We start from the raw sequence: 57,671 nt of genomic DNA on the forward strand, positions 1-57,671 counted from the left end.
TGCATTTCCAAACATATAACTATTAATTGTTGGGCGCGCATTTCTAAATTTTCTGGCACCACTCAACGATTCTTCCATTCCGTCTTTTACATCAAACTGCCAGAATAAGCCGTCTTTTCGTTTTCTGTCGCCTTCCCAAGCTGCATATTCTGCAACCAAATCCGGATACATATCCAATAAAAATTTGTCGTCTTTATTTACTAAATACCTGTTGTACAAAGCATCTGCAGTCCAACTGCTAAAAGTTCGAAGCTTTTTCATCGGTTTGCCATCATTTCCTCTAAACCACAAATGAACATCCTGCTCCAAATATTGCGGATCATGAACCCATCGAAATTCATTAATATGATGTCCCAACGCACAACTAATCATATTGTATTTATCGGCATAAGAACGATCTACCAAAAACTCTGTAATCGCAAATCCCTGCGGAGTTTTCTTAATATGTTTGCGCGCGCTCCACCATCTAAAATAATAAATCTCCTCAAAATTCTGCTGCGGACATTCAAACAACGGAATATTCTTTTCCATCCAAACCCAGGCAGAATCATTCGGAATCGCAAATTTTAAATTTTCATCTTCCATGGTGTTGAAATAATCAACATAATGTTTGAAGTTTTTTTCTTTTAAAATAACGGCTGAGCTTTTTTTAGAAGCATTGATTCCTGATTTGCAACTTGTGTTTAAAGTTGAAATCAGAATTATAAAAGCAATTATTTTATATTTAAAATGATGTAACATTATTCTTTTTTTATTTAATTCTTTTTCTGCGATTAGTTTGTCATTCCGAGGAACGAGGAATCTCCGCAAGTAACTCTACAATCAAAAGCACCAATCTTTGTCGACCCAGCAACGGGGATTCCTCGTTCCTCGGAATGACAAACTGGACTTGCTACTTTATACCTAACAGGTTTTAAAAACCTGTTAGGAGAACCTAATTCCCTTTAAAAGTATAAGTCTGCCCTGCCTTCATTTGAACATCATATTCATTATATTTTGGCAATACTACTTTTTTAAGATTTGCTTTCTCTGAAATAATTGGTTTCTTCACTTCAACATCATAAAATAACGGATTCGGATTTTTTCCTTTTGCTTTTTTAAGCGACGATCCTTTTAAAGTATTCTCTATTTTTAATCTACAGTTTCCTCCAATTTTAGAATAAATTTTTAGTTCAGAAACTTTATTGTTTTTCCATGTCAAATCAATTACAAATCCACCTCTGGCAACCAAACCTTTTATACTTCCATCTTTCCAAACGTCTGGTAAGGCCGGCAATAAATGAATGGCATCTTCCTGACTTTGCATCAGCATTTCGGCAATTCCGGCAGTACAGCCAAAATTCCCATCAATTTGAAACGGCTGGTGCGCATCTAACATATTTGGGTAAGTTCCACCACCTTTTCTTTGGTCGGACGTTACCAAATGCAGTTGATCCTGAATCAGTTTATAAGCATGATTTCCATCTAATAATCTGGCCCATAAATTTACTTTCCAGCCCATCGACCATCCTGTCGATTCGTCTGTTCTATATATCAAAGATTGTTTTGCTGCCTCAAATAATTCAGGAGTTTTCACTGCCGAAATCTGATTACTTGGATACAATCCGTATAAATGCGAAACATGTCGGTGATTGTCTTTCGGATTATCCCAATCGTCCTGCCATTCTTGTAACTGACTGTGTTTTCCCACTTTCATTGGAGGCATTTTTGCCAGCGCCTCACTTACTTTTTTTACATAAGCAGCATCTGGTGAAACCAATTTGCAAGCTTCAATAACATGTGTAAACAAATCAAAAACCAATTGATTATCCATTGTAGTTCCGGAAGCAATTGTCGCTTTTCCGGTTCCACCCGCATGTGTGTTCTCAGGTGAACTTGAAGGAACTACAACTAAATATTTTGTATTTGGATCGATAACCATAAAATCAAGAAAGAAATCTGCTGCTCCTTTCATAATAGGATAAATTTCTTCCAGATATTTTTTATCTCCTGTATATAAATATCTTTCCCATAAATCCTGACAAACCCAGGCACCGCCAGTTGGCCACATTCCAGATGCAGCAGAATCAACCGGAGCGGTAATACGCCAAATATCAGTATTGTGGTGTAAAACCCAACCGCTGGCATTGTACATCATTCTGGCTGTTTCGGCACCCGTAACGCTTAATTCTTTTGCCATTTGAACAAAAGGTTCATGCATTTCCTGAAGATTGGTTACCTGTGCAGGCCAATAATTCATTTCGGCATTAATGTTTGTGGTGTATTTACTGTCCCAGGGCGGGGTAACCATATCATTCCAAATTCCTTGCAAATTCGCAGGTTGTCCGCCCGGCTGTGAACTCGAAATTAAAAGATAACGCCCAAATTGAAAATACAAACTCGCCAATTGCGGATCGAATTGTTTCGAGAAATCTCTGATTCTTTCGTTGGTTGGTTTCTTAGCCGCGTCGCTTGTTCCCAAATCAAAAGAAACTCTGTTGAAGAATTTTTGATAATAATCGACATGCGCTTTTTTTATCGTTTCAAAATCTTTTGTTTCGGCTTTCGCCAAATAACTCTTGCTTTTCGCAATTTCATCTTCTGAAATATCCTGATAATTTTTGAAATTCGTCGCGATCGAAATATAAAGCGTTACTTCATCCGCCTTATTAATGCTTAAAACGCCGTTGCTCGTGTCAATTTCGCCTCCTTTATTTTTAGCCGTTAACCTTCCCTGAAATTTCACTTTTCCTTTTACCCCTTCAAAATTTGTCCCCAAACCAGAAAGTATAATTTGGTTTCCTTCAGTTGAAGCAACCGTTTTATCAATTGGACTATTCATAAAAACATTACAGGTAATTTGTCCTGGTTGACTTGCCGAAAGTTTCACCGCAATAACCTGATCTGAAAAAGCAGTTAAAATTTCTCTGGTAAATTCTACGCCATTAACCGTGTATTTTACTTTTGCCGTAGCATTGGCAATATCTAAATCTCTATAATAATTGGTATATTTTTGATGTCCCGGAAATGAAATATAAACACTTCCAAAAGTTTGATACGGCATTCCGTCATTGGTTTGCGACATAATATCCTGTGTAGCCAATTCTTGTGCTTCATCAAATTTTCCATCAAAAATTAACTGCCGAACAATTGGCAAAGCTTTTATCGATTTGGTATGTGCATTGCTGTTTGGTGAACCCGCCCAAATGGTTTCTTCATTCAATTGTAAACGCTCCACCGCCGGATCTCCAAAAACCATCGCACCCAAACGACCATTTCCCAAAGGCAAAGCTTCGTTCCAGATTGCTGCTGGTTTATCGTACCAAAGTTTTAAATCACTATTACTTTGCGCTGTTACAGCACACGAAAAAATTCCAACACAAATCGCAGCTATTTTATTTTTTAATTTCATAGAGTATATTTTTTTAGCCACGAATTCACGAATTTTTAATTATTAAAATTGGCTTAAAATAATTCGTGAATTCGTGGCTATCTTTTACATCTTACTTCTTAACTTCATAAATCTTATTATTTTTCTCGCCAAACATTTCATATAATTTGTCGATATCTTTCAGCGCATTTTTTGGTAAATTTTCAGCTTTGTTACCAAAAACATACAATTTATCATAAGGTTCAATCACACAAGTCGATTCGTCGATTTCGCCTTTATCGTTCTTGACTTTATTCAAATCCAAACCTAAATATTTCGCCATAAACGGATACAAAGCCATACGTTTAGATACTCCAAAATCATGTCCTTCTTTTGCAAAATGAGCGTTTTCTACCAAATCTTTTTTACCGTACAATTCATAAGTTCTTTGGATAAAAGGAAATTCTAATTCCGGAACTGCCAATGTCCAGTCTTTTCCGTCAGAAACAATTAATTGTGGTTTTGGCGCCATCATGGCTGAAATTTCTGCATTATTTGTTCCGTTTCCGCAAAGGTGAATTCCGCGGCCGCTTTCACAAGGACATCCTCCAGAAAAATGAGACGAAACCATTACAACCGGAGCAGAAACCGTAATTCTGTCATCGATTGCCGCCAAAAACATAGTGTGAGATCCACCGCCCGATCCGCCTGTAACGCCAACACGTGACATATCAACATTTTTTTGAGTCGATAAATAATCCAATAAACGGATTCCGCTTAAAACCTGAACCGTCGATGCAATACTATTTCTATGCGTTTGTTCCGGAAACTGAAGCAAAGATTCTCCCCACGCAAACAAATCATAACTCACAACAATTGCGCCCATTTTAGCCAGAATTGCACAACGATATTGTTCGTCTTTTCTATATCTTCCGTCTCCAAAATGCCCATCCGGAGTTAGAATTACCGGAGCTTTTTTATTGAAAGGATACGGTTTATAAATCGAACCTGTTACATAAACGCCCGGCAGAATTTCCAATCCGATATTTTCAACACTGTAATCTTTATAAATTCTTTTTGGGGTTAAAAGTGGCTTAGACTTTGGTGTTGGGGGCGCCTTGTCTAAACCAAATGATGTAATCATACAAGCTTTTAACTCCGTTTTACGTTTTTCCCATTCTTGCTTGGTCGAATAAAGGCTTTCCAAATAAAACAAACGTTCTTTCCCTTTATCAACCGAGACTTTATGGTTTTCATATTTTCTTATAATGTAAGTTTCGTCCGGCTGTTTGAAATACATCAATTCAAACGGCGCCAGAATATTCGTCAACGAGATTGGTAAATTTCCTGGCTCAATTCTCCAATCTGCATAATCTAATTCTTTTCCCTTTAATAAACCTCGATCGTCGTTGATTGTCACATGAAAAATAGTTTCAATCTTTTTTAAGGTTTCTGAAACTGGTTTTCTGTAATTTTCATCAGACGTTATTTGCGCATTTGCAAATGTCAATGCAAAAATTGAAAATAATATTGCCTTTCTTATGTTTTTTAATTTCTTCATTTCTTGTTGTTGACATTGGCACACGGATGACGCGGGTTGAGCGGATTTTATTTTGATAGTTAAAAAAAAAATCTGTGTTCATCTGTTGAAATCCGTTTGATCTGTGTGCCAATTTATTTTTATATTTTACATTCAATTGTATATTTTCCTGATTCAAATCTCAGGTATTTAGTTACTTTTCCGTTTACTTTTACTTCTGTACCCGCTGCAATTGGCAATTTTATGGTTGCCGATGTATTCACGGGAATCTCCACTTTCAGAATTAATTTACCATCTTTCTTCTCCCATTCCGAAGCAATATTTCCATAAACAGATTTGTAAGTTGCTTTTACAAAAGTCATATCGCCCACCACTTGAGGCTGAATAAAGAAATGTTTGAAACCCGGATTTTCAGGATCAGGAACAATTCCGGCTAAACTTTGGTAAAACCATTCTTCGATTTGTCCCATCATAAAGTGATTCCATGAATTTCCTTTGCGCGGATCCCATTGTTCGGTTAAAGTAGTCAGCCCAAATTTGATCTGAAAACCATAACCCGGTGCATCGTAATGATTGTTCATTTTATACATCGTCTCGTTTTCGCCATTTTGCGCCAAAGCCTGAAACAAATAACGATTTCCAACATCGCCCGTTGTTAATCTGTCGCCTTTTGCTTTTATATCTGCTAATAAATTCTGCATTACAGCCGCTTTATATTGTGGTTCTACAATATCCATATAAACTGGAACAGCGTTACTAAACTGGCTGTTTGTGCCATATTGTTTGGTTTCGGGATTGAAGAATTCCTTATTGAAAGCGGTTTTAATATCAGAAGCCAAAGTTTCATATTCCGAAATATCTTCTGTTTTGTTCAACAATTTTGCTGCTTTTGCCACCAAACTTGCACCATAAAAATAATGCGAAGTCGCCGAAAGTGCAATCGGACTATTTTTTGAATATCCCGCCGCGTGCGTTCCGTAATCGTACCAATCGCCCAAACCGTGCGACACAATATGATCTTTTGCTTTTGTTCCTAAATAATCCACGTATTTTTTCATTACCGGATAATATTTCTCTAATAAAGAAGCATCGCCATAATATTCATAATACATCCAAGGCAGAATCACTCCGGTTACACCCCATTCCGGTGAATCGGTAAAATCGCCTCCAAAAACCACATATTCAGGAACAATTGTCGGTATTAAACCGTCTTCTCGTTGCGAATCTGAGATGTTTTGCATCGTTGCGGGAATAAAACTTTCGAGATTATAATTGAACATTAAACCCGGTCCGTTTAAGTGAATTTCTTCCAGCCAACCCAATTTTTCACGTTGCGGACAATCGGTAAAAACACTTTGAAAATTACTTTTTATTGAGTTATTGATCAGTTCATGCGCTTTATTAAAAATTGTATTTGAAGATTCAAAAGTTCCTGCTTCGCCAGCGGAATTATAAATGAAATTTGATTTTAAATCCAGCAGCGTCGGCAAGTTTTTATCCTTCGTTTCTTTATAATTGATGTTCTCAATCTGCACATATTGAAAACCGTAGTAACTGAATTTCGGCTGCCATTCTTCTACACCATCTCCTTTTAAAGTATAGTCGTAATAATACGGTTTTCCCGATCTTCCCTGACCAACAGTTCCGTCCTCATTTAACCCTTCGCCAACCCAAACGCGAACGGTTTGTCCTTTTTTTCCTTTTACTTTTATAGTCGTAAATCCCGAAAGATTTTGTCCCATATTAAAAACAAAAAAGTTAGGCTTAAGTTCTTTAAATGACGCAACATCATATTGTTTCTGAATCGTAATGGGCGGTGCAGTCTGTGCTCTTAAAATTCCTTTTGGCGCTTCCTGAACGACAATTTTTTTCCAGTTTGAATCTTTAAATCCTTTTTCATTCCAGTCTTTTTGTTCCAAGTTGGCATTGTAATCTTCTCCTCCAAAAATACTGTTGTAGGTAATTGGACTTTTGCTGTATTTCCAGCTTTCATCCGATTTTATGATTTCTTCAGAGCCATCTTTGTAAACCACTTTCATTTTGAAAAATAAAGTTGGCGGACCAAAACTCACAAAAAACTTGGTATATCGTTCGGCGAGCGTGTTGTACATTCCGTTTCCTAAAAGTACACCAATTACATTTTCTCCTTTTTGCAATTCTTTTGCCGATAATTCATAAGTATTGTAATTGACCGTTTTGTCATAATCTGTCCATAAAGGCGTAAACTCGCTGTTGCCAATCTTCTTCCCGTTAATTGTTAATTCATAATGCCCTAAACCTGAAATATAAACTACAGCTTCTTTGATTTCTTTTGCAATCTTAAAAGGTTTTCGAAGCATAATACTTCTGCGTGACAAAGAATCCGAAGTATTAATTATCGCATCTTTTTTCTCTCTTTTATAAGTTGCCGAGTGGTAATTTCTTCCTTCTGGTAAATGGCTATCTGCTTTTGTAATCGCGCCAATCCAAATTGGTTTTAAATCGGATTCGTTGGGAGCTATTCTGAAAAAAGCGGTTCTACTCCATTTCGACATTTCACCTTCCTGATTCCAAACTTTAACCTTCCAAAAATATTTGGTTTCTGGTTTTAAAGGGCTTCCACCAAAAGCGATATGCAAATTTTGAGTAGCATTTACTCTCAAGCTATTCCAGATATCACCTTCGTCAGTTTTTAGTTTTTCTTCGGATGAAGCAACCAAAATCTGATAGCCAATTTGTGATGCATTTGATTCGTTTGCTACCAATTGCCAGCTAAATCTCGGCTGATTTTGAACCACTGCTAATGGATTATCAGCCATTTCTGTGGTTAGATGTACGGGCAAAATTTGTCCTTTAGAAACTAACGTTACTAAAAGACAAATTACTAATACTATATTTTTGAAATTCTTCATTTCTTATTGTTGAGATTTTTGAACACGGATGAAACGGATTTACTTCGTAAAAACGCGGATAAAAACGGATTTTTTAAAATTGATTTTTTATTCTCATTAAAATAAAAAAATCCGTTTTTATCCGCGTCTTCGCTTTAGCGAATCCGTGTCATCCGCGTTCTATATTTTTTACAACTTTTTCGTAATCAACGACTGAATATTAAAAACTGCTTCGGGAATTAATTTTCCGGTTTGAGGCAGATCATCATAATCATCCGTGTCCGGTGCTGTATCAGGATTTGGAGAATATCTTTGTTCACCTGTGCGGAACATAATTCTCTCAAAACCATCTACCGGAGCATAAAATATTCTTGTTGATTCTTTTTCGTCGTTTACTTTTATCGTGTACGAACGTGTTTTAACGTTCAGTTTCACATTTACTTTATATTCTTTTCCGGCTTCGTATTTGGCGATTGTATTAAAACGCGCACCGGTTTTTGTCTTCAATTGTCCGTCTGAATCAAAAGTTAATCTTACGGCAGGTAAACCTTGTTTGTTTTGAAATTCCACCTGCAATAAACCGTGATTATTTTGTTCTGGTTTAACTGTAAAAGTTACTTCCATTTTCTCTGCAAACGGAATAACACGTTCTGCACGAGCATAATCAAAATTATCCTGATCTCTTAAAGTTAGCCATTTTTTACCATCTTTCTTTTCTATTTTAGTTGAAGCCCAAGATAAATCATAGGTATTCCATAACTTTAATTCTTGTCCGTCTGGAAGTTCATTAAAAATATCATTTGCATTTTCTGTAACAACACTAGTAACCGGAACAGGAATCGACGCTACCCAGATATCTTCTTTGTTTACGCTGTAGCTTACCCAAAGTTTTCCGTCAGGAATGCCGTCACCTTCAGAAATTCCACGAACGTATTGCGGTCCTGCTGATTTGTAGTTTCCGCCATAACGCATCGGACTGATCTCGCCGTGAACTAATAATAAATCTTTGTAATTTAATCCGTCATCACTTGTTGAAATTGCCAAAGGCCAACGATATTCTGATGGATTATAAACAGTCGCATAACGGTTATCAGATGTTTTTTGTCCCCAGATTTTGGCATTGCTGTTTACAAAACCGGGCGCACGAACAGGCATATATTCCCATGATTTTCCGCCATCTTTACTGATCGAAGTCAAAGCGTGTTTCCATAAACCCACCACATCGCCGTTTGGTAAATGATACGAACTAAGCGCTTTATAAGGCTTTTTCAACGGAATTAATTCGTCATCGCGATCGGCTTCTTCCACCCATTGCTGTAAAATCAAAGGATCTGAAAGGATTTCTTCACAGGCTTTTTTCAAACCCTTGTCTTTTGCCTGAGTATAAAAAGGAAAAGCCGATTTCGATTTATCCCATGATTTGTTGTATCTGATGAAATAAATTTCGCCAAAACTTCCGTCTTTTTTAATTTCACGAATCACACGTCCAATTCCTTTTCCGTCGTTTGGATCGTCTTTTTCATCCATGGCGATTCCGTAATATGCCAAAGCAAAAAGTCGTTTGTCTTTTGAAGTATAAAAACCCATTCGTTGGTGCATAATCGCATCCAGATTTTTGGCAATGCCTTCTACGCCTTCTTTTTTCCATCCATCAGGAATATGATAAATAGGAAAAATTACTTTTGGCATTTTCCAGCTCACACCATCTTTTGAAGTCATTATTAATGTCTGACTTGGTGGAATATGTTCTCCTGCAGGATCACTTAAATATTGAAGATAAAAAGTATCATTCCAATACGCCATTGTAGGCTGGTGGTTGTATGTCCATCCAAAACCATCTGCTTTTTCCGGATGTTCACGGCTTGCGCGCATAATTTGTGTAGCGTGAACTCCAACCGCCGGACTTAATTGCCCGTGATGATAATCTACATTTGAAAGTGTTTTACCAACATAACGCACGGTGTCATTTTGCGCATTTACAGCTGTACCAATCAAAAGAATTGCGGCTGTAGTTATGATGTTGGTTTTTATGTTTTGGAAAGTAATCATTGTATTAATCTCTATTTTATCTGCTTGATCTGCTAAATCTGCGAGAGTAATTTTTTCACGCAGATTTAGCAGATCAAGCAGATTTTTAATTTTTAATTCTCAATTTTTAATTAATCTAATCTGTGAAAATTTGTGAAATTTGTGTTTTATTTCTTTTCAATTAATCCTTTTAAAACTTCATCAGAAATTGTTGTAATCGTTCCGTGTTTGTGTCCTTCCGGAAGACTTATTTTTGAAGAAACATCATCAAAATGAACAAAATCTGAAGTACTTAAAGCTTTATAATTTTTTGAACCGTAATTGTCATAATATAAAAGCCAATTTTTATCAACTTTAACAACAGTTGGTCCTTCTGATAAATATTCGGTCAATGGCTCAGAAATTTTTCCGAATGGCCCTAAAGGTGATTTTCCAAAAGCGACTTTTATATTCCGCATAGGTCTTGTGTTGTCTTTCAAAACCAAAACATAATCTTTTTTGCTTTTTTTGACAATCACACAATCGATCACACTAAAACCCGGATTGTAATACAATTTTGTATCTGAGAATGTTTTAAAATCCTTGGTTGTTATATAATACATTCTATGATTATTTTTTTCTTCTTCAACTCCTTTTTCAAATCGAAACGGAATTGTCGATGCCCAAATAATGATATATTCTTTTTTGACATCATCATAAAAAATTTCAGGCGCCCAAACGTTTACAACTTCTGGTTCATTTTTCATTACCGAAATATATTCTTGTTCTGACCAATGAATCAAATCTTTCGAACTCGCATATCCAAAACCATTTCCGCCTTTCCAATCCGTTGTCCAAACCATGTGGTACGTTCCGTCGGCTCCTTTTGTGATAGATGGGTCGCGCATGATTTTACTCGCGCCGATTTCTGGTTTTAAGAATGATCCTTCAAGACCTTTCCAATTGTAACCGTCTTCGCTGTAAGCCAGATACAAACCTTCAGTTGCCGGTTCTCTAAACGACGTAAAAAGATATAAATCTTTCTTTTTCTGCGAATAACTAATCGCAAAAAGACAGAAAGCTAGTATGATGAAGATTTTTTTCATGTTGTTTAATTGAACACTAATTTCACAAATTAACACGAATTGAATTGGTGTAAATTCGTGAAATTAGTGTTGTATTATTATGCTATTCTGTAATTGCTTTTTTATTCAAGTCTTTTCCTTTTTTAACTGCTGTCGTTACATTATTAAAAACATTATTTTTCAGGAAAATGCTTTTAGTTTCTTTTCCATCAGCTTCGATGAAAACATCCGTTGCATTAAATGGAAAATTATTATTAATCATCATATTCGAAACATTATCCAACTTAATAATCGGAACTCCTTTTATTGGTGTTGATGAGCCAACATTGTCTAAAATGATATTTTTTGAATCTGATATTTTGAAAGATGAACCCACTGTTGCGTTTACTTTTACATCATGAAATTCAACATCAGTTGCCGTACTTACCGTAAAACCTTCTTTTCCGTCCATATTAATATTCGAGAACGTTATGTTTTGAATTGGCATTTCGGTAATTCCTAAAATTTGTCCCGCTTTGTTTACATTCGAACCCGTAATATTGCTCATGTGAATGTTTCTGAAAATCGGTGTTTTTTCTGTTACAGGTTCAACTTTGGTGTCTTTATCGTAAAAAAGGCTTAATACAATTGCTTCTTCTTTGATGTTTTTCATTACAATATTATCGACGCGAATATCTTCTACAACGCCGCCTCTTCCTCGCGCTGCTTTGATACGAATTCCGCGATCTGTTCCGTCAAAAACACAGTTTGAAATTGTAATTTTTTTGATTCCTCCCGACATTTCACTTCCAATAACAACACCGCCGTGACCGCTTAACATCGTGCAATTTGTAATAGTTACATTTTCTGTTGCTTTACCATATTTACGTCCGTCTTCATCTCTTCCTGATTTTATGGTGATACAATCATCTCCAACGCTGATATGGCAATTCGAGATATGAACATTGGTACAAGACGAAGGATTAATTCCGTCCGTATTTGGTGAATGCGGATTAAAAATTGAGATCCCTGTTACGGTCACATTATCACAAAATTCAGGATTTATGGTCCAGAAAGGTGAATTTTGAAATGTAACACCTTCTATTAAAATATTTTTGCAGCCATACGCCTGAAAGAAAGAAGGTCTGAAAAACTTTTTGTCAATTGTTCTTTTATAATAATCAGAATAAACGATTCCCTCGTTTTGTTCTTCCCACATTTTTTGGTATTTAGTTTGAGGAATTGGTCCTTTGGCACTTTCAATTCTATATACTTCATTCCACCACGCTTTTCCTTGTCCGTCGATTACGCCTCTTCCTTTTATGGTGATATTTTCTTCATCCTTCGCATAAAATAATGGCGAGAAAGATTTCATTACCAAACCTTCATAACGCATTTCTACATACGGTAAATAATCATCAAAATTGTCTGAGAATTTCAAAAGCGCACCTGAATCTAAATGAATCGTGATGTTGCTTTTTAGTTTTAAAGCGCCTGTTAAATATTCCCCGGAAGGAAAAAAAATTGTTCCACCTCCATTTTTTGATGCTTTTTCAATAGCATTTTGAATGGCTTCGGTACATTTTATTCCTTTGTTGTTTCCTCCTTCGTTTAGGATATTCAGCCAGCCGTCGTTTGCGAAAGCAGTGTTGAAAGTGGTTATGAAACAAAGAATGATTAATATATTTTTCATGTTTGTGTGTTTTGTTTCACGCAGATTTTGCAGATTGCGCAGATCTTTATTCTCGTTTTTTGTCATTTCGAAGGAGGAGAAATGACAAGATTGGAGTTATTCTTTATTTTGTTTTCAAAATCAAAACCCAGTCATTTCCATCTTTTTTATCTCCCAATGGTTGAAATTCCTTTGTTCCTTTATTTTCTATAATTCCAATTTTTGTTTCTTTTCCATTTCTTGGATTGTACCAACTTACGGTTACTTTGTCTCCGGCAATTTTTCCCATATTCAGAATAATTTTTCTACCGTTGTAAGTGTAAATCAAAGCGTATTTTTCTCCTTTTGTAGCCACTAAATAATCGTATTTTTCTCCTTGATTGGCGATTAAGGTTTGATCCGGAATTCTTTCTAAATATGGAAAACTTAACATCAATTTTTTAATGTAAACCATTTGTCCGGCTCCGGGTGCGTTGATGGCAGAATTCCATAATTCTTTGTTTCCGTACGCTGGTTTATCGCCTTTTCTAAACATTTGCATTACAGCATTATGGCCGTATGTATAACCTGCAGCTCCGGCAAATACCGACCAATATCCGTAACGACGAACGTCATTGTCTGTCCATTTTGGCTGTAAAGTATCGTGTAAACCATGCGGAATTCCTTCATAAGATGGTTCTCCGTCAAGCGTAGGTTTTGTTTGTTTTAAAGTTAAATCTCGCTGTACAAATTTGTAATTGTCTTCTTTGAAATTCGTTTTAATTGAATCCTGATCGTATCTTCTGTGACCTGATTGAAACATGTTAAAATCCAGCCAACTCGCATTATGATAATTTTCAGAAGAATCGGTTCTTCCGAAAGGGTGAAAAGTCACCAACTGATCGGGATTATTTGTTTTTAATGTATTTCCGATGGCGTTCCAGATATCCATAAACTCGTTTCCGTGTGTGTCACCACCGTTTAACCAAATCACATTGGTTCTGTTTTTATATCTGTCGGCTAAAAACTTCGCATATTTTTCTGCTTGTTCTTTGCTGACTTTATTTCCTTTTGAAACATTTGTTCCCCAAACGGGAACCATTGCAACGTAGATTCCATTTTTCTGAGCAACATCCAAAGTAAAATCTACGTGATCCCAATAATCGTATTCATCCTTATTATTGAAATTATTTCCTGCAGTGGTTAAGGGTTTAGAAACATCTTCGTTTATCAGGGCGGCATCTCCATAAACATTTACCGCGTTTATATTATGCAAAACCATGACCTGAACAACATTGAAGCCTTTTGCTTTTCGATCCTGAAAATATTTATTTATGCTTTCTCTGTCTAATTTTCCAAATGCCAGCCAGCCTGTATCACCCAACCAAAAGAATGGTTTTTCATCTTCGGTTATGAAATAATGCTGGTTTTTTGACACTTTAATTTTTGGTAAAGCACCTTTTGTTTTTTCTGCAGATTGAGAATATCCGCTTTGCGCTGTGAGCAAAAAGCTTATACAAATGGTGTATAGATATTTAATTTTCAGATTCATTTTGGTTTGGTTTTGGGCCACGGATTTGACGGATTGAACTGGTTTACACTGGTTCTTTTTTTTATTTCACGCAGATTTGGCAGATTGTGCAGATTTAATTTTTAATTCTAATCTGTGTTCATCTGTTTAATCTGTGTCATCCGCGGGCAATTATTTTTTAATTATAAATAGTACTTTTTCTTTTATTTCTGATTGTGGAATTACTACTGTTTTTCCTCCTTTGATGTTTGCTTTTTTAGTGAAATTTCCTGTTGCAGCGTTAATTGCATATACTTCAAAATCTCCTTTGTAAGCAGAAAGATCAAGTGAAACTTCTTTTTCATTTTTGATGTAAAACAGATAACTTTTTCCTGTATTTTCTAATGTCCAGATATTGTCTGAAAACGTATTTCCGGCAACTAATTTCATTTCGCTTAAAGCGGAATAAAACTCAGGAAGCGCAATTTTGGGAATGTTTGATAATGACGCTCCCGCCATTAAAGCCGGCCATCCAAATCTTGACGATCCATCTGTTGAATATAAAATGACTTTTTCAGGATATTTTTCTCGATATTCCCGAACGGCGCGATATACCTGATCGTCTGTTTCTTTTCCGGTTTTTAATTTTCTGGCGTGTTGTCTTGGTGCCAAATTTTTACCTCCTTCTGGCGCATAAGCCGATCCGTCTTCTTTATAATACCAATAACGAATGTCAATTGCGTCTACTGTTTTGGCTCTTTGGGCATCATTCAAAATAGCATCCTGAACATCTTTTGTAGCGCTTAAACCAATAATTGCTTTTTTACTGGTTTCGTCTTTCCATTTTTGAACTTCATCCAACCAGAATTCCATAAAGTGAAGCGGTCCCGTATATTCGGCACTTGTTAACTGAATTACGTTGCTGTTTTCCTGAAAATTTTCTAACGATTTACGAATAAATCCCTGATGTAATTTTCTTCTTGCAGGATTTGTAACATCATAAAATTGTTCTGTCATGAAGATACGTTTGTCTCCTGCATATGGAGGAGGTTCCGGAAAACCTGTACTGTTTATATTGTTTGCAGAACGCCACGGTGAACTCGACCAATGCGCTCCGGCTTCGATAATATTATGTTGAAAATATTGCTGATTGATTAACAATTGTCCTTTGGTTTCTGCTAAATCAGCAAAAAGTGACAAGCGCTCCCAATACCAATCATTGAATTTTGTCAGGTCATATTTACTTAATTGGTCCCAGGCAAAATCCTGTCCGCTTCTGGCAAATGGCTGTTCGTAAAACGGAGGCCAGACATCAGCATCAAAACGGCGAACGCGTTCGTGATCGTCCATTCTTCTTTCGTACCATAAACCGTAATTATGTTCTAAAGCGATCATATTTTTGGTTGTCAAATAATCGGAAACTTCGTCTATATTATCTGTAAATCCGGTTCCGGTTCTTCCCGGAACAAATCTGGTAATATCCGGCAATGACTTAGAAATATCACTATCTCTCAAACTTCCTCTCCACCACGGCACGCTTAATCGATTTCCGGCGATTATTTTATTATCGTAAGTAAGCCAACCGTTTTTTACGATTACTTTTGTATTTGAAATTGTATTTTGTACCGAATTTATCTTTAAATCATTCGCGTTTTTAAGACCTGAATTCTTTGTATCAATTGGATTTAATTTCGAAACCTCGGCAATCCATTCGATTAAACTTTCTTTTGGAGCAACTGAATTTTTAGTTAATTCCTGCGCCACTTCAACAGCCGGACTTGATGAAGGTTCTGAACCTAGATCGTAAATATGAGGATTTACAGGAAGTTTTTCCAGTCTGCTTTCTAACTGTGCATAAAATAAACTTCTCGGATTGATATGACCGTTTACTTCTTTCCAATGGCCGTCGCCAGCCATGATGCCACCCCAAGTTCCAAAAGCCCAGTTTTGCGCTGTTGGCGGATTGTAGCATTCTATTTTTGATGCCGAAGTTTCCCAAATAACACTATTTGCTGCTGTCCAGCCTGCGCCTCGGCCATTTTGTTCTCTGTTGTTGTAACTTAAAGCGTGACCGTCGATATATGAAACTTCAAATAAAACTCCGGTTGCCCAACTGCCAATCGCGCCGCTGTTATTGAAAGGCAAATACGATTCGCATTGAATAAAGACATTCGGGCCTGTTGTTCCAAATCCGCCCACAGCAAAATCGTGATAACCGTATTCAGAATAACAACGCTGAAATAAAGTTTGCTGGCCTTCGGTATAAAAAGTATGTCTTCTAAAACCTGCGATTTCAGAAACGGGTTCGGTTGCAATACAATCTTCAACTGTAATTTGCTGTGCCGATTTTAAAAGTGAAACTGCTCCACCTGCAAAGTGCTTAAAATTGATTTGTTTTACCCAAGCATTTTTTGTGTTTTCGATGCTAATTCCAAACCATCTGTGTTCTTCGTCTTTTGGTTTTGAAGTATCATAAGTTGATTTCAAAAGGATATTTTCGATTCCTATTTGATCGATTCTTCCCGACCATGAATAAGCTGTTACTTTTGCAGTTCCATAAACGTCATCCAAAGTCATGGTTAACGGAGCGTTTAGTGTTACTTCATTTCCATTAATTTTGGTTACCACTCTGTTCCATGAAATATCCCAATCGTCTTTTTTCCAGCCAATCCAACCGGTTTCTGCACCAAAATGATCCATTTTTAGTTCTTTAATCCAATTTGCGGTTAAAGGTTTTGTGATGATAATTTCATCAGACATTTTTAATTTTGAGGCATTTTTTAATTGAATTGTTTTTGTTCCGAGTGGTGTATATTTTGTATTGAATTCGAAAGTTTCAGTTAGTTTTTTATCATCAATTCCTAAAATTCTAATTACGGCTTCTCTTTTTAATCCGGTTCCTAATAAAATAGTTCCGTTTTCATTGTTTCCGCTTCCGCGTAAAACCACTCCAGATTTTCTAATGAATAAAGTTCCGCTGATTTTAAAAATTCCTTTGTCTAAAAGTACAGCACCTCGAAAACCTGATTTGTTTGGCTTTAAATTACTTACATAATCAATCGCTGCCTGAATTCTTTGGGTTGCATCTTCTTCTTGTTTCGGAACAAAAATTTTATTCTCCACATTCGGAATTGCTTTTTCAGAAGCCATATATCCTGCGTATGAAAAATCAGGAATTTGATTTCCTTTTGCGTCTGCGGTGAAAGAAAGTTTGCCTTCTTTGGTTTTTACGATATCTGGAAATGTATTTTGTGCTGTTCCAATAATACTGAAAAACACCGCGAAACCAGATAAAATTATTTTATCTTTTTGAAGTGAGATTCTATTTTTTAGTTGAATGAAATTCATTTCTATTTTTGACTTTCTTAGACTTCTTAAATTTAAGATTTCTTAGATTATTATTTTCAAACTAAATTTACACAATCCTGTAATTTCGACGGAGAAGAAATCACATAAAGTGAAGACATACAGTTCGTCGCTCTCTGGATGCGATTTCTCCTCCGTCGAAATGACACTAGAAGCTGAAAAAAGATTTGCGAATACTATGTGTAGAATGGATTAAAATCCATCCCTACAATATGATCCGTTCCTCCGGAACTCTTATTATCTTTTCTCTATATTCTTTATTCTATCTTCTAAATTTACTGCAATAATACTTTTGATAACGTATCGGTATTATTTTCAAATTTTGTCCAATCCGTTTTTCCTTTTGGATCTATGTTATTAAAATATTTTTCAATATTGGTATAACCGTCTCCGTTTGCATCTTTATTTGCATCTGATGGATCATTTGGATTTAAACCAAATTTCTTTTCCCAGGCATCTGCAATTCCATCATTATCAGAATCTTTATATGCTTTTCCTTTATATTCCGGATAACCTCCAACCTGATTTGGGTTCGTGATGATTCCTTTTTTATAAGAATCAGCTGGTAATCTTCTTTTGATAAATTCCTTACCAATTGTATTTTCCAAACCGTCTTTTGCTTCAATTTTTCCGGTGCGCACTTGTTTGATTATTCTTTCGTCGACTGCATCTCTTTTTGGCAAGGTTGCCCCAACATTTTTCAATACAAATTCATACGCTTCTTCTGCTTTCATGATTGTAATGTTTGGCATTGAAAACGGTTTTGGCTGTTTAATTAACTCTAAATAATTTTTAGTTTCAGCTTCTGAGTGATCCTCCAATTGTACGCCGCCGTTCCAATTGTCTTTTGTAACTTCTGGAGAACCAACGATATAATTTCCGTCAACATAGGCTCTTCCGTATGTTTGTGGTTTCATATATCCAGATTCAGGTTTTAAAATTCTGTAACGAATTGGCTGATCTGTTGGTGTAATTGGTCCCGGCTTGAAATAATTATTGATGATGTTGAACATCGAACGATAATCTCCTCCGTCAAGAGAACGATTCCACCAATTGAAAATCACATTATTCACAAAATTAAAATCACCATACATTCCGATAGACGCATTTCTTGAAATATTATCCGCCCACAAGTTACGCATAAATGTGCTGTTTAATCCGCCAATTGTACTTCCGAAAGCGTGATTATATGTATCTAAACCTTCTGATGAAATGGTGTTTTGAATGGTAATATTACAAGCGGGTAATTTTTCCAGTTTTGATTTATCATTGGCCTGAAACTGATGTCTGTATAAAGAAATATTTTCGTCTAATCCCCAGCTTACAGAGCAATGGTCTACGATAATATTCCCGATTGGATTTCCTCCAAGTGCATCATCTCTACGGGTAACTTCTGTAGCGCCTCTGCGAAAACGCATGTATCTGATGATAACGTCATGTGTATCAATTTCTAACGTTTCTCCGGCAATACAAATTCCGTCACCGGGAGCAGTCTGACCTGCAATGGTAACATACGGAGCACGCATGCTGATTCTCTTTTTTAACTGAATAATTCCTGAAACATTAAATACGATTGTTCTTGCTCCAACGGCTTCACATGCTTCACGAAAAGTTCCTTTACCACTGTCTTCCAGACTTGTTACTACAAATATTTTCCCACCTCTTCCGCCTGGGGTAAAAGCGCCGCCGCCCTCAGCTCCGGGAAAAGCAGGAATATCGGCATGAACAAAATCTTTTGGATAAGAGGCCCACGGTAAATACGGGCGTCCCAATTTTGCTTCGGCCTGAATAATATTATAATTGCTTGTCCAGATTTCAGCTAATCTTTTTTCTTCATCGGCTAAAATCGCATCGGTTTTATCCTGAAGCGGTTTTGGAATTTCGGGATATTGCGCATACGCGGAAGAAAAGAAAGAACAGAATGATATGATCATTATTGTTCGCTTTATGCTGATTTTTAGAAATTTATTTTCCATTAGAATCTTATTTTTAGTTCTTAGTAATTAGTCCTTAGAATCGTACTCATTTTTAACTAATCACTAAGGACTAATTACTAAGAACTCTTAAATTATTTACCCGATTTGGCTTTTTCTCGTTCTTCCAAACGTTTATGCCAATCGGCACTTTCTTTATTTAGGTCGTAACCTTCTTTCGATAAATAATTGTTGATTCTTCCTTTGTACTTTCCAAACCACCCATGTTTTTCTTTAGATGATCCTCCATCCATTGCAAATTCTCTGGCTTCGACTAAAGCTTTGTAGATGTAATCTTTTTGTTCTGCGGTTAAATTTGGCAGCATATCGTTGTAACCTGCAACGGTAATTGGCAATACGCCATAGGTCATTCCGTCTTTTACTGCTATTATTTTATCTTCAGATAATTGCGTTCCTAATTTTTTTAAATAAGATTTGTGCAGTTTTTCAATTTCTTTATCTGCAGTTCCTTTTAATTTATCAACTTTTTCATTTTGTATTTCTTTAGACAAACTGCTGTCTTCTTTTATTTTTTTAATTTCAGCATCTCTTCCATCCTGAATTTCGCTTAAGTCTCTAAATTGCTGTGCGATAATTTCTGTAACTGTTTTTTCTTTTTCAGGATTTGCCAAAGCAAGTTTGGTTACAATTTTAGCGGCTCTTTCGTTGGTAACGTTGATATATACCGGATCTATTTTTTTTTGTGCGATGCTATTAAAGAATACCAATAACATTAATAGTACACTTATTTTTTTTATTGATTTCATTTTTAATAAATTATAAATTACAATCACTATAAATCTGCGTGATCTGCTAAATCTGCATGCTAATTTTTTTCTTACGCAGATTTGGCAGATTCAGGAGATTTTTTCTTTATTAATCTTGTAAAGATTTTGTTAGCGTCTCTTGATTATTACTTAAATCTTTCCAGTCTACTTTTTTAGTTGGATCGATTCCGTTAATGTAATCTTCGATGTTTGTATATCCGTCGTTGTTTGAATCTAGTTTGGCATCAGCTGGATCATTTGGATTTAAACCATGTTTTTTCTCCCATTTATCAGGGATACCATCTTTGTCTGTATCAACATAAGGTTTTCCTTTATATTCCGGATATCCTCCAACCTGAGAAATATCTGTAATGATTCCTTTTTTATAAGAATCCATCGGCAAACGTCTGTGTTCGAACTGATAAAATTCTTTTTTCTCTAATCCTTTTGCATATTCAGGAACTCCGGTTTTTACGGTTCTTACGATTCTTTCGTCTACTTTATCTCTGATTGGTAAAGTTGCTCCAACATTTTTCAATACATATTCATACGCTTCGTCAGCTTTCATAAATGGGCGAAACCAAGGCATTGGAAAAGGTTTGTCACTTTTCATTTTATCAAAATAAACTTTGGCTTCATCATAAGTCATTAATTCGCCTTTTTTATTTTCGATTTGAATTCCGCCATCCCAGTTGTCTTTGGTTACTTTTTCATTTCCGTTTACAATGTTTCCATTTACATAAGCTCTTCCAAAAACCATATAAGGCAATTTACTTCTTCCTGATTCCGGTTTTAAGATTCTGTAGCTAATTGGCTCGGCCAAATTAGTTACCGGACCTGGTTTGTAAAAGTTGTTCATGATGTTGTAGTTTGCTGTATAATCACCACCATCTGTAGATCTGTTATACCAGTTGAAAACTACATTGTTTGCAAAATTGAAAATACCATTCCATCCAATTGAAGGATTTCTTCCGGCATTATTTGCCCACATGTTTCTAATAAAAGCACAATTTTCTCCGCCTAAAGTACTTCCGAAAGCATGGTTGTAAGTATCTAAAGCTTCTCCGAATAAACTGTTTTGGATTGTAATATTTACTGTACCTACTTTTACATCCTGATAACCCGCACCCGGACTGTACATATGTCTGTACATTGACATGTTTTCATCTAATCCCCAAGTTGCAGAAACGTGATCGATCATGATATTTCCAACAGGGTTTCCTCCAATGGCATCGTCACGACGTCCTACGAAAGTTTCTCCTCTACGGAAACGCATATGTCTGATTATTACGTCATGAGTATTGATCCAAACTGATTCTCCTGCCACACAAATTCCATCACCAGGAGCAGTTTGTCCTGCAATAGTAATATAAGGTGCACGAATGATTAGCGGACTTTTGATTCTGATAATTCCTGAAACATTAAAAACTATTATTCTTGCTCCACCTTTTTCGCACGCTTCACGTAAAGTTCCAGGTCCGCTGTCTTCAAGACTCGTAACGGTGTAAATATTTCCGCCACGTCCTCCAAAAGTGTACATTCCGCCTCCTTCTGCACCAGGGAAAGCTGGAATTTCTGCCTGTGGTAAATCATTTGGTCTAGATGCCCACGGAATAAATGGTTTACCGTGTTTGGCTTCTTCCTCAATAATTACAAGCGCTTTTTCCCAGGCTTCATCTGAACGTTTTTCAGCTTCATCCATAATAACTTTGGATTGCGCCTGAACTTCAGGACTTATTTTGGGATACTGCGCAAAACATTGGAAACTTCCTAAAAACAATAGGAAAAGAGCCGATAAAGTGAAATTTTTCATACTAATTTTTAATTTTGGTAATTCTTTTTAAACAAATCACCTGTATTTTTTAGAAATACAGGTGAAATTGTTTGTCATTATTTTGATATTATATTGTATTAGAAATATCTAAAACGATTAGACGTTTCTATAATTTAATTTAATCCTGATAGTTGAAAGTTCCCTCTCCGCCTGAAGCATCTTTCCAGCCGATGGTTTGTGTTAACCATGGATTTTGAGATAAAACAGTATTTTGCAAGCCCATAATGTAGTAGTTAGGATTAAATTTAATCTGAACTGCTACATTATTAACATTATCCATAGGGGTTGGCGGTGCTGCGAGTACAAAATTAGTAGTGTAAAATGTTGCCAAAGCTGCTAACTGTGTTTGAAAACTAGCTGCGTCAGGATCTACAGAAATACTTGCACGGGAAGCCGTTAAAGGATCGGCACTCGTTGCCGTATTTTTGTATTGCAAATAATTCCCTGTACGTTGTGTCCCGTTTATTGGCTGTAAACCTAATTTACTAATAGTACTTCCGCTAGTTGTTCCCGGAAGTGTAGTGTTATCATAAAGCATCCAGCGTTGGATATCCCAAAAACGTTTTCCTTCGTAAGCTAACTCCACTCTTCTTTCGTATAAAACAGCTTCTATTGCTGCATATTTATCTGCCAATGTTCCAATCCCGTAATTGTTTCCAGCATCAATTCCTACTCTTTTTCTAATTCTTCCTAAATAAGCTGTAGCATTACCAGTTTGTCCAAGTGCTGCATAACATTCGGCAATATTTAATAATAATTCTGCATAACGGTATTCTAGAATATCGTTTCCTGAGTATTGAAAACTACTTGCGTTAGTAGCTGTAACATCTGTCATTTTTCTAACAAATGCAGGACTTGTTTCATTATTCGAATCACTATAATAAACTTTTTTTGCATTATCTAACCAAGTGTAAGCCCAAACAACAGGTTTAGCGTTTTCTTTATAATCCCATTTAGCACCTGAAAAAGCAAATGTTCTGTAAAATCTAGGGTCACGATTTAAGAAGAAAAGAAAAGGATCATAATTCGCAGCTGTAGGTCTTCTTCCATCAGCCAATGGAAATAAATCGATCATTTCTTTAGGAGCTTCAAGAGCACCTGTTCCTCCCTGGCTTATTGGGCGAATAGCTTTCTCCCAAGAGTTATTCATTGCTACATTGCTATTTGTAACTGTTAAAAGCTGAGTTGTAATCGCTTCAGAACAGAAAGCATTAGCACCAAGTGCAAACATATTTTGCCAGTCTTTTGCTGAATTTCCATAAAGTCCGTATCCAGCTCCTGATAATACAGTCTCTGCTTCTAAACCAGCTTTTAATGCTGCTTCCCAACGATCATTAGAACCATCCCAATTTTTATTAAATAATGGGCTTGCGTATGTTAGTAATACTCTTGATTTTACTGCTAATGCCGCTCCTTTAGTAACACGACCGTATTCACCTGCCCAATTTGCAGGCAATAAACTTGCAGCCATATCTAAATCTTTTACAATTTGCTCTACAACCTGAGTTACTGTAGCTCTTGGCACTTTAATTTCTGGATTTACTGAATTTGGTGTCTGAATTTCTGTAACGATTGGAACTCCTCCATACACTTTCATTAAATCAAAGTACTGAACAGCACGTAAATAATACAATTGTCCTTTTGCCTGATCGCGAAATGTCTTGTCTAAATTTGCTCCTTTTACATCGATTTCTGCGATGAAAGAGTTACAATCTCTAATTCTGTTATAAGGAACGTTATTGATTTTGTCTTCTAATTTTCCTCCGTAATAACCAGATCCGTCAGCCGCATTTACATATGTAATTGTTGGGTTAATAAGAGGTTGTATTCCTCCTACTTCTTCCGTCATTTTAGAATATACATCTGTAAAAGATCCTACCAAACTTTGATTTGGAGATTTAAAAGCCGAATAATAATCGAAGTAAACGTTATTAACGTACCAGGTCGCTTTTTCCTGACTTTGATAAAATGAGTCATCTACACTTCCGTAATTTTTCTTGTCTTCCAAAAAATTATCACTACAAGAAGTACTAAGCACTGCGAGAAGTGCTATAGTTATATATTTATTAATTTTTAGTTTCATCTTCAGTATTAATTAAATTAGAATGTAATGTTTAAAGTAACCGCCCATGTTCTAAGCGTTGGATAATTCTCAGAAGAGCTATCGTACATATTGCGGTAGTGATCCGGATAAGGATTGTATAAATCCCAAAGGTTATTACCGGTTACCCCAACTGACCATTTTGCAATTTTAATTTTATCCAAAAGATCTTTTGGCATATCAAATCCTAAAGTTAAATTTCTCACTGTACAACGGAAAGTATCTAATTGCCAGAAATCAGATGGTACTGCTATATATTCCTGATTAGCTAAATTAGGATATTTACCATCCAGGTTATCATCAGCATACATGTCGTTCCAGAAAGTTTCTCTTGCCCACATATTGTGTGTAGAACCTGTTCCTTGTTTTACAACATCTATTGCACGGTAACCGCCCCAAGATGTTCCAATTTGTGTTTTGAAGAAAAATGATTTATATCTTCCTCCTAAATTTGTAGTAAATCCGTAAGTTCTGTTACTATTAACCAATTTCACATAATCCTCATTTTTTTGAATTTGTCCGTTTGGTCCAGCCTGAGTACCGTCTTTATCATTGAATTGTCCTCCGGCATCTTCATAAGCCAACATTCCTCGTCTCATATTTGATACAGAAGAGATTCCCATATAATTTGGTGCACCACCTGCAGCAGTTGCACGTTCTGTTAAATAAGACCAATAATTGGCAACATCTTGATCTGTACGTAAGATACCATCTCCTGTTGAAGTTCCTTTCCATGTTTTGAAACCCCATTGTGGAAAAAATGTAGACTGTCCTGCTTGTACCAGATTATTTGATGGATGCATTAAAGGTGGCTCAGGGAATTTCTTAACTTCATTATCAGAATATCCAAAGTTCACTCCAACATTATAAGTGAAGTTTTGGTTGATTTTATCCTTCCAGCCTAAGCTAAATTCTGCTCCCCATGAATCAATTGCTGCGTAATTTTCTTCAGCATATCCTCCACCTACAGAAATTGGCACGCCTACTACGCCAGCCATCGTAGTTAACATATCCTTAGATTTATCATAGTAAAAATCAGCTGTTAAAGACAATCTGTTTTTTAATAAACTTACATCAAGACCTAAGTTATTTTTTATCGTTGTATCCCATCCTACATTTCTGTTTGGTTCTACTCTAGGAGTCACAGAACCGCCAAACAATCCTCCGTTTGATCCAAACTGAAAACCTTTGTCTGCATTTACATCATACAATTTCATCCATCTCCATGGACCAATATTATCATTTCCTGTTTTACCAATAGAGTAACGTACTTTAAGAAAATCGATCCAGGATACATTATCAGTAAACCAGTTTTCTTTTGAAACAATCCATCCTGCCTGAAGGGAAGGGAAGAATCCCCAATAGTTTTCAGGAGCAAACTTTGTAGATGCATCACTTCTAAAAAGGAACTGAAGCATATATCGTGATTTATAACTGTAATTAACACGTCCTAAATAAGATAATGTTCCCTGCTCTCCTTTTAATGCTGTTGAATTTGTAGTTAAAGTCCCTGCAGTCTGGTAAGAGCCTGCATAATCTTTACCTGTATTTTCAAATGCCAAACGTGTACTGTTAAACTCTGTTTCTGAACGTTCTACAGAGAACATTGCGCCAATTTCATGATTGTCAAATGTTCTGTTATAATCCATAAAGAAGTTGGCTTGTACCGATTTTGAATCAAAACTATCATAATAAACTCTGGCACTACGTGTATTGGTTTCAATTGAGTAATAATTATGAACGCCATCATTTGTAGTTGTTGGTAACGCTGCACTTGCTAAGTGATTATCTAATTTTTCGTAACCCATTATTCTTGCCAAATCATACGGTAATGCTACTTGTTCTGTACTTTCTGAAGTTTGAGTTCTGGAATAAGTTCCTTTAAGGGATAATCCTTTAATAAAAGGAACTTTCCAGTTAAGTGACATATTTACATTATAAGAAAAGTCACTTGAAATTTGTTTAGAACCATTGTTTAATGTGGCAAAATAATTATATCCTGCAATCGTATTGTTTGCATTTGCATTACCTAAAGTACCAGTGGTACGAGGAAACGGCGACATATAATATGGTTTGTCATTAACAATCGTTTCCCATGGAATGTATTTTGGCATGTGAAGCAAAAATCCGTAATCAGCCTGTTCTCCACCTGATGCAGAAGCATAACTACTATCATTAATACCTGACGAAGCCTTAGTAAATGATTTTTCTATATCTCCTGAGTTTCCTGAAACAGCTGCCGAAAAATCTAAAGAACTTGTAATTTTTGCTGTCATTCCGGTGCGGAAATTCCATTTATTATAATCTTGCTTTCCTAAGTTTGGTCCTTGTGTAAAGTAATTGATTCCTGCAAAATAGGTTGCTTTTTCTGTACCACCTGTTACATTTAAGGTATGTTTTTGCTGAATTGCCGGTTTCCAGGCTTCTTTTAACCAGTCATAATTCAAACCTTTCATTTCTTCTAATTCTGTTGGATTAAAAAGATATGATCCATTTGTACCTATATTATTTCCTCCTGTAAAAAATCTATTGGAAAAAACACCGTAATCATACGCGCTCATTGTTTTACTATGACTAACAGCATCGTTTACAGCAAACTGGCTAAAATAATTAAATGAAGGCACACCGCTTTTTCCTCTTTTAGTTTTTACTACAATTGCTCCTTGAGATGCACGAGAACCATAAATTGCCGCAGATGCGTCTTTTAACACTGTCATACTTTCTATCTCAGAAGGATCTAATCTGTTAAACGCTTCCATAGAAGGCCTACCAGTAGTTGGATCGATCTGAATCATATCGTCAATTACAATTAATGGTGTTTTTGAGCTACCATCTTTAGAAAAACCATACGTTTGACGAATCTCCAATGAACCTGAATCACCAGGACGTCCTCCTCCATCGATAACATTCATACCCGGAACCAAGCCTCTTAATGCGTCAGATAAATTTGAAACCGGAAGCTCCTGAATATCCGAAGCATTTATAGTAGCGATAGCTCCGGTAAGTTTCTCTTTTTTCTGAGTTCCGTAACCTACAACTACAATGTTTTGTAACTCATTAGAATCTTCTGCTAGTTTAGCATTTACTATTGTACGACCTGTAATGGCTATTTCTTGTTTTCTCATTCCGATGAAAGAAAAAACTAAAGTTGCATTTGGCTTAACTTTAATTGAATATGAACCATTAAAATCAGTCGTAACCGAATTCTTTGTAGATTTCTCTGTTACGTTGACCCCTGGAAGCAATCCTGATACATTATCAGTAACTGTTCCTGTTACGGTTACAGTGTTTGAAGTTTGAGCATAACTCACTATGCTCATTAGTGCAAACAAAAGAAAACTACATCTCTTTAAAAGTGCTTGTTTCATAAATGTTTTTGTTTTGGTTAGGTTATTAGTTTAGTCAGTTTTTCAAATAAAAGAAATATTGTATTTTGATTGTTTTAACATTAAAAGGTTAAATGTTAAAAATACATTTATTTATTTGTGATCCAAAAATATAACGATTGCGTATTACAAGTGTCCTGTGCTATCCTGTTTCAATAGTATTATCTGAAAAAAAACTATCTAAAAAAACAATATTAATAAAAAAAAGAAAGAAAAAATGTACGTAAGGAAAAAAACAAGAAAAAGGTTTGAACATTATTGAATATCCAAACCTTTTTTAAGTAGAAAACCGAAAAATAATCAGCAAAATTAATTGTAAGCTATTTATTCATTAAAAATCAGTTCATCTGTCGCTGACTTTAAGTGCGTTACATTTAATATTTTTATAAGAAAGAATTAAAATAAACAATACAAATCTGAATAAAAAACCTACAGAAATTAAAAAACCGCTAGTATAACACTAAATGTTAATTTTTATTGAAGTTTATCAAGCTTTTTTAACTTTTAAACGTAAATTCTTATTAATAGCATTTTGTAATCGTTTAATATAAACTTTTAATATGGCAGCCAAACCGTCATTTCACTTTTCCCGTCATTTCCCCACGCAAAATATGGAATCAATTTTAAGTTATATTCTTTAGTTTTTTTCGCAGATAATGGCTGATAAAGCTTTTTATTCCAATCTGAGTTCTGATCTGTAAATGAAGTTGCGTTTATAGTTAGCAGTTTTCTATTGTTTAATTCTATAAAACTTGTTGTAAATTGAGAATTAGCATTTAAAACAACCTCATTAATGCTCGTATTTTCAGGAAGCTGATTTGACTCTAAACAATAAACAATAGGGCCTCTTTTTACGGCAATTTGATTTTTTATTTCTTCCACCAACGGATTTGCCTGCATTAATTCAACTGGCATTGGAATATTCAATTCGATAATATCTCCTTTTTTCCATTTCTGATTTATTTTAGAATAAGTTCCCGAAACAACCGCAGTATTATTTTTTTTATTATTTATTGAAATTTCGGCATTTTGACTCCAACCCGGAATTCTCAATAAAAAATCATATGCTGAATTTGGTGCTTTTACAATTTTCAAAGTAATTTTTCCATCCCACGGATAATTCGTTTGCTGTTCTATTTCTATTTTCTCGCCGTTTGGTAAAGTTGTTTTTAAAGAATTGCTTCCGTATAAATTCACATACAATCCTTCTTTTGAAAAACTATAAGCATAATTACTAACCTCAGCAATAGTTCTGGTCACGTTTGGCGCGCAACAATTAGAAAGCGCAATATACCCTTCACGCTCTTTGCTCCATCTTTGTTTAAAAGGCAAATCTTTAGAAACATTCAGTGGATTATTATAGCAAAATTTTGTTCCTTCTAAACTCATTCCTGATAAAACACTATTATAAAGTGCCAACTCTACAATATCTGCATATTTGGCATCGCCCGTAATTTGAAGCATTCTCCAATTCCACAAAACATTCCCAATATTGGCGCAGGTTTCTGTGTGAGCCGTAGCATTTGGCAACTGAAAAGGTCTGCCGTAAGCCTGATGAATTTTCTGCACATCTGTTGGGTTGTAAGATGTTCCGTCTGGAGAAACACCATCATACAAAGCTCCGCAAGCTCCGGTAATGTACATTTTTCTATAAGTTACATCATCCCAAATAGATTCCAGATTGTCTAGTAATTTCTTTTCTCCGGTTTCTGCATACAAATCTGCAACGCCGGCATAAAGATAATTTGCCCTAACGGCGTGCCCCATTGCGGTGGTTTGCTGTCTAAACGGAATCCTGTCCTGATTATCATCGGTTCCGTCATTTGTGGTTCCGCGAATATCAATTAGATTATTGGCCAATTCGAGATATTTGGGATTTTTGGTTGTACGATACATTTCGACAATTCCCATATAATGCGATGGACAAATGGCATTTCGAGCCAATTCAGGAGATGCTTTTTTGTAGAAATCATACAGATAATCCGCCACACCTTTTGCAATATCCAAAAAGTTAGTTTTTCCGGTCGCGCGATAATGAATACAAGCTGCCGTCATTAAATGCCCCATATTGTATTTCTCAAAACCCAATTGCTTTTTTACTTCTTCCGGACCTAAAGTTCCCCAACGCTCATCGATTAAAACCGGAGTATGAATGTAACCGTCTTTGCGCTGCACTTTCGCGAAAAGCGCAATCGCTTTATCCATTTCTGCATCTAATTTTTTGTCTTTGGTTACCGCATAAGTTGCCGCCATGCCTTCAAAAATTTTATAGAAATCACCGTCATGAAAAGAAGGCCCTTTAAAAGTTCCTTTACTTTCTCCGGCTGCAATTTCAAAATTTTTATAAGCGTGTGAAATCGAATCGTTATGATACAAATCCCACATATAAGGCAATGTGTTTTTGGTTTCAACATCAAATTGTTCTTTCCAAAAACCGTCTGTCCATTTTACATCTTCTAAACTCACACTTTGCAATTTAGAATACGGGCTGTTTGAATTGGCAACCAAACCTTTATTCTGAGCAAAGAATGAAGTTGAAATTAAAAACGTTGATATGATGATATTCTTTTTCATTTTGATGATTTTGTATTGTGACAATTTGAACACGGATGACGCGGATTGCTAAAGCAAAACGCGGATTATCGCGGATTTTTTGATCTGCTTGATCTGCTAAATCTGCGTGCTACTATTTTTCACGCAGATTTAAAAAGATTTAAGCAAATTTTTCATTTGAATTAATTAAAAAAATCCGCGGCAATCCGTTTAATCCGTGTCATCCGCGTGCCATTTTTTATTTTACAAAGAAATTTATAGTACGGCTCATAGAATCTCCGTCAGCATCTTTAACGGTAATTACAACAGATGCAAATCCTTTTTCTATTGCCGTAAACTGAATGTCTTTTCCTTTTAAAACTACTTTTCCATTTTTAAGATCAGAGAAAGTATAAACCGGTTTGTTCTCATATCCTCTAAAATAATCAGCCGCAGAAAGTGCTGCCTTTTCTCCAGAATTAATAAAGAAATGTGGTTGCGCCATCCAGTCTAAATATTCGTCAAGTTGTGTAAAACCATCTTTATCCGCATCCAGATTTGTATCTGTAAAATCGTCTGCTTTAGAATTTTCGTTTAAACCTTTTGCCATTTCCCACCAATTTGGCAATCCATCATGATCTGTATCCCAATTTTCTGGACGCTTTTCACTTGCATATTCTCCCAAATCCCCTAAATCTTTTTCAGAATCAATCATTCCGCCCAAACCGCTTTTGCTTCCTTTATAAGTAAAAGTTCCTTTTAAAGTTTCCTCAATAATTCTATTATCGTGTTTATCAAAAAACGGTTCACTCGCTCCAACATCCGAAAGGACATTTTTGTAAGCGCCTTTTGCAGTTTCTGTTTTTACATAAGATTCGAAAAACGGCTTATCAACAAACGTTTCATATTTTACAATTTCATTATGCGAAATAGTAGATGTTCTGCCTTTTTCCTGATTTTTTTCATCAAAATGACCCTGCATAATATTTCCATCAAAATAATAACGCTGCATTCCTTTTCCAACACCTTCATGTTGTGCATTTAAAGCAAAGAAATATTTAGTTGAAGCGCCTGGTTTGTAATAATTATTTACAAAATTTACTTCGTTGGCGCCTCCGTCAGTCGTTCTTTGTCCCCAGTTGTAAACCACATTATTTCTAATATCCAGTCTTCCTGTATAATATCCGTCTCCGTTTAAACCGCCGCCAATACTCCAGTTTCTTCCGTAATTATGAGCCAGTAAATTGTGGTGAAAACTACCAATATCACCGCCAATCGTTGCTGCAAAACCGTGCATTTTTCCCACTTCATATTTGTCATGTCCCGCAACATTCAATGCTTCAGAAATTAAGGTTCGCTGTAAAGTAATATTGTGCGCACTACGCGAACTGAACGATTCGTCGATGGTCCAGCTGATAGAACAGTGATCTATAATACTGTGATTTGCTCCCGTAAGTCCCATTCCGTCGTAGGTTTTTCCGCTTCCAATTCTCACTTTCAAAAATCGAATAATTCCATCATTACCTGTTAAACCAACTGGAGCTTTGCTAATTGTAATTCCTTCACCCGGCGCCGTTTGTCCTGCAATTGTGATGTACGGATTATTGACAACCAAACGATCTTCTAATTTTATATTTCCAGAAACATTAAAAACAATTGTTTTGGGACCAGTTCCTTCATTTACCGCGGCACGGAAACTTCCAGGACCGTTGTCATTTAAGTTGGTAACCTCAACAACTCTTCCGCCTCTTCCTCCAACAGCAAAACGACCGTAACCTTCTGCACCCGGAAAAGCCAATTGTGCAGGCTTGAAAGACCAAACGGTTCCCAAAGTTGCATTTCCTTTTGCATCAACTTCATCAACGCGCCAGTAATAGGTTGTCATGCTGTATAAATCTGAAACTGCAAATTTGGTATCGGTTTGTTTTCCTTTAAATTCCGGTGATTTTTCAGTTGCATTTGTAACTGCTTTTTGATCTGTTCCGAAAAATAAATGATGTAAAACAGCATCTCCTGAAGCTTTCCAACTCAATAAAAATTTATCGCCTAAAACAACGTGTTCGTCTCGGTTTTCGGGTTTTGGCGTATGTGCTTGTTTTTTAAGATTTGGTGTATCAATTTCAAATCCGTTGATGACCATTTGCTGAATTAAATCAGGTGCTTTCGAATCTAATTCAAAACGAATCACCACATTTTTTCCTGCCTGAGCCTTAAATTCAATGTAGGCCGTAGCAGAATTAATAGTCGAAGTTTCTCTGTTAGTCGGAATTATAGTTTCCACCAATTTATTGTCTACATAAATTTTTATCGGAGCAAATGTTTTTCCTTCGATTTTGTCGAAAGTATTATGAAAAGTCAGTAGCGAATGTTGTCCGGTTTTTAATCCGCCGATTGTAAGTTCCAGACTTTTATCCGTAACCAAACCGTCGCTTGTTAACCTACTGTAAAATGGTGCACTCATTCCAACTTTGAACCATTTCGACGAAAAATTTCCTTTTAATTTGAATGTTACATTATTAAAAGATTTCTCCGCTTCGGTTTGTTCTGTTATGGGCCATGAACTGTAATTCGGATCGCCTACTTCTTCAACTCTTCTTCCCGAAAAATCAAAATCGACTTTTACAATTTGTTTTTCAGAGGATTGCGCTTGTGCATTTGTGGCAAAAAGCAGGCACAAAACTGTGGCGCTTATTATTTTTTTGATCATTGTGGTTGGTGCTACTAGTTAGTTTAATTTTTGCTTTTCTTCTATCGAAATCCCTAAGAGATTTATAATATCTTTTTCTCTTTCTTTCGGATTTATATTTATAATTTTTGTATTTCCGTTTTGAAGTTCAACTTCAATAATTGTATTTCGAGTTGCATGTAATTTAAAATGAACATTCCAGTTTTTGGGCCATGCCGGAAAAAGATAAATTTTTCCATTCGCTTCCTGCAAAAGCATTTCCTGCATGCCAATCATTCCTGCGCCTCCCCAATTATGATCCGGAACCCAGTCAAAACCCGGACCCCAAAAAGCCGGAAATCGTCGCCCCGAATCACTCATTTTTAAGAGATTGTATTTTGAAGCTTCTTCGGTTAAACCTAATCTTGCAGCAAAAACATTATCTTGTTTCCATCCAATATGACTTCTGAATTTTATTGCATCGGTATCATATTTCCAGGTATTCAAAGCGGTTTCTAAATCTGGTTTTCCAATGCCGTAAATTCCCCACGGATAAACCGGATACAATTGCGGCACTTCAGAATTATTGACTCTTTCCCAAGATTTTGCAGGAACCAATACTTTATGATTGTCGATTTGACCAAAGTTTAAAGGCGGAATTCTTGTCGGAAAATCAATTAAATATGCTGCATCTTCGACTGATAATTGTTCGGAAGAAAGACTTAAAAGATTATCTGTAATTACCTGTAAAGCCGAAATTGTACTATTAGCATTATTTGCCATTTTATATGTTTCGGCACCAGAACCGGGAAATAAAATCAGTTTTCCATTTCCGTCCAATGCTTTTCTACCTCTTTGTTTGGCGAGATATTGATAATGTTCATCAAAAAAACGAAGGCAACTTATGATAAACGAATTGTATTTTTGAATATCTTCTCCAGCATATTCTTTTTGCTGTAACATCATTTGGCAGAATTCAAAAACCGTATCCCATTCATATTCCAGCCATGCATTATATTCCATTCCAGGGTCGTAATCTGAGGGACGTTTCCATTCGTATTCGGCAGGATTTGGTAAACCGAAATTTTCCAACTGTTCTGTAAAAGCTGCTCCGCCGTGTTTCCAATAAACCTGAGAACGCAATTCGGCATTTTTTTGGAGACTTAAATAATAATCCAATTGCGATTTCATCATATCAAAATCACCACTTTTTACCATCGGAAAATAAACCAGTCTTTGATTTTGAGCTGTCATCGTTCCTCCGCCCCAATTTCTGAAATCGGGTGTGAAATTTAAATCCCGATTCGTAAAAACCGGATCAACGGTAAATAATCCGCCGTTGAATTTTGTTGGATATTTTCCATAAGCGTTGCAACCCAACATGTATCGAAACAATTGATAATTTTTTCCGATTTGATAAACTGAATCTTGTTGAGAAGAATTGTTCTTTTGTGTATAAATAAAACTGCGGTTCCAAAAATTATTCCACCAATTGATGGTGTTTTTTGCTGCTTTTTTGGAATTGATTTTATATTCCGAAATTTGATTTTTCAAACCGTTTTCCCAAGAAGATTGTTCCGAACATTGATTTGTAAACAAATGAATTTCAAGCCCTTGTTTCTTCGAAGGTTTTACACTCGAAAGTGTATATCCTTTAAAATCGGTATCCTGATATTTTCCCGAATAAGTTCCGTCAGACTTCAAATTAGTTCCCGTCATGAATCCGCCAAAAGTTAAATTTGTCAAAGGATTCATCATTTGCTCTTTTACCGATTCCATTTTTTGTTGTTTTACAGCAACATCAAAAACGGTTTGTTCCCTATTTCTGTGATAAAATTTGACACCATTATTTTCAAAAGAAACGGAATCTTTAAATGTGAAAATTTCGCCCTGCGGTGCCCATTTATATGAATTAGCGTTATTTGCTTTTCCTTTTGAAGGACGATTGAAATGACGCCAGCTTTCATAAGAAGCCGTCATTTTCAGCGGCGTTTTACTTTCTAAATCCAGATGAATCACGGGTTTAAAAACATCAACCCAAAGTTTGATTTTAGTATTATTTTGAGAAACTAAAACATAGCCATCTTTCAAAACTAATTCCTGACGAAAACCTTCATTATCCTTAAACGGATTTGGCGTTAAACTCACTTTTACCCGACCTAATTTCAATAAGGTGTTATGTTCATCAAAAGTTCCGCTTCGGGAAAAATAAAAATACAAATCTCCTTTTTCTACCCAAACATTCAAACCAATATCGCCGCCGCCCAAAGGCATCGATTCTGATGCATTATTGCTCTGCGTGTTCCAAATTTGATTGTAATTTTCGAGCACAGGAATTTGTGCTTTGAGGCAAAGCGTTGTAAAAATAAAAAATAAAACCGCAGTATTTTTCACACCTATTGTTTGGACTAAACTTTCTTCAAAATAGGATAACCACTTATTCTTGTTTTCGAAATTAATTTTCATAAATATTTAAAATCACCAACTTATTCTGGTAATTATTACAGATTTATTATCATTCAAAAAGCCAACTGAATAATATTTGCCTCTCTTAATATCTTTATTATATTCGAACGAGTATTTCTTGCCCCCCTTTTTGTTTTCTATATGATCAAGCACAGCTGTACTCATTCTGTTTTCTTTTTTAGTAAATCCATTACTTTTTAAATTCATCTCAAGTTTATCAATATAATCTTTGTCAAACTCAACTAGAAATGATGAACTGTAATCTCCAAATTGATCTGGAAATGAAGTATCCTTATATATTATTTTACCATTTTCAGGAAATTCCATTTCTGTAACTTCTTTAAAGTCGGTTTTATAAAAATCTTCATTTGGATAAATAGCATCGTAAATAAAATATCCAACAATAATTAATGGAATCAAAGACAACAACCTGTACCATTTATTAGATTCCCTTTTCTTAATCCATCGATAAATCAAATAAGAAAGTCCAATTGGTATTCCAATTAAAAAAATGACAACGATAAATAATAAAATAAGTAATTCCATTTAGTTTTTAGATAGGAAGCAAAATTGCTTGTTAAAAATTTATTTTTTCACCAAATGGTTTACCATTCATCTGTTCTAAAAGACGAAACAGGCAAACCTCCGCCACTAAACAATTCTGCTTTTACAAAATCTTTCCATAAATAGCGAATAGCAACTGGTTTCTTTACTTTATCCGAAGTCAAAACCACCGATTTTCTTCGTACAACCGCTTTAGCAGGATAAAAAACTTTATCTTCTCCCGCCAATTCAAAACCCGTAACTTCTTTGTCATAAGAAGTAATTCCGTTTGCAACATCATCAAAAGAAACTGTTACTGAACCGTCTTTTATTTCCATAGATTTATATTTCGGACTCTCAAATTCGAAACCTTCAATACCGTATGTTTTTGCCAAAGCATGAAAAGCCAATCGGTTTCCGCCTTTTTCTTTATCCATCGGGTGAATGTTATTTTCTTCGCCAACATCCATCAAAACAGCCATTCCCGAATTCGGAATTTCTTTTGAAGCTTTCAATTGTGCTTCTCTCAAATAAGCCGAATTGTATTTTTCTAAATAATCTTTTGGATGAAATTGCGTATAATTAAACGGCGCAATCTGAGCGTAATAAAACGGAAAATCACCTTGTTTCCATAACGCTCTCCAACTGCTTACCATTTTTTTCATCAGCTCTTTGTATTCAGAAGCTCGTTCGTAATTTGATTCGCCCTGATACCAAATACAGCCTTTGATTCCGTAACCAATTACAGGCGAAAGCATTCCGTTAAATAAAGTCGTCGGAACACGATTTGGATCTTTTGCCAATTCTTCTTTTGTGGTTGGAATTTTAGCGCTTGCAAAATCTTTCAGCATTTCCTGATTCATCCACGCTTCCATACTTGAACCTCCGTACGAAACATGAATTAATCCCACCGGAACATCTAAAACTTCCTGTAAAAGCGAACCAAAATACCAGGCCGTCGCGCTAAAATTTGAAGTTGATTTTGGAGAAGCCACTTCCCATTTTCCTTCAAAATCTTGCAAAGGTTCTAAAACTGTCGCACGCGGAATCGTAATTAATCGGATATTTTTATTGGTTGATCTTACAATGATTTCGTTTCCATTTTTTACGGGCTGACCCTGAAAACCTTTCAAAGGCATTTCCATGTTCGATTGCCCTGAACACAACCAAACTTCGCCTATCAAAACGTTTTTTACAATAACTTTTTCCGTTCCTTCTGTAACTTCAATTGTAAATGGTCCACCTGCAATTGGCGTTTGTAATTCCACTTTCCATTTTCCTGAATTATCAACTTTTGCTTTATAGATTTTAGAATTCCATGACGTTTTTATGGTTAGATTCCCATTTTTTTCTGCCCAGCCCCACATTGGTGTATTCGATTTTTGCTGCAATATCATATTATCGGTAAATAATGCCGGCAATTTGATTTTTGCATTGATTTGGAAGCTTGCTAAAAGCGCAATTAACGCAATAAAAATGTGTTTAAAATCTTTCATTTTATTTTATTCTTTAAATTATCTAGATGTGTCGCTCCTCTGGAGCTAAACTAATCTCAACATTCTTTCTTTCTATAAATATTTCGCTCCTACGGAGCTTTTTAATCCCATCGGGGCGGTATATTTATTAAATAGGTACCAATTTCAATAATCTTTATCTACAAACATTTCGCTCTTACGGAGCTTTTAGTCCCATCGGGACGATATGTTTATAGAAAGAATTAACACCCCGAAAAATAGCTCCGTAGGAGCGATATATTCCTTCTTAGTATTTCATTTTTCTTTGCCATAGATTAAATGATTTAAAATAATTTTAATCTGTGAAAATCCTTTAATCTGTGGCTATTTTTATTTTTTTTCTTTCTCAATCATAACCGGCCCCAACAATCCGGCTTTCAACAATATTCCTTCTTGTAATCTAAAAGGCGCTGTTGTCCACGTTAATCGTTCCTCTTTTGGTAATTTTTCATCACCAATTAATCGGTTTGCCCAAGTATTAGTAATTTTAATTTCTATCGTATTTTTTCCTTTTTTTAAAGCTTCAGAAATATCTGTTTTATATGGAAACGTCCAGATTGTTCCGCAGTCTTTTCCGTTTATGGTTATCTCAGCAATATTGGCAATTGTTCCTAAATCAAGCCAGAATTTCTCGCTGGTTTTCCCTTTCCAGATGAACTCTTTTTTATAAACAGATGTTCCAGAATAATATTTAATTTGATCATTTGTTGAAGTACTCCAATCAAAAAGTTTGTTCGTTTTTACAATTTCTTTTGGTCCGTGAAATTCAGGATCAAATTGTAATTCCCAATTTTCATCTAAAGTTTGCACCGTTTCTAAATCGGCATAATTTTGCTTTTTATTCGAAAGTATTTCTTTTGTGTTTTCTTTAAAAATGATAAAACAAGATTCGTTTGCGTCTAATACAATTGGAATTATAATTCTTCCGTTTTCGTTTTTCCAATCAGATAAAATTGTTGTTTTGTCCGTTACAGGATTATACAATTCCGGTATTTTTCCGCTTACGCGAAAGGAAACCTCTAAACTTCTTTTTTGTTCTTTTTGATTCGAAAGAAAATAGATTTCTTCTTCATTAGATTTTCTGTGTGTCCACGCAATTGTTTCCGAATCCGCTCTGTTCAATTTCGGAAAATAAACATCTTGTTCAATTCCTATTGAAGCAAAATCATTTCCTAAATAAGGCAGTTTAATAATGGTTCCTTTTCCGATTTTCCATGAAGATGAATTCGAGATGTTTGTCCAGATTTCATCAATTATATTCTGCCATTTTTTATGATCTTCATCAGATTGCATTCCAGGTTGTAAATCTGGTTTTTCATCCACAAAAATAATTGCTCCTTCTTTTACCAATTGTAGTATTTTTTCGGCTGCAGCCAAAGAAATCATTTTATTTGGCGCCATTTTGTGACTTCCCGGAAACAATAAAGCACCGTATTCGATTCCGCCGCCAAAAGAGATTTTTCCGTTTACAACTTTGGCATTGTTGACTAAGACATCAGCATTAAAAGAATCGTATTGATACCCGTTTAACGGATTTACCCATTGTGATAAATCCGTAATATTTTTAGAATACGTAACTTCTTTCGGCATTTTTGCTGTTGGCTGACCTTCATTTTCTAAGCGTATTTTTTCGCTTTCGAGTCTTTCTTTTCCGAAAACATTCGGAATAAAAGGCACTAAACGATCCGGCACAAAAGAGCGTGATGGAAAATCTTCTCCAATAAAAACTGCTAAATCAATCACCGGTTTTCCTTTTTGTAATTGAAATTGTACTCTTTGACAATACTCAAACCACGCTTTTCCTGGTTTCCACCACGTTTGATCTCGTTGAAAAAAAGTTCCGATATCATCTAAAGTCATTCCGGGTTTTCGATCTGTCCACGGATTATGAACAAAAACGTGGTAAAATAATCGGTTAATTCCCAAAGCGTAATTTCTATCGGCAAGTGTTTTTAAATTTCCGGGATGTTCGTCCCAATCCATTCTCAAAGCAGTAAAAGATTCTGCCTGAATAATATCTTTTCCATAAATATGTCCGCCAGAAATGGCGTCAATCATATCAAAAGGTTTATCGTGTGTCGGGCTTTTTAGCCAAAATTCACCACCTGGATAATCAACATATTTATAATGCAACAATGCATCACTCATCATTGTTGGCGCCACGTTTTCTGAACTTAATTTTACGTTGTTTTCTTTGGCAATTTGAGCTACAGTTCCGTAGAAATTATCGGCAACTAATTCGGCAATTGTTTTGCGGACATCATATAAAACTTTCTCTGAAACATCAGCACTTTCAATTGGAATTCCGGCCATAACAGGTAGATAATCAACCAAATTATAACCGCGTCTTTTTCGAAATTCGTCTCGAAAAACCGAAGACCAGTTTTGGCTTCCACATTCCCAACTATCAAAATGTAAAATTTCTAAAGTTTTTGCAGCCAAATCAGGTCCGATAGTACGAACCATTTCGCCAAACCAATGATCGAGTTGAAAACGAATTAATTCTGGATTAAATTTATCGACTTCCAAACCTTTTCCGGCTCCGCCCGTTGCATTTTCATGTCCGGTCGAAGTATGTCCCATTCGGATAATTTTCCATTTTCCTTTTGGTGCATTCCAGTTTAAATTTCCGTTAGCATCAACTAAATTTGAAATATTAATGATTTCAGATTTTTTGAAAGATTCTGTATTCGGAATTTGCTTTGCAGAAGTTTCCGGACTTAAACGCCAAACCGCTCCTGATTTTCCTTCGAAATTATCAATTAACGCCTGATTCGAAAGTGTAATTTTACTCACTTTTAAATTCTGTTTCCATTTTGCAAAATCTAAATCTTCGGCACCGGGTTCTGTTCCCACAGGATCATAAACAAATCTGAAATATTTGGCTGTAACGGGCGTAATTGTATGTGTATGCGAAAAATCCATGTCCTGCCAACCGTGTCGCGGGGCAAACATTCTTTCGTGGAATTTAAAATGTACTCCGTCATCACTTACTTCAACAATTAAGCGCTGTGCCTGAAAATCTCTTCCTTTTGTTTCAATTACGATTGATTTGCAGGTAAATGGTTTTTCAAATTCATATTGAATCCAACCTTTTTCGGCAAATTTAAAATTCTCGTCTTTTTTAGGATCTGCCAAAAATGAGGCATCCGTATTATTTGAAGTCGTAACTTTTGGTAATTGAATTTGCGAATTGGTTTGGAATTCTTTTATCGGAATTGCAAAAGTCACAATATCATTATAAAAATCTTTGTAATGTTGCGGAACTGGCAATTTTGTATTAACCGATTTTCCGCCTTCGATTTCTGTCGTTGACCAAACCACTTTTTGCATCGACATTTCGGAAGTAATCCACGGACCGCCTGCAACGGCAAAACCATCGGCTCCGTGAAAGGCGATTTTTAATCCTAATCGGTCAGCTTCTTTAAAAGCCCAATGAATCATATCCCAAAATTCCGGACTCAATTGTAAAACCGGCGGATCGATTAATGGTGGGTTTGCCGGACCTTTAATCGTCATTAAATAAGCACCTGCAATTCCAGCCTGTTTCATAGCTTCTAAATCGGCTGTAATTCCCACTTTAGAATATGCCGATTTCATCCAATACCAGTACACCCAAGGTTTTGAGGATTCGATTGTGGGTTGAAATGATACGTTTTCTTTTTTATGGATTTCCTGTGCGGAAACGAATCCCACAAAAAGTAACATTAAAAAGAGGTGTTTTTTTTGAAACATTTTATTGCTTTTTCTATTCGTTATGTTTAAACCCGACAGGTTTTAAAAACCTGTCGGGTTTAAATTTTTCATTACAAAAACATAGCCAATGGTTTCAACCATTGAGACGTAACGTGATTTCACAATACGTTTCCCGAGGTTGAAACCTCGGGCTATGTTTGATATTAAATTTCTAATCGTTGCTGACATGCGAGTTTGATTTCTCTCGAAGCCTCGGGATCGAAATGACAAACATTATCTTTAATCTCTAATTTAAAACCTGTCGGGTTTAATTTGTCATTACAAACATAGCCAATGGTTTCAACCATTGGGACGTAACGTGATTTCACAATACGTTTCCCGAGGTTGAAACCTCGGGCTATATTTGATATTAAATCTCTAATCTTTGCCGACATGTGAGTGTGATTTCTTTCCCGAAGTCTCGGGATGTGATCTCTCCTTCGTCGAGATGTCAACCTTTAATTTTATTTATCTACGAAGACCTGACAGGTTTTAAAAACCTGTCAGGTCTAACGTTGCGAACTAATATTTAAACTTTTTCAAGCTTTCTTCCAATCCATTTTTTGTTGCTGAAAACGGAACCAAATAAAAACTATATTGATAATCTCCAGATTTAATTTGATATTTTTCTAAAGGCTGAGCTACTGATGTCCAGCTATCATTTCCTCCCACTCCCATCTGAATCAAGTCGATGTTTACGGTTAAAAATCCGGGATCTTTTAAGTCGAAAGTATGTTTGGCGGCGCTTAAATTTTCCTGTGTATAAGGCCACGCGCTCATGCTTAAAACTTTTTGATCATCCACAACCAATAAACCTTTATTTTTTTGTGGTGTTGTAAAAGCCATCCATCTTACTTCGGTTCTGTTGGCGTTTTCCTGAGGTTTTACATAATGCTCCAGAAAATCATTAATTGGTAATGAATATTTCCCTACGAACGAACCAAAACTTCTGTCGATATAATTTTCTAATTCTCCTTTTCCATACCACGAAATTTGATCAAACTTTCTTTGAACGCCCATTTGCATTCCGATTTTTGGAATGTTTGGTAATTTGTTTGTGGCTTTTAAACTATAGTCTACTTTTATAATTCCATTTTTGTTGATGTTATAAATTACCTGCACTTGCGCACTGTCTTTTATCACTTCATAATCACTTGTAATTATGGTTCCGGCAATTGTTGTTTCCATTTTGGTTTTTACCAATTTTGGTTTTGCCTGGTACCACGGTTTCAAAACCTTATGCGATTTCCATCCTCTTTTGTCGTTATCCGTAAGTGGTCTCACAAAATTAGGAAGTAACGGTGCAAAAACCTGTTCTTCACCATTAAAGACATAAGAATTCAATGCACCGTTTGCTTTGCTTATATTAATGTCAAATGTTTTTCCTTTGATTTTAAAATCTGAATCAGTTTCAGAAGTTTTTACCTCAACAATATCTTTCGTAAAATCTAAAACTGCTTCTGATTTTTTCAACAGAAACTGATCTTCCGCTACAGCGTAACCTTTAGAAGCCCAAAGTTCATCTTTTGAAAGTTGAAATTCGATATTCAGAAAATATTCAGCATCCTTTTTCAATTTTGGTAAATATTGTTTTACATCTAAAACTGTAGATTGTCCAGCTTCTAAATTGAAAGGTTTTAATATTTGAGTTTTGATAACATTCCCGTTTTCCAGAATTTGTAAAACCGGAACATAGTCCGCTAAAGATTTTAACGCCTGACGATTTTTTATTTCTAATTGAAAATTGTCTTTTAAGGTAGTTGTCGCTGGCTGATAAATCCATTTATTTTCATAAATCGATCCTTTTGGTTTTCCGTTAGAATCGACAATTCCTTTTGTATTGAAATTTCCATCATGGTATTTTTCACCAAAATCTCCGCCGTGAGCAAAAAATTCCTGACCAGTTGCAGGATCTTTTTTCACCAATCCCTGATCTTTAAATTCCCAAATACAACCTCCAATAACTCTTGGAAGCGAACGGAATTCATCCCACAATTCTTTAAGATTTCCAACTGAATTTCCCATAGCATGAGAATATTCTACAAAAATAATTGGTCTTGTATCTTTCTTTTGATCTACCAAAAATTTAGGTGTGAAAACGCCCGGATAAAAACGACTTACCATATCAACATACGGTTCGTCTTGCGGATTTTCAAATCGATACGCGTGATCGATTGTTTTTGGATATCTCGGATCAAGCGGATCGATATACCCTTCTAATCTCGGATTTCCCTGCGCTGGTTCGTAATGCACCGGACGCGTGATATCAAAATCATGAACCCAACCCGACATTGCTGCGTGATTTGGTCCTTTTCCACCTTCGTTCCCTAAACTCCAGAAAACCACTGATGGGTGATTTTTATCTCTTTCGACCATTCGGGTCATGCGCTCTAAATAAGCATTTGTCCATTTTGGATCGTTGCTTAATTTTCCGCCAATTCCGTGTGTTTCCTGATTGGCTTCATCCATAACCATTATTCCGTATTGATCGCATAATTCATAAAAATAAGGATCATTTGGATAATGGCTGGTTCTGATAAAATTGAAATTGAATTTTTTAATCGTCGTAATATCTTGTTTGATATCGTCTCGGTTTACGGCTTTCCCTTTTGTTGGATGCTGATCGTGACGGTTTACGCCGTATACATAAGTTTCTTTTCCATTGATGAGCATTTTTCCATTTTCCTTGGAGAATTCGATGGATCGGAAACCAACTTTACAGCTTTTTGCTTCTGTAATATTTCCGTTGGCGTCTTTTATAGACATTACCAAAGTGTACAAGTTTGGCTCTTCTGAACTCCATTTTTTTGGATTAGCGATGTTTTCCTTGAACATTCCAAAACGTACATTATCCAGACGGGGATAACTTTCGTTGATCATATCGATAACGGGTTTTTGAAGCGGTTCTTTAAATAATGCCACATTATTAGCATCGTATAATTGTACCTGAAAAGTATAATCTTTGATTTTTTCGCCTGTTAAATTTTCAACTTTTGGTCTTAATTGAAAAGAAGCGTCTTTGTATTCTTTGTCTAATTTGGTTTGATAAAAGAAATCCTGAATACGCAGTTTTGGCTCGGCCATAATAAAAACTTCACGCTGGATTCCGCTTACTCGCCAGTGATCCTGATCTTCAAGATATGAACCGTCTGTCCAACGAATTACCTGTACTGAAACTACATTTTCTCCTTCTTTTAAATAAGGTGTAATATCAAATTCTGACGGAAGAAAACTGTCTTCTCCATAACCCAGAAACTCTCCGTTCAACCAAACCTGAAAACCTGAACTTACGCCACCAAAATGCAAAGTCACCGTCATGTCTTTCCAATTTTCGGGAACGGTAAAAGTGCGTTGGTATGAACCAACACCATTATAATCTTTAGGAATAAAAGGTGGATTTATGGGCCTAAAAGGATAAACGGCGCTTTTATAAATCGGAATATCGTAACCTTTTAATTCCCAGTTGGATGGTACTTCGATTTTATCCCAACCAGCAACTTTTCCTTTATAAAAATTTTTTGAAGCTTCTTTTAGATTCGATGCATATTTAAAATCCCAATCACCGGTAAGCATTTTTAGTCGGCTTTTTGTTCGGTCTCCTTTTAGGGCATCTTCAACATTTGCATACGAATACGCGGTTGCTCTTGACGGTTGTCTGTTGATACTCGTTATTGTTGGATCTTCCCAAGGAGCAAATTCGTATTTTTTTGGGGCTTCAGGAATTCCCGCAGGTTCGCCGGTTACGGATTGTGCTTGGGCAATTATTCCAAACAGGATAAAAAATAGTACTTTAAAATTATTCATTATTTCTTCTCTTTTTTCTCTGGCGGTGCCACAAAATTCATTTCACTTTTTCCTAAATCTTTAGACATTGCAATGGCAATTCCTCTTTGCTCTGCTTTATTTACCGCGCAATAAAAGTGATAAACTACTCCATTATATTTTACTACAAATGATTTGTGCGCAAACATATTGTCATAAGTTTCAGACGATTTAATTAAATCCTCACCTTTCCAGTCGTTCCAGTGAATCAAATCATTCGAAACGGCAAAACGGTTAAATGCACCCTGATTCCAACCCGTCCAAAAAGCTCCAAAATAGAACATTACCCAAGTATCATTAATGCGCTGAATATAGGCATCTCCTGAGATTCCTTTATGATGATTGATTAAAGGTTTATCGCCATAACGTTCCCAATTTTTCATATCGTTTGACACAGCCATAGCAATACGCTCTGCACCTTTAGCAGGATTTATACTATCACCTCGCGCATTGTAATACATGATAAAATTGTGTCCTGTAACTTTGTCCTCATCGCGAATAACACTGTTTTTATACATCGTACTATTATCCCACCATCTGGCGTCTTTATCTTTTGGAGTTAAAACCGGATTTTCTAATCTTTGAAATTCATGTGGTTTTGTAGGTGCTTCTTTTGTATACGCCATTCCGATTGACAAAACTCCGGCTTCGTAACCTTTACTGTCTCCACCAAAATAACTCATCCAATATTTGTCATCGTATTTTTCCCATTCGTAGCTTCCGCCCCAGGTTGGATCTTGCAATGAAATATATCCTGCTTTTTGGTTAACATCCCAATGTTTTTCGTTTTCTGAGAAAGACATTACTTTTCCTAAATGTTTCCAATGCAATAAATCATCACTTTCTGCCAGCCAGGTTTCGTAACCTCTTCCATCGTAAATTAAATACGTCATGAACCATTTACCATCTTTTCTATACACACTTGGGCAATCCATTTTATATGAGTTGTCTGTTGGCACCATTACCAAACCGTATTTATAAGGCGTTTTGATTTCGTTGTAAATCTCCTGCATTACGGTTTCGTTGATTTCTCTTTTCTTGTATTTTGTCGTTGCACAACTAGTTATGAAAAGTGTTGTAATGGTGATGATTAGATATTTGACTTTCATTTTCTTAATGTGTGTTTATGGCACGCGGATGACGCGGATTAAACAGATTTACACTGATTCTATTTTTGTTTCACGCAGATTTAAAATGATTTCGGCAGATTAACACATATTTTTAAATAAAATAATCTGCGTAAATCCGTTTAATCCGTACAATCTGTGGGCTATTATTTCAACTCTTTCAATCGAGATTCCATTACTTCTTTGTTTAGTTTTACTTTTACCATTCCCATTGGGTGAAATCTCTTTTTTAGATCTATCGCGGCGTAAACAATTGTATAAACGTCATTTCCTTCGGGGATTAAACAAAGCGGTGTTCTCATAATATCCCACCATTTATCAACTTTTGTTTCTATGGGAAGATATCTTGCTTCTGACCAGTTTTTTCCATCTTTGGATAATGAATACGCCATCATATTCGGTAAATGATGTCCCCAGCCGTCCGGGCCTCCATCAAAAACGGCGATGTACAAACCGTTTGGTAACTGACTCACAATTGGATTTTCTACAAAAAACGGATGCATCGATTTTATAGGATTGCTGCCATCTTTTATTCTTGACCACGGACCTTCTAAACTTTTTGATTCGGCCAAAGCTACAAACCAGCCTTTTCCGGTTTTCTTCGGATAATCTGCCCAAGAATTAAAAGGGTATGCTCCGCTATAAAATCCAAAATATTTGTCTCCTACTTTATATGGAAAAAAAGAAGCTACGCCTTGACGTCCTTCCCAAGGTTCAGAATCTAAACCTGGTTCCATGATGATTCCCATATCTTTGTACGGACCGCCAATTCCGTCAATTCCGTCAATAGTTGATTCACAACGCCAGATTCTTCCGAAAGAGTGATTCGGTTCTATAGTTTTACTAACTGTGTAAGCTAAATAATAGCCGTACCATTTGTTTGTCTTTTCGTTAAAAACCGGCATATACGACCAAATTGCGGCACGGCGATCATTCATTGGGTTATCATCTTCGGTTATGGCGTAAGTTCCGCTTGCCTGGTAAATCGTTGATTCTCTTTTCCAGTGAATGGCGTCTTTACTTGTCCAGTGACCAATTCGGGTTTTTACACGATCGTAATAATAATCTACTCCTATTTCTCCGGCTCTTTCTGTTGGAAACATGTGATACGTATCGCCAACTTTTACTACACGCCCGCCTTCAAAACCTCCCTGAATTCCTTCAGTTCCTGGCATTCCTTCGTCTACAACGGCTTTATTTTCTCCACCAATAATTTCAAAAAGTGGTTTTTCATCTGAAAATCCTTCAACTATAAATGTCGGATTCCAAAGTTTTCCGTCTGGAAGTTCAGCATTTCTAAAGCTTAATTTTTGAGTATCTTTTATAACGCCTAATATTGCAAATAATCCATTTCCGGGGTTTATTGTTTGTTTTCCTTTTGGGAATGAAAGCGCATATACATTCACCGAAGGTAATCCTGTAATGGTTAATCCGTTTTTTAAAACCAATTTTGCATTTTCAAGTTTATTTGACTGAAGATATTCTGGATTATTTTCCTGAAAAATACCAACTATAACCTTAACCGGTTCTTTAAACCTTAACTGCAAAGGAGTATTTGTACCGCTTTTATATTTTTCTAAAGGAAGTTGAATCCCTTGTAAACCCTGTAAATCTGGTGCTAAACGAACAATATTATTTTTGCTTCCTGAAAAAACATGAGCGTATTGTGTTGTTTTGAATGTTTTGTAATTTGATTTTACAATTTCATAAGAAGATGGTGTCCAGCCTGAATTTTGTGCCAAAGCTGAAAATTGAAAACATACTGAAAACATCAGTAGAAAAACTGTCTTTAATGTGAAATTATATTTTGTATTTTTTGAAAACATTGGTTTTTTATTTTTAATGGCAACTTAATTTCTACAATCTTGTCATTGCGAGGAACGAAGCAACCTCACTAATAATTACATAAAGCTTGAAAATTGTTAGCGGAGCTACTTGTGGAGATTTCTCGTTCCTCGAAATGACAAAACTAGCGTTATAATCCTTTTGATTACAAGTGAGATTCCTCCTTTCAGTCGAAATGACAAACTAGACGTTTCAAACTAAGAACTAACAACTAATCACTAAGGACTAGGCACTAATTTCTAAGAACTTAAATTGCCTTATAACTCACTTTATACTCAACATTCGGCTTAACAATTAATTGATATTTATTTTTAGCCAATGTTGTAATCGTTCCTGAATTTGTCTTTGGTTTGCCTGAACTTTCAAAAATCAATTTTCCTTCGCCTTCCGCTGCTTTTACTTTGATTTCTTTGGTGCTGCAATATAATGCTACTTCTCCGTTTGGAGTTGGTACTTTCCCTTCCATCCATTGTAAACCTCCTAAATTGGGTTTGATTTCATATTCGGCATAACCTGGAGCAGTTGGTTTTACGCCTAAATAATATTTTCCTAGTAGATAAATCGGACTAGAACCCCAAGCATGGCAAAGACTTTTCCCGTAAGGGCGTCCGTACATCGCTAAATGATCTGTTCCTTTTTTATTTGGATTGTATTCTTCCCAGAAAGAAGTTGCACCTTCTTTTAACATTCCGCCCCAATAGTCTTTCATTTCTTTTAGAACATAATTTTGTTCGCCCATAGCACACAATGCTTCCAACTCGTAAAAACGCATGTAGGGTGTTGTGATTTTAAGAACATTATCATTGAGCAACACCTTCTTTTTTATGCTTTGTTTTTGTTCTTCATTAAAATAATTGAAAAATATACCGAACATATTAGCGTATCTGGTTACAATATTTTGCATTTTACCATCTATACGTTGATGCTTCATAACGTTTTCTTTCTTATCCCAAAACACATCAAATAATTTTGTTTTTAAATCATCAGCTAATTTTTGATATTGTTTTTGGTCTTCATTTTCGCCTGCAATTTTAGCGCTGACTACCATGGCTTCTAAACTTCTCGCTAAAAGCATTTGCTCAAAACTAACCTCTCCTTTTTTTGGTAATCCGTCTGCCCAATCAATAAAAACCCAATCGCCTTCTAATGGTTCCAGGAATCCGTTTGTGTTTCTTCTTTTTAAGCAGAATTCCATAAGCGATTTCATTCGTGGATAAAAAGTCTTGATGAATTTAGTATCGCCAGTGTGTAAATAGTAATCGTAAACACCCACAAACCAATACAGTGAATAATCCATTATGATATTTATATGAGCCGTCACAGGTTCTTTACCACGCAGTGCCAATAGCGTTCGTTCTACCGAAGCCGAATCAAAGAATAAATAATAATTCATTAAATAACTTTGATAAGCGTCGCCAGACCAAACCCAGCGGTCGCGTTTAATCCCGTCTATAAAAAATTCTCGAGTTGTTAAATGCATCGTGTAAGCCGACACATCCCAAATTTTATTTAATTCTTGGTCCGAAGATTTGAATGCGCCACGATAGTCTAATGGCAAATATTCATAAAGCATCGAAATAGAATCATATTTTACCGTTGCATCTGCTTGTACCTGAATATAACGGAATGCTTTCGAGCCATCGTGTGTGTAGGTTTCAGGGTGATTTCCATCAAAAGATAAATGGTCTAGTGTTTCACATTTGGCAGAATCCAGTGCTTCTTCACGAGATTCACCATAATAAAGTGCTACTTTACCTTTTCCTTTTAAACCGTGAATTTTAATATAACCAAAAGTTTCTTTACCAAAATCTATCAACTCACCAGCTCCAATTTTTTCTGTTTTTTTTGCGATTAAAGGTTTAGTTGTTAGTTTAAATCCTGAAGGTTTATTTTCTGGTGAATTAAAATTCCAGGAACCAACAGGCATCCATGGTGTACCAGATTGTTGTGCTTTTCCAGTTTCATCAATCCAAAGTTTATCTTCATTGGTCACTTTCCAGAATGCATCAGATTTAACATATTTACCATCAATATAAATAGCCGGCAGCACTTCCTGATTATAAACTTTAAATGAAATTTTGTGTTTCCCGGCAGGAATTTTTAATGATTTTGGCTGCCCGTAAACCTGAACGCCATCTAAAAGTAATTGAAAAGATCCTTCCGTGTAGATTTTTACCTCGTCTGGCTGTGGAATCTCTACTTCTGTTTGAAAAGTTACCAGAGCATAAGGACTGTAATATTGCCAAAGCGGTGGAAATACTGCTTCGCGTTCTGTACGTCTTACCTGCATTTTATTGCTTAACAAAACTTCAAAATCACCTGGATACCAGATCCATGTCGCTTCTTTTGTTTTTTCCTGAGCCAACAAAAAAGTCACAGGAAATAAAATAACACAAACAAACAAAAATCTAAATATGGAAAATCGGCTTTGCATTTATCTTTTTTTGGAGCTAAAGATAAGTGTTATTTCCACATTTGCCAACCTGTAGTGTCCTGTTATTTCATAACAAACAGTAATCTTTGATAATTTTTTAAGGGAAAAATTATCAGTTATCACTTTTTTAGTACTAAAAAAAACGATGTTGGAATTTTTTGGGACGCTGATGAAACGGATTTACTTCATAAAGACGCTGATTTACACAGATTTTAATTATAGCAAACCTGCGAGCTTTGTCAAAGTTTAAAACTTTGACAAAGCTATTAAGAGAACCGGAAGAAAAAATCCGTTTCAATCTGCGTCTTCGCAAAAGCGAATCCGTTTTATCGACGTTCTGATTTTAGGATTATGATTTAAGCAATCATCTTTTCCGAATCGTTTTGATCTTCTAAAATGTAATTGGAAGGTGTTTTCCCTAAATGCTTTTTAAACATATAAATAAAAGCGCTTGTAGTTTCATAACCCAAATTGAAGGCTATTTCTTTTATGGATTGTTTTTCCCCTAAACGTTTTATGGCTTCTAATAATTTTAATCGGGTTCGCCAGTCACTAAAGTTCATTCCCAATTCTTTAATAAATAATCGGGATAAAGTTCTGGTGCTCATAAACGAAATTTCGGCATAATAATCAATCGTGTTTTTACTTGCTACATCGTTCAGTAAAAGCTCGACAACTTTTTGCAATCTTTCATGATTGGTTGTTGGCAAAAAAGTGGCACTTGGTTCAATTAAAGCTAATTCATCCAAAAAAACATCGCTGATTCTTCTTTGCGAAGGCGTAAGATTTCCATTCGTTCCAAAAGAAATAATTTTGAAAATCAACTGTTTTAAAAACATCGGAATATCAAAGGAAAAACTGTTTATGGGTAAGCCTTTCATTGCCGACGGATCGATAAAAACGCTGTAATAATTAACGTCTTTCTGAAAAGTAACCTGATGTTCTACTCCGCCCGGAAGCCACAAGCCCTGCAAAGGATTCACAACCCAAATATTATTGCCTACTACAACATTCATTACACCACGGGTAGCATAAATAAGCTGCCCTCTGGGATGAAAGTGTGAAATACATATTTCATTGGTTACCATTTCACTATACCCAATAACTGGTCTTGAAGAATCAATTTGGTATCCGTAATCCTGCGCTAATCGATATGTCCGAATTTGGTTATTCATTGTCCAAATATAGCAATTCTGACATTATTATTCTTTTAACCTTTGTAAAAAATAATACAGCTGTTGTTTTTAACTTATTTAAAAATCAAAAAATAACTCATGGACACTATTAAAGCAAATCCTGATATACTTAAAAAAACTACTTATTCGATCTTATTTATCATTAGTTTTTCTCATTTAATTAATGATCTTTTACAAGCTGTTGTTCCTTCTATTTATCCTCTTTTAAAGGAAAATTTTAATTTAAGTTTTTCTCAAATCGGAATTATCACTTTTACGTACCAAATTGTTGCCTCGATTTTACAGCCTTTTGTGGGAATGTATACGGATAAAAATTCAAAACCTTTTTCTTTAATAATCGGAATGTGTTTTACAATGGTTGGACTTTTTCTGGTTTCGATTGCTACAAACTTTACTTATTTGTTAATGTCTGTTAGTTTAATTGGTATTGGATCTTCGATTTTTCATCCGGAATCTTCGAGAGTTGCCCATTTAGCTTCGGGCGGAAAAAAAGGATTGGCGCAGTCTATTTTTCAATTGGGTGGAAATGCAGGAAGTGCTATCGGACCTTTGTTGGCGGCATTTATCGTTATTCCACACGGTCAATCTTATGTGGCTTGGTTTTGTATTATCGCTATTGTTGGAATTTTTGCCTTGTATAAAATTGCACTTTGGTACAGCGAACATTTGTCATTAAGAAATGCTAATAAATCATCTCATCAAATCGAAACGCATCATTTATCGAAAAGAACTGTAACTACTTCACTGATCATTTTATTGGTTTTGATTTTCTCGAAATACTTCTATATGAGCAGTATTACAAGTTATTATACTTTTTTTCTTATTGATAAATTCCACATTAGTATTCAACAATCGCAGGTTTATTTATTTTTATTTTCGGGTGCTGTTGCCGCAGGAACTTTAATTGGGGGACCTATCGGTGATAGATTTGGAAGAAAATATGTGATTTGGGTTTCTATTCTTGGGGTTGCTCCTTTTACAATGTTATTGCCTTATGTATCTTTATTTTGGGTTGGAACTTTGTCTGTTATCATCGGGTTAATTCTTTCTTCGGCATTCTCTGCCATTTTAGTTTATGCCACCGAATTAATGCCTGGAAAAGTAGGACTTGTTGCTGGTCTTTTCTTCGGATTTGCTTTTGGAATGGGTGGTTTGGGTTCTGCTATTTTAGGAAGAATCGCCGATGCAACGAGTATTGAATATGTTTTTAAGATTTGTGCATTTCTTCCTTTAATTGGAGTAATTACTGGATTTTTGCCTAATTTGGAGAAGAGGAAGGCTGTTGAGAAATAATTGTAAACACATAGAAACATAGTATCTGGATTGTCTGAAAAAGGCATTTCATTTAAATAAAAAACACATAGCGTTCTGTTGAAATGCTATGTGTTTTTTATTTAATGATTTGTTCAAACATAGCCAGTGGTTTCAACCACTGGAATGCAAGATATATAACATTACGTTTATTCATATTACGTTTCCCGTGGTTGAAACCACGGGCTATGTTTGAATGTTTTTATGTTTAAAATTTAATTTCCATTAAAAATAAAATACAAAGCCAAAATTGTCAATCCCAATAAACCAAACAGAATCTTCACTTTCTTACTAGTTTTAGGAATATCACTTTCATCTGAAAAATTAATCTCAGGATGTTTATCTGCTAATGAAATAAAAATTGCTGATAGTAATAATGTTGCAAAAATGTAAAATGAGATTAATAAAAAGTGAGGCCAAACTGGATATTTATCAGCAGGGAAAATCCATAAATATAAAACCCCAACAAATAAACTAAAAGCAGATCCCCAGGATAATGTTGCGTTTACGGCTTTCTTTGTGGTGCGTTTCCAAAAAATACTTAGCAAAAAAACAACAGACAATGAAGGCGCCAAAAATCCTAAAACGGCCTGAAAAATATTAAATAAATTTTGTCCTTTTATATTGTCAATGGCAACGGCAATCAAAATGGCGAACAAACATCCGGCCGCAATTGTGATACGTCCAATTTTAATTTGTTCCTTGATAGTCGCCGTCGGGTTTATTTTCTTTACATAAATATCATTGGTAAAAACAGTACTTAATGCGTTTAATGACGAACCAATTGTTCCCACCAAAACGGCAATCATGACACAAATAACCAAACCGTTCATTCCACTTGGGAATAAATTAGTCACCATTGTCATATAAGCGAGATCAGAATTTTTGCCTAATTCAGGATATAAAACATAACACAGAATTCCCGGTAAAATAAACAAAGGCAACGCCAATACTTTTAGCCAGCCAATGAAATTTACTCCCAATTGTCCGTGCTCTAAATTCTTCGCTCCCAAAACACTCTGTACCATCGATTGATCGGTACAGAAAAAAGCAACCGCCGCAACCGGATATCCCAACAAAATAGCCGGCCACGGATAATGTGCGTCGCTTGCGGGCTGTACTAAATTCCAAAAATTTGAAGGCGTTTTGGCAATTAAGGCGCTAATACCTCCTACTTTTTGCAATCCTAAATAAGATAATGTCAATGAAACGACAATTAATAAAAGCATCTGAAAAACATTCACTTTTGCAATGGCTTTCAAACCTCCTGCGAAGGTGAAAATTCCAGAAAAAATGACTAAAACGGTAACACTTTGCCACATCGGAATTCCGAGGATTTGGCGTACCAAAATTCCTCCGCTAAATAATCCTAACGATAACCAACTTACCAAGATTTTCACCAAAGCGTACCAGGCTAAAATATTTTGCGTGCTGTCGCCGTAACGTTTTCCCATATATTCCGGCATCGTGCTCACTTTGCTCGCAATATAACGCGGTGCAAAAACCATGGCCAAAAGCAGTAAGAAAACAAAAGCATACCACTCAAAATTTCCTGCTACAATTCCGGTTGCATAACCAATACTTGCAAAAGCCAATAAGGAGGACGGACCAACATTGGTACCCCACATATTAAACCCAATGCTGTACCATTTTAGCGAATTCCCGGCCAGAAAAAGTGTTTCATTTTTCTTGCTTTGTTTCACACTTACTACGTAACCAATAATTAATAAAGCTACTAAATAAACGGCAACAATGATAAAATCTAAGGTTGTTAACTTATCGTAAATACTGTTCATAGCTCATATTCTTTTAAAACATCAGCTATTTTAACTGGCATTCCGGTTTGTAACGATTTATCCATCGCCTGTAATAAAGCCACAGTTCCGATACCTTCTTTCATGTCCGGATAAGCTGTGAAATCTTGTTCTATACTATCCACAAAATATTCCAGATAATTTTGATATTCTCCTGCGTGATGGCTTTGCCCTTCAAAACGGAAATAATGTTTTAAGGCTGCATCGCCCCAGGTTATTACTTTTTCTTCGCCATCTTTTGTCGTAACCGCGTAACGCAATTCGTGATAATCGGCCTGACTTGCGCCTTCGGTCGCTCTTAGAATGGTGCTCATTCCGCTATCTCTTTGAGCTGGCTGCGTTGGTGAAGTGTAAACTCCACTAACTCTGGCAATTCTTCCGTCGGTTGCTTTGAAAATAAAATGCATCGTATCTTCATTTTTTAATCCAGCGACACTTCCGTTACTGCTGATCATTCCATAACCCATAACTTCCTCAATGTTTGGCAAATACCATCTGATGAAATCTACAGGATGACTTAAACCTCCGTAAAGCCATTTGAAAGATTGCAATAATGACCATTCTTTTTCTAAAAACCATCTGTGGTCTGCGTGATAATGCGCTTCGATTGTAATTAAATCACCTATTAATCCTGCTTCAAAATCATTTCTTTGTCTTTTTGCGGGCTCAAAAAATCTTGAACTCTGACCAATGAATACTTTCTTTCCCGTTTTCTCGCTCAATGCCAATAACTCTTTTGCATCGGCCAAATTATCAATAAAAGGTTTGGTACAAACTACATGTTTTCCGTGAAGCAAAGCTTGTTTCACATGATCGGCATGCAGATGATCCGGTGTATAAATGGCAATAATATCAATTGCTGCATCATTCAATAAATCATCATAATTTGTTGTATAAGATTGAAAATCAAATTCTTTTGCTCTTTGTTTACACAAGTCTTCATTTCTGTCGCAAACTTTTACAAGCTCTAATTTTGAGCTTTTTAAAGCTGCCGACATTGTGCTTCGACCTTCTCCGAGTCCTAAAATGGCGATTTTTAACATTTTTGTTATTGGTTTAAATTATTTTCCGCCACGAATTCACGAATTTATTTTCCTTCAATTCTTCTTTTAATATTCCTATAATACAATTCGAATTAATAAAATCATTAGCTCAACGATTAGTAAAATTCGTGAATTCGTGGCCTTTTATTAGTTTACTTTATTTAAGAAAATCCAGGTTTCATCTGGTTTTGCTCCTTCGATTCCGGTTTGGTATTTTTTCATTAAGGCGTTCCAATCGTCTACACGGGGATTATTTTCTGTTGTTTTCGGATTCAGTTTATCCAGATTTTCTCCTTTCGGAATACTGATAATCAACATTAATTGTCTGTCATTTTTGAAAACCTGCAATTGCTGAAAATCGGCATTGCAGAAACCTTTTGCGATTTCCGGCCATTTTTCAAATTGAGTCGTGTGATAATCTACATACTCTTTTTGCAATTTTTCGTCATCCACTAAATTTGCCGTTAAAACTATATTTTCCCATTCTGAAGCCGGTTTTGAATCTTTGCATCTTTCAAAATTCTGGAAATCATAAATCGGGTTTTCGTAAATTTTTATTTGTGCCGATGGATAAGCGAGAGCCAACTTCTTTTTCGTTCTTTCCGGCTGATTCATTTTTCCGTAAATCACCAAATGATTTTTCCATTGGTACAATGATTCACCAACAATTCTGAAACCTTTTATAGTTGATTTTACTTTTTCGATATCAAAATCAGAACCTATCATTTCGATTGCAACGGCTTTTGGTAATTCCTGTAAGCCCCATTTTTCATCAATAATAACTTCTTTTGATAAGTCTGTGTAAGGCGCTCTAATTCCGGAAGCTTTTTTAATTTTTGTGCTTACGTACGGATTATTATTCTCCCAGATATTGCCTTCGGGACCGTTATTGTTTTTTAAGATTTTTTCGGTTGCAATCCAGTTATTTTTGATTGTAAAACCCTGACTTCCTTCATCTGTATACAAATACAACCATAAAAACGGATCGTGTGCGTATGGACTATTGTATACTTTATCAATATAATTTTCTTCTATTCGACTGTTTGGCTGTGACGAAAGTGTGTAAATTCCGGAAACATCATGAAGATGTTTGGCATAATGATGAATTTTGTTGGCTAAGATTTTGTTGTTTTCCATCACATTTTTGGTGTGCGTCCAACCCCAGCCCATTGAAATTCCACTATAAGCAACATCCGAAATTTCGTTGTGTTCTATCGTAAGATTTTTCACAAAACCCGCTGCAATTCCTAAACATCCCCAATCTTCGTTGGCAACATTCGTGATTAAATTATCTGAAATTAATTCATCAGAACAAATTTCTCTTTCATCTTTGATTACTAATGGTAAATGTGCTTCAAAAGCTTTTTCAGAAAAAACACCAATACTCATAGCGTTTCCTCCAATATCTTTAAATAAATTTCCTTTGATAGTATTGTGATTTGTTCCTTTATTAAAATCTAATCCTGTTGAAGATAAATGTTCAAAACGACACGATTCAAATCGATTATTATTGGCATAATTAACTTCAACAGCCGCTCTTGGTCGACCAACCCAACCCTGATTTTCTAAATTCGCCTGATTTGGAGTTCCGGGGATTTTTAATTTATAAGCATCCAATAAATACATTCCGGCCTGCAACGGAACATGGCCTTGCTGCGAAGGACGAAGCCAATTGCTGTATTGAAATGAAATTCCTTTGAAATTAAAATGATGAACCGGAGAATCGATAGTTCCTTTGATTTCGACTAAATTCTCTAAAACGGGAACGGTAACTTTTGCAGAAGTTAAATCTTCGCCTTCTCTTGGAATATAATAGATTTTGGCATTTTTTTTATCCAAATACCATTCTCCGGCTTCATTTAACATGGAGATTCCGTTGTTTAAGAAAAAGGCAGAATTCCCATTATTTTTTGAAATCCACGGTGCTGGCCATGGATGTTCACTTTGAATACGACTTTCCGGCTGTTCAAATGAAAGTCGTGCGCTGTCTTTTTGAACTTCAATATTTTTGATTCTCAGATTCGCCGTTGACCACCACTGAATAATAAACATTTCCATTCCGGGTTCGTACTTTATGGATTTATCTTTGAATGGAATCCAACAAGTTTCTGTTGTGGCATCCCAGGAAAGAATTCTGTCCATTTGATTTCCGGAGGTACTTTTGGCTCTAACGGCTTTTTTTCCGTTTACCCAAAGTTGTCTGTAA

30 protein-coding genes (2 of these 30 only partly in view) are annotated in these 57,671 nt (G+C 35.7%); 1 reads left to right on the top strand and 29 read right to left on the bottom strand.

The window, feature by feature from the left end:
- The 26 genes from AC4FQ3_RS15700 to AC4FQ3_RS15825 form a co-directional block, all read right to left on the bottom strand.
- Positions 1-741: the 5' portion of an MGH1-like glycoside hydrolase domain-containing protein gene (locus AC4FQ3_RS15700; RefSeq protein WP_491182445.1), read on the bottom strand. Its footprint begins 828 nt before the window's first position; 741 of the gene's 1,569 nt are visible here — the first part of the coding sequence; it begins with the start codon at positions 739-741; its stop codon lies beyond the left edge, outside the window.
- A 193-nt stretch (positions 742-934) separates the two neighbouring features.
- Positions 935-3,391, bottom strand: a complete 2,457-nt coding sequence (locus AC4FQ3_RS15705) for a glycoside hydrolase family 95 protein (RefSeq protein ID WP_491182446.1) — start codon at positions 3,389-3,391, stop codon at positions 935-937.
- Between the two features lie 91 nt (positions 3,392-3,482).
- On the bottom strand, positions 3,483-4,910 hold the full coding sequence (locus AC4FQ3_RS15710) for an alpha/beta hydrolase family protein (protein ID WP_491182447.1): 1,428 nt from the start codon (positions 4,908-4,910) through the stop codon (positions 3,483-3,485).
- 119 nt (positions 4,911-5,029) lie between these two features.
- Positions 5,030-7,780 (bottom strand): glycoside hydrolase family 78 protein, encoded by a 2,751-nt coding sequence (locus AC4FQ3_RS15715; protein WP_491182448.1) that lies wholly within the window; start codon positions 7,778-7,780, stop codon positions 5,030-5,032.
- A 168-nt stretch (positions 7,781-7,948) separates the two neighbouring features.
- Positions 7,949-9,808 carry a six-hairpin glycosidase gene (locus tag AC4FQ3_RS15720; RefSeq protein ID WP_491182449.1) on the bottom strand — a complete coding sequence of 620 codons (1,860 nt, stop codon included), beginning with the start codon at positions 9,806-9,808 and terminating at the stop codon, positions 7,949-7,951.
- Positions 9,809-9,954: 146 nt separating this feature from the next.
- Positions 9,955-10,872 carry a glycoside hydrolase family 43 protein gene (locus AC4FQ3_RS15725; RefSeq protein WP_491182450.1) on the bottom strand — a complete coding sequence of 306 codons (918 nt, stop codon included), beginning with the start codon at positions 10,870-10,872 and terminating at the stop codon, positions 9,955-9,957.
- Between the two features lie 82 nt (positions 10,873-10,954).
- Positions 10,955-12,523, bottom strand: a complete 1,569-nt coding sequence (locus AC4FQ3_RS15730; RefSeq protein WP_491182451.1) for a glycoside hydrolase family 28 protein — start codon at positions 12,521-12,523, stop codon at positions 10,955-10,957.
- A gap of 103 nt (positions 12,524-12,626) precedes the next feature.
- Complete coding sequence (locus tag AC4FQ3_RS15735) at positions 12,627-14,033, bottom strand: glycoside hydrolase family 140 protein (RefSeq protein ID WP_491182452.1); 1,407 nt, start codon at positions 14,031-14,033, stop codon at positions 12,627-12,629.
- A gap of 150 nt (positions 14,034-14,183) precedes the next feature.
- Entirely contained in the window at positions 14,184-17,339 is a 3,156-nt protein-coding gene (locus AC4FQ3_RS15740; RefSeq protein ID WP_491182453.1) for a DUF6298 domain-containing protein, read from the bottom strand.
- 293 nt (positions 17,340-17,632) lie between these two features.
- On the bottom strand, positions 17,633-19,291 hold the full coding sequence (locus AC4FQ3_RS15745) for a polysaccharide lyase (RefSeq protein WP_491182454.1): 1,659 nt from the start codon (positions 19,289-19,291) through the stop codon (positions 17,633-17,635).
- 134 nt (positions 19,292-19,425) lie between these two features.
- Entirely contained in the window at positions 19,426-20,097 is a 672-nt protein-coding gene (locus tag AC4FQ3_RS15750) for a DUF3826 domain-containing protein (protein WP_491182455.1), read from the bottom strand.
- Positions 20,098-20,206: 109 nt separating this feature from the next.
- Positions 20,207-21,910 (bottom strand): polysaccharide lyase, encoded by a 1,704-nt coding sequence (locus tag AC4FQ3_RS15755; RefSeq protein ID WP_491182456.1) that lies wholly within the window; start codon positions 21,908-21,910, stop codon positions 20,207-20,209.
- A 139-nt stretch (positions 21,911-22,049) separates the two neighbouring features.
- Positions 22,050-24,014, bottom strand: coding sequence for a RagB/SusD family nutrient uptake outer membrane protein (locus AC4FQ3_RS15760; RefSeq protein WP_491182457.1), 1,965 nt, complete (start codon positions 24,012-24,014; stop codon positions 22,050-22,052).
- 17 nt (positions 24,015-24,031) lie between these two features.
- The gene (locus tag AC4FQ3_RS15765; protein WP_491182458.1) at positions 24,032-27,400 is read right to left on the bottom strand and encodes a SusC/RagA family TonB-linked outer membrane protein; all 3,369 of its coding nucleotides are present in this window, start codon (positions 27,398-27,400) and stop codon (positions 24,032-24,034) included.
- 573 nt (positions 27,401-27,973) lie between these two features.
- On the bottom strand, positions 27,974-29,992 hold the full coding sequence (locus AC4FQ3_RS15770; protein ID WP_491182459.1) for an aceric acid hydrolase: 2,019 nt from the start codon (positions 29,990-29,992) through the stop codon (positions 27,974-27,976).
- A gap of 217 nt (positions 29,993-30,209) precedes the next feature.
- A complete protein-coding gene (locus AC4FQ3_RS15775; RefSeq protein ID WP_491182460.1) occupies positions 30,210-32,657 on the bottom strand; it encodes a pectate lyase family protein in 2,448 nt (815 codons plus the stop codon).
- 18 nt (positions 32,658-32,675) lie between these two features.
- Positions 32,676-35,081, bottom strand: coding sequence for a DUF5703 domain-containing protein (locus AC4FQ3_RS15780; RefSeq protein WP_491182461.1), 2,406 nt, complete (start codon positions 35,079-35,081; stop codon positions 32,676-32,678).
- A gap of 12 nt (positions 35,082-35,093) precedes the next feature.
- Positions 35,094-35,627: a hypothetical protein gene (locus AC4FQ3_RS15785; RefSeq protein ID WP_491182462.1), complete on the bottom strand. Its 534-nt coding sequence runs from the start codon at positions 35,625-35,627 to the stop codon at positions 35,094-35,096.
- 59 nt (positions 35,628-35,686) lie between these two features.
- Entirely contained in the window at positions 35,687-37,120 is a 1,434-nt protein-coding gene (locus AC4FQ3_RS15790; RefSeq protein ID WP_491182463.1) for a sialate O-acetylesterase, read from the bottom strand.
- 348 nt (positions 37,121-37,468) lie between these two features.
- The gene (locus tag AC4FQ3_RS15795) at positions 37,469-40,834 is read right to left on the bottom strand and encodes a glycosyl hydrolase (protein WP_491182464.1); all 3,366 of its coding nucleotides are present in this window, start codon (positions 40,832-40,834) and stop codon (positions 37,469-37,471) included.
- Positions 40,835-41,037: 203 nt separating this feature from the next.
- The gene (locus AC4FQ3_RS15800; protein ID WP_491182465.1) at positions 41,038-41,268 is read right to left on the bottom strand and encodes a hypothetical protein; all 231 of its coding nucleotides are present in this window, start codon (positions 41,266-41,268) and stop codon (positions 41,038-41,040) included.
- A gap of 127 nt (positions 41,269-41,395) precedes the next feature.
- Positions 41,396-44,677: a glycoside hydrolase family 2 TIM barrel-domain containing protein gene (locus AC4FQ3_RS15805; protein WP_491182466.1), complete on the bottom strand. Its 3,282-nt coding sequence runs from the start codon at positions 44,675-44,677 to the stop codon at positions 41,396-41,398.
- The gene (locus AC4FQ3_RS15810; protein ID WP_491182467.1) at positions 44,677-45,804 is read right to left on the bottom strand and encodes a glycoside hydrolase family protein; all 1,128 of its coding nucleotides are present in this window, start codon (positions 45,802-45,804) and stop codon (positions 44,677-44,679) included. Before AC4FQ3_RS15810 ends, AC4FQ3_RS15805 begins: the two co-directional genes overlap by 1 nt.
- A gap of 164 nt (positions 45,805-45,968) precedes the next feature.
- On the bottom strand, positions 45,969-47,648 hold the full coding sequence (locus AC4FQ3_RS15815; RefSeq protein WP_491182468.1) for a glycoside hydrolase family protein: 1,680 nt from the start codon (positions 47,646-47,648) through the stop codon (positions 45,969-45,971).
- A 266-nt stretch (positions 47,649-47,914) separates the two neighbouring features.
- Positions 47,915-50,101: an alpha-L-rhamnosidase-related protein gene (locus AC4FQ3_RS15820; protein ID WP_491182469.1), complete on the bottom strand. Its 2,187-nt coding sequence runs from the start codon at positions 50,099-50,101 to the stop codon at positions 47,915-47,917.
- Positions 50,102-50,457: 356 nt separating this feature from the next.
- On the bottom strand, positions 50,458-51,276 hold the full coding sequence (locus tag AC4FQ3_RS15825; RefSeq protein WP_491182470.1) for a helix-turn-helix domain-containing protein: 819 nt from the start codon (positions 51,274-51,276) through the stop codon (positions 50,458-50,460).
- A gap of 99 nt (positions 51,277-51,375) precedes the next feature.
- Between AC4FQ3_RS15825 and AC4FQ3_RS15830 the strand changes: the two genes are divergently transcribed.
- Positions 51,376-52,590 carry an MFS transporter gene (locus tag AC4FQ3_RS15830; RefSeq protein WP_491182471.1) on the top strand — a complete coding sequence of 405 codons (1,215 nt, stop codon included), beginning with the start codon at positions 51,376-51,378 and terminating at the stop codon, positions 52,588-52,590.
- A 233-nt stretch (positions 52,591-52,823) separates the two neighbouring features.
- Here the strand turns inward: AC4FQ3_RS15830 and AC4FQ3_RS15835 are convergent, their stop codons facing one another.
- The 3 genes from AC4FQ3_RS15835 to AC4FQ3_RS15845 all read right to left on the bottom strand — a co-directional run.
- Positions 52,824-54,404 (bottom strand): sodium:solute symporter, encoded by a 1,581-nt coding sequence (locus tag AC4FQ3_RS15835; RefSeq protein ID WP_491182472.1) that lies wholly within the window; start codon positions 54,402-54,404, stop codon positions 52,824-52,826.
- On the bottom strand, positions 54,401-55,465 hold the full coding sequence (locus AC4FQ3_RS15840; protein ID WP_491182473.1) for a Gfo/Idh/MocA family protein: 1,065 nt from the start codon (positions 55,463-55,465) through the stop codon (positions 54,401-54,403). The genes AC4FQ3_RS15835 and AC4FQ3_RS15840 overlap by 4 nt, the downstream gene beginning before the upstream one ends.
- A 147-nt stretch (positions 55,466-55,612) precedes the next feature.
- A protein-coding gene (locus AC4FQ3_RS15845) for an L-rhamnose mutarotase (RefSeq protein ID WP_491182474.1) crosses the window boundary here: on the bottom strand, positions 55,613-57,671 show its 3' portion. 443 nt of this gene lie beyond the right edge of the window; the window shows 2,059 of its 2,502 coding nt (coding positions 444-2,502); its start codon lies off the right edge, out of view — the gene reads right to left on this strand; the stop codon is at positions 55,613-55,615.

It is taken from the genome of Flavobacterium sp. AK-345 (genome assembly GCF_058310175.1).

Bases quoted from the DNA above. Each gene is read 5' to 3' on its own strand.
- AC4FQ3_RS15840 (WP_491182473.1), bottom strand. From the start codon at position 55,465: ATGTTAAAAATCGCCATTTTAGGACTCGGAGAAGGTCGAAGCACAATG.
- AC4FQ3_RS15785 (WP_491182462.1), bottom strand. From the start codon at position 35,627: ATGGAATTACTTATTTTATTATTTATCGTTGTCATTTTTTTAATTGGA.
- AC4FQ3_RS15820 (WP_491182469.1), bottom strand. From the start codon at position 50,101: ATGCAAAGCCGATTTTCCATATTTAGATTTTTGTTTGTTTGTGTTATT.
- AC4FQ3_RS15800 (WP_491182465.1), bottom strand. From the start codon at position 41,268: ATGTCGGCAAAGATTAGAGATTTAATATCAAATATAGCCCGAGGTTTC.
- AC4FQ3_RS15715 (WP_491182448.1), bottom strand. From the start codon at position 7,780: ATGAAGAATTTCAAAAATATAGTATTAGTAATTTGTCTTTTAGTAACG.
- AC4FQ3_RS15765 (WP_491182458.1), bottom strand. From the start codon at position 27,400: ATGAAACAAGCACTTTTAAAGAGATGTAGTTTTCTTTTGTTTGCACTA.
- AC4FQ3_RS15790 (WP_491182463.1), bottom strand. From the start codon at position 37,120: ATGAAAGATTTTAAACACATTTTTATTGCGTTAATTGCGCTTTTAGCA.
- AC4FQ3_RS15805 (WP_491182466.1), bottom strand. From the start codon at position 44,677: ATGAATAATTTTAAAGTACTATTTTTTATCCTGTTTGGAATAATTGCC.
- AC4FQ3_RS15720 (WP_491182449.1), bottom strand. From the start codon at position 9,808: ATGATTACTTTCCAAAACATAAAAACCAACATCATAACTACAGCCGCA.
- AC4FQ3_RS15835 (WP_491182472.1), bottom strand. From the start codon at position 54,404: ATGAACAGTATTTACGATAAGTTAACAACCTTAGATTTTATCATTGTT.
- AC4FQ3_RS15775 (WP_491182460.1), bottom strand. From the start codon at position 32,657: ATGATCAAAAAAATAATAAGCGCCACAGTTTTGTGCCTGCTTTTTGCC.
- AC4FQ3_RS15740 (WP_491182453.1), bottom strand. From the start codon at position 17,339: ATGAATTTCATTCAACTAAAAAATAGAATCTCACTTCAAAAAGATAAA.
- AC4FQ3_RS15810 (WP_491182467.1), bottom strand. From the start codon at position 45,804: ATGAAAGTCAAATATCTAATCATCACCATTACAACACTTTTCATAACT.
- AC4FQ3_RS15750 (WP_491182455.1), bottom strand. From the start codon at position 20,097: ATGAAATCAATAAAAAAAATAAGTGTACTATTAATGTTATTGGTATTC.
- AC4FQ3_RS15770 (WP_491182459.1), bottom strand. From the start codon at position 29,992: ATGAAAAAGAATATCATCATATCAACGTTTTTAATTTCAACTTCATTC.
- AC4FQ3_RS15725 (WP_491182450.1), bottom strand. From the start codon at position 10,872: ATGAAAAAAATCTTCATCATACTAGCTTTCTGTCTTTTTGCGATTAGT.
- AC4FQ3_RS15735 (WP_491182452.1), bottom strand. From the start codon at position 14,033: ATGAATCTGAAAATTAAATATCTATACACCATTTGTATAAGCTTTTTG.
- AC4FQ3_RS15755 (WP_491182456.1), bottom strand. From the start codon at position 21,910: ATGAAAAATTTCACTTTATCGGCTCTTTTCCTATTGTTTTTAGGAAGT.
- AC4FQ3_RS15705 (WP_491182446.1), bottom strand. From the start codon at position 3,391: ATGAAATTAAAAAATAAAATAGCTGCGATTTGTGTTGGAATTTTTTCG.
- AC4FQ3_RS15760 (WP_491182457.1), bottom strand. From the start codon at position 24,014: ATGAAACTAAAAATTAATAAATATATAACTATAGCACTTCTCGCAGTG.
- AC4FQ3_RS15815 (WP_491182468.1), bottom strand. From the start codon at position 47,648: ATGTTTTCAAAAAATACAAAATATAATTTCACATTAAAGACAGTTTTT.
- AC4FQ3_RS15780 (WP_491182461.1), bottom strand. From the start codon at position 35,081: ATGAAAATTAATTTCGAAAACAAGAATAAGTGGTTATCCTATTTTGAA.
- AC4FQ3_RS15825 (WP_491182470.1), bottom strand. From the start codon at position 51,276: ATGAATAACCAAATTCGGACATATCGATTAGCGCAGGATTACGGATAC.
- AC4FQ3_RS15830 (WP_491182471.1), top strand. From the start codon at position 51,376: ATGGACACTATTAAAGCAAATCCTGATATACTTAAAAAAACTACTTAT.
- AC4FQ3_RS15745 (WP_491182454.1), bottom strand. From the start codon at position 19,291: ATGATCATATCATTCTGTTCTTTCTTTTCTTCCGCGTATGCGCAATAT.
- AC4FQ3_RS15710 (WP_491182447.1), bottom strand. From the start codon at position 4,910: ATGAAGAAATTAAAAAACATAAGAAAGGCAATATTATTTTCAATTTTT.
- AC4FQ3_RS15730 (WP_491182451.1), bottom strand. From the start codon at position 12,523: ATGAAAAATATATTAATCATTCTTTGTTTCATAACCACTTTCAACACT.